The following is a 54,695-nucleotide window of genomic DNA, read 5'->3' on the forward strand; positions in this document are numbered from 1 at the left end:
GGGCCCGGCTCACCACGAGCCGGGCCCCTCCCTCGTTCGTCGTTCCCGGCCCCCGCCGGTCCGCGCGGGCTCTCAGTCCGTCACGAAGGCCGCCACGAAGGCCGCCAGCCGCGCCACGCCGTCGATGATCTGCGCCTGCGTCAGCGAGCTGACGGACAGCCGCAGCCGCTGCTCGCCACCGCCCGCCGGGTAGAACGGCGCCATCGGTGTCCAGAGCACCCCGTGCTCGCGGGCGCAGCGCTCCATGGCGGCCTCGTCGGCGACGAACGGCACCGTCAGCACCGCGAAGAAGCCTCCGTCCGGCCGGGTCCAGGAGATGCCCAGCCGGTTCCGCACGGAGGCCGGGAAGTGCCGGTCCAGCTCCCGCAGCAGGGTGTCCAGGCCGGCCGCGTAGTGGGCCGTGGCACGCGCGTTGGCGGCCCGCAGGCGGCAGTCGTGGGTCAGCAGCATGCCGCCGATGACGGCCTGGCTGAGCGCCGGGGTGTTGACCGTCGTCATGCTCTTCAGCTTGGCCAGCTCGTCCGCGAGGAGGCTGCGCCGGCCGTCGGGGCCGGTCACCTCCTGGTCGGCGACCACGTAGCCGAGGCGGGCCCCGGGGAAGCAGGTCTTCGCGAAGGAGCCCAGGTGGACGACCTGGCGGCCGCGGTCCAGCGCCTTGAGGGTGGGCCGCAGCCCCGGGGTGCGGGAGAAGAAGCCGTACGGGTTGTCCTCGACGACGAGCACGCCCTCCTCGGCCGCCGCCTCCAGCAGCCCGGCGCGGGCCGCGACCGGCATGCTGGTGCCGGAGGGGTTGGCGAAGTCCGGGACGACGTAGAAGGCGCGCGGACGGCGCCCCTCGGCCCGCACCGCGCGGGCGGCCTCCCGGAGCGCCGCCGGGTCGGGGCCGCCGTCCGGGCCCTCGGAGACGGGGCGGACGGTCAGGTCGAGCAGCCGGGCGGCGCCGGTGACGCCGACGTAGCAGGGCGAACTGACCAGCAGGACGTCGTCCGGGCCGGCGCACAGGGCGCGCAGCGTCAGCAGCATGCCCTCCTGGGCGCCGACCGTGACCACCACAGCGGCGGGGTCGACGGTCAGTCCCTCGTCGTGGGCGAGCGTGCGGGCGATCAGCCCGTTGATGATGCCCTTGGTCGGACCGTACTGGAACAGCGCGGTGCGCACCGCATCCCGGTCCAGGCCGCGGTCGGCCAGGTGGGCGAGGTAGGTCTCCAGGTACGCCGGGACGTCCTGGGGCTCGAAGAAGCCCTCGTAGGGGCGGCCGGGAGCGAAGGAGACCGCCTCCGGGTAGCGGGTGGTGACCTCGTTGAGGAAGGTCATCGCGTCCAGCAGCGGATCGGCCAGGGAGGCGTGCAGGTCGCTCAACGGGATCGTCACCGCAGCGCCTCCCGGAGGCGCTCGGCCGCGAAGTCCTGGGCCTCGGCGGCGGCGTCCAGGGTGCCGGTCATGGCGAAGAAGCCGTGCGGCATGCCCTGGTAGCGGCGCAGGTCCACCGGGACCCCGGCGGCGCGCAGCGCCTCGGCGTACTGCTCGCCCTCGTCCCGCAGCGGGTCGTACTCGGCCGTCAGGACGGTCGCGGGCGGCAGGCCGGCCAGGGTGGCGGCGCGCAGCGGGGAGGCGTACGGGCTGGCGCCGTCGCCCTCGTCGGCCAGGTAGTGGCCCCAGTACCAGGCCACCGAGCGGCGGTTGAACAGTGCCGGGTCGTCGTGGGCGCGCAGCGAGGGGGTGTCGGCGCCGTGGTCGGTGTTGGGGTAGACCAGCAGCTGGTGGCGCAGGGCGGGGCCGCCCTCGGCGCGCAGCAGCAGGGTGAGCGCGGCGGTGAGGTTGCCGCCGGCGCTGTCGCCGCCGACCGCGATCCGGTCCGGGTCGATGCCGAACTCCGCCGCCCTTTCGGCGAGTTGCAGCAGTGCGGCGCGGCAGTCGTGCAGCGCCGCGGGAAACGGGTGTTCGGGGGCGAGCCGGTAGCCGACGGAGGCGGTGACGCAGCCGACGGCGTTGGTGAGCCGGCGGCAGATCGCGTCGCTGGTGTCGGGCGAGCCGAGCGTCCAGCCGCCGCCGAACAGGTAGAGCAGGGCGGGCAGCCGGCCGCCGGGCGGTTCGGGACGGTAGAGCCGCAGCGCGAGTTCGCCGCCGGGACCGGGGATGCGGTACTCCTCGACGGCGGCGACCGGTTCGGGCGTTCCGGCCGCCGCGCGGATGTCCGCGAGGTCGGCGGCTCGGGCCTCGGCGAGGCTGAGGGTGTAGAGCGGCGGGGCACCGCTGCCGGCGCGCCTGGTGCGCAGCGCTTCGGCCTGGGGGTGCAGGGGCATGGGCGGATCCATTCGGTGCGGAGGGCTCAGCGGTCTGCCTCGACGTACACGGTCTCGTCGGTGCGGAAGGCCGTGTCGAGGTCAGCGACGTCCGGCCGGGTGCCCTGCCGGTAGGCGCACGGGCGAATCCTCCCGGGGTCGAAGCCGGCCCGGGTGAGGACATGCCGCAGTTCGTCCAGATCGTAGATCCACTGGTGCCCGAAGTGCCGGAAGATCTGGTTCACCAGGAAGGCCGGACGCGCGGGCATCGGCGGGCCGAAGCCGAGGGTGGTCAGTCGGCGCCGGTGCTTGGCGAGGAAGCCGTCGCCGGTGGCGTAGCCGACCAGGTAGCGGGCGAGGTCGGGGGTGGTCAGGCGCAGGACGCCGCCGGGGCGCAGCACCCGGCGGGCCTCGCGCAGCCAGCCGACGGCGACGGGCATGGTGACGTGCTCGATCAGGTGCTCGGCGTACACCCAGTCGACGCTGGCGTCGGCGAAGGGCAGCGGTTCGGCGATGTCGAGCCGGGTGAACCAGCGGTCGCCGTCGACCCGGTAGAGGGTGCCGGGCTCGGTGGCGGTGTCGGGGCTGCGCAGGGTGGCGAGGTCGGTACCGAGCCCCTGCGGGTGGGCGGTCCGGAAGGCGGCGAACTCGATGCCGGTGATGCCGAGTTCGCGCAGGCCCGCGTGGTCTCGCGGCAGCCCGCCCGGATGTGCTTCGAGCTTCTCGCAGGTGGCGACCTGTTCGCTGAAGGCGTCCAGCCGGGGGGCCAGCCCGTCCGGGTCGTCCCAGTCCCAGCCCGGGAATCGCTCGCTCTGCTCGGTCATGTGTCGGACCTCCTGGTGGGAATAACGCGGTTCGGGGGCGGCGCGGTTCAAGGGCCGCGCGGGTGCGAAGCGAATGAACGACCGTGCGGGTGCGGCGTCAGCGGGCCGGGCAGGGCCAGGGGGCGAGGACCGTGCGGTCCAGGTCGGCGAGCCGGGGGCGGCCCAACAGGGCCATGGTGTGCTCCAGTTCCTCGCGCAGCAGGTCGAGCACCCGGTGCACCCCGGCCTCGCCGTCGGCGGCCAGGCCCCAGAGCGCGGGGCGGCCGATCAGCACGGCGCGGGCGCCGAGGGCGAGGGCGATCGCGAGGTCGGTGCCGCTGCGCACGCCGCCGTCGAACAGCACCGGCAGGTCGGCGGGCACCGCCTCGACCACTTCCGGGAGTGCCGCCAGGGCCGGTATCGCCCCGTCGAGTTGGCGTCCGCCGTGGTTGGAGACCAGGAGGGCGTCGATGCCGTGCTCGACGGCCAGCCGGGCGTCCTCGGCGGTGAGGACGCCTTTGAGGACCAGCGGCAGCCGGGTGCGTTCGCGCAGCCAGGCCAGATCGGTCCAGCTCAGGGTGGGGTCGAACTGCTCACGGGCGTGCTCGGCGATGCCCGAACCGCCGCCGTCGGCGCGGTGGCTGGCGGACATCAGGGACCGGTCCAGGTTGACCGCCCGGACGGTGGGCGGGACGGCGAAGCCGTTGCGCAGGTCGCGCAGCCGACGGCCGATCCTGGGGGCGTCCACGGTCAGCACCAGTGCGCGGTAGCCGGCCGCCTCGGCGCGCTCCACCAGGGCGGCGAGGGCGGCGCGTTCGCGAAGCCAGTACAGCTGGAGCCAGAGCGGGCCGGTGGCGGCCGCGGCGATCTCCTCCAGGGTTCGGCTGGCGAACATCGCGGCGACCAGCAGGGCTCCGGCCCGGCCGGCGGCGCGCGCGGTGGCGGTCTCGCCCTCCGGGTCGACCAGCCGGTGGTAGGCCATCGGGGCGATCCCGAGCGGGAGGCGCAGCGGTGCGCCGAGCAGGGTCAGTGCCGGGTCGCAGGCGGAGACGTCGACCAGCGTGCGCGGACGCAGCGCATGGCGTCCGAACATCTCCCGGTTGGCCGCCAGGGTGCGTTCCGCATCGCTGCCGCCTTCGATGAAATCCCAGATTTCCGTTGGGAGTCGGTCGCGCGCCGCACGCTCGATCCCGGCCGACGTGAGAACTCTCACGGGCATTCCTCGTTCCAGGACGGCCACGCGCGGGCCGGTCCTGGTTGGGCAGCGTAGGAGCAACGACCACATTGGTATAGACCTTGATTTGACCAAACGTCTGTGCCATGGTCTGGCCACGGAATTGGCCGTTCTGACTTGTTAACGGCGTTCATGTCAAATCCCCTCACTTGTGTGGAGCCGCGTTGACCGGCTTTTTCCCCTCCGTACTTCCGGCTGCCTTCCTGCCGCACTCCGACGCCCCGGACTCCTGGGTCGACCGGCTGCTGCTGGCCGGCCCCGGCACCGAGGAGTGCCTGCGCCTCGGCGCACCGCTCGACCGGGACGCCCTGCGCGCCCTGGTCGAGGAGCAGACCGACCGACTGGCGGCCGCCGGACTCGGCCCCGGCGGGACGGCGGCGCTGCGACTGCCACCCTCGGTGGCGTTCGTCGCGGTGCTGCTGGCATGCTGGCGCCTGGGCGCCCAAGTCGCACTGCTCGACCACCGGTTGACCGACCACGAGATCGACGCGGCGGTGGCGCGGCTGGCCCCGCAGGTGCTGGTAGGCTCCGCCCATCGGTCCGCGGCAACCCTGCGCGGCTTCTCCGAAGTCGAGCCGGTGGCTGTCCCGTTGACGGACGGACGCCCGGCCCGCACCGGGCACGCGTTGATCCAGCTCAGCTCCGGATCCACCGGTCCGGCCAAGGTCATCGCCCGCACGGCGGCCGATCTACTACGCGAACTCGACTGTTACCGAAGGCTGGTGCAGTTCCCCGGCGAGGGCGAGCGGGTCGTCCTGCTCTCCTCGGTGGTGCACGTGCTCGGCCTGGTCGGCGGGCTGCTCAACAGCCTGCACGCCCGGGTCGCGCTCACCGTGCCGGAGCGGATGACGGCGGCGGGCATCCTCGCCGAGGTCGCCGCGAGCGACCGGCCGACCACCGTGATCGGGGTGCCCTTCCACGCCGAGCTGCTGGCGGGGACGGTCGCTCCCCCGCCGCTGCCCCGGCTGCGGCTGATGGTCGTGGCGGGCGAGCTCGTCCGCCCGGGACTGCCGGCGCTTTTCACCGAACGCTACGGCGTCCCGCTCGGCACCATGTACGGCATGACCGAGACCGGGGTGATCGCCACCGACCTCTCCGGCACGCTCCACCCCGCCAAGCAACCCGTGCACGGCATGGAACTTCGCCTGGTGAAGGGCGAGTTGCAGATCGGCGCGGCGTCCTCCCCGTACCCCGGACTGGACGATCCGACCCGCTGGTCGGACGGCTGGCTGCACACCCGGGACGCCGCCGAGCTGACCGCCGACGGCCTGGTCACCGTGCTCGGCCGACTGGACTCCCAGGTCTCGATCGGCGGCCTGAAGGTCGACCTCACCGAGGTCGAGCAGACGCTCACCGCGCTGCCCGAGGTCCGCGAGGCCGTGGTGGTCTTCGACGGCGGCGCGATCGAGGCCTACCTGGCCACCGAACCCGGGACCGACCTCGCCTCCGTCCAGGACGGGCTGGCCCGCCGCCTGGCCGCCTACAAGCGGCCGCGCCGGCTCGCCCGGCTGGACCGGCTCCCCCGCACCGCCACCGGAAAGCTGCTGCGCGACCCGGCCGCCCTGCGCGAGAGCGCGGCCGCCGGCCGGCCCGCCGCGGGCTGACCCCGCCCGCCACCGGGCCGGCCGCACCCGGCCGCACCCCGATCCCTTCGCACCACCACCCCGACAAGGAGCCCACCACCATGCAGGACCGCATCCGCGCCTTCGTCCTGGCGGCACTCGCCGAGATGCAGTACGACGTCTCCGAGGTCACCGGGGACACCGACCTCGGCCCGGCCGGACTGGACCTCGAATCGCTCGCCCTCGCCGACCTGTCGGTGCAGGTCGAGGACGAGTTCGGGATCAAGTTCGACCTGGACGAGATGGAGACCACCGCGCTGATGACGCTCGACGAGTTCACCGCCGACGTCACCCGCCGGGTCGACGCCCTCGCCGCCACCTCCGGCAGCGCCGCGTGACCGGATCCCCGCTCCCCGACGCCCTGCCGGACCGGACCGAGGTCCTCACCATGCTGGCGGCGTTCGGGCAGCGCGCCGTCGACGCCGTGCCAGAGGACCTCGGGTCACTCGAACTCACATGGCTCGTCGCCGAGTTCGAGCAGCGGTACGGACTCCAACTGGACCTGGACGACGACCGCTTCGGCGCGGTGCGCACCGTCGACGACGCCGCCGAACTGCTGCGCGAGGCCGTACTCGCCGACCGCGCGGGCGCACGGCCGTGATCGCCGCCGGGACGGGCACCGGACCACCGGGCCGGGCGGCCGGCCACCCGGTGGTCACCGGTGTCGGGGTGCTCAGCGCCGCCGGGCGCGGACTCGCCCCGCTCACCGAGGCCGCCACCCGCGGCAAGTCCCTGTTCGGCCCGGTCACCCGCTTCGATGTGAGCTCCCGCCGCACCACCCGGGCCGCACTGTTCCCCGTCACCGTGCCGCTGGCCTGCACCTTTCCGCTGGCCAGAGCCGTGCTCGACGCGATCGGCCAGGCCTGCCGGCAGGCCGGACTGACCGCCGCCGAGGGCGCCGGACTGCCCGTGCTGCTCGCGCTGCACAGCGACGAGCGCACCCGCGCGACCGCCGCCGCGGTGGCCGCCGGGGTCCGCGCCGACTGGGGCGCGCCGGGCGTCACCCGGGTGTACAACGGCGCCTGCGTGGCCGCCGCGACCGCCGTCGCCGACGCGGGCGCCCTGGTGGCCGCCGGACGGCACGAACGGATCCTGGTCGCCGCCGGACACCTGGTCGAACCGGGCGTCTTCGCGGTCTTCGACGCCGGACGGGCGCTGGCCCGGGACGGCGAGGCGCGCCCGTTCAGCGCCGGCCGCACCGGCACCCTGCTCGCCGACGCGGCCGCGGCCGTCCTGGTCGAGTCCGCCCCGGCCGCCGAACGCCGCGGCGCGCCCGCCCTCGCCCGGCTGGCCGGCTGGGGCCGGGCCGGGGACGCCCACCACGTCTGCCGCCCGGAACCGGAGGGCGGCGGGGCGATCCGGGCGATCGGGGCCGCGCTCACCCGCGCGGGCGCCGACCCGGCAGAGGTCGGCTACGTCAACGCCAACGGCACCGGCTCCACCCTCGCCGACCGGGCCGAGGCCCACGCCCTGCGGCGAGTGTTCGGCCCGCACACCGACCGCCTGCCGGTCAGCTCCAGCAAATCCGTGCACGGGCACGCCCTGGAGGCCTCCGCACTGCTCGAACTCGCCGCCACCATCGGCGCGTTGGGCACCGGACTGCTCCCGGTCAACGCCGGCTGGCTCGGCCCCGACCCGGACGTCGCACTGGACCTCGTCCTGGACGGCCCGCGCGCCGCCCGCCCCCCGTACGCCCTCAGCCTCAACTCCGCCTTCGGTGGCGCCAACACCGCGCTGCTGCTGGCCCCGGGATGACAGCCACCGCCATGACCACCCCTGCCGACCACACCCACGGACTGCGGATCCTCGCCGAGGCCCGCCACCCCGCACCGGGCCCGGACGGGCCACCGCCACCGCCACCACTGCCCGGCTTCTCCGCCTCCGGCTTCAACCCGCTGGTCGCCGACACCGCCGAACGCTGCCTGCGCGCCCACCACGGCGAGCCGCCCGCACCCGGGCGGACCGCCCTGCTGCTCGCCAGTGCGAGCGGCGACCTCGAAACCGCGCGGGCCATCGAGCGCAGCGCCGAACCCGGGCAGCGGACCGGCCCGCTGCTGTTCTTCCAGTCCAACCCCAACGCCGTCCTCGGACACATCGCCGCGCGCTGGGGCCTGACCGGCCCGGTCGTGGCGATCTGCCCGGCCGAGGCCGAACCCGGCCGTGTCCCCGCCGAGGCGTTCGAACTCGCCGCACTGCTGCTCCAGGACGGCGACGCCGACCAAGTACTGGCCGTGGCCGCCGAGCAGACGCCCGACGGGGACCTGGCGGCGGCCGTCCTGCTCGCCGGCCCGGCCACGGAATCCGGACGGGCCGAAACCGAACAAACTGAACCCGAACGAACTGAACCCGCCGCCCGCCCCTGGCCGTAGCAATCATCGAGGCCCGGCGCCTGACGCAGCCGCACCCGGCACACCAGCGCCCCCGCCCGTCCCCGCCTCACTCCCGACATCCGCCGCCCGACGACGCGCGGCCGACCGCACCCGCCGCCCGTGCGGCCGACCCCTGTCACCCGATCAGCCGCCCGGGCCGTCCACCGGCCCCGAGGGAGGGATCCACCCCCGTGACCATCCGCAGCCTCCGCACCCAGCTCGCGGACGACCCCGACGTGGGCGCCGGCAACGTCCTGACCGCCCGGATCGCGCTCGGGCTCGACCTGGACGTGCCGTTGCTCAGCTTCGACACCCCGGTGGACGACCACCCCGCCTGGCAGCCCTTCACCCTGCGTGAGCTGGACCGCGCGGTCCGGGCCCGCGCCGCCGCGCTGCACGCGCTGGGCATCACCCGGCGCGACCCCGTCGTGGTGTACGCGAGCGACGCCGCCGACCACGTGCTCTCCTTCCTCGCCCTGGCCCGGCTCGGCGCCGTCCCGGCCCTGCTCAACCCCAACCTGGACGGCGAGCGCGCCGCCCGCTACATCGCCCGCCTCGGCGCGGCCGGCGTCCTCGCCGACCCCGCCCACCTGGCCGCACTGGCCGGCCACGACCCCGGCGCGCCGCTGCTGCCGGAGATCTCCACCCTCGGCGCCGGCGACCCGGACGCCGCCCCCGAGCCGTACCGGCACTGGTCCGGCGACCCGGTGGCGATCACCCACTCCTCCGGCACCACCGGAATGCCCAAGGCCGTCGTCCACTCGCACGCGAGCCTGTACGCCGCGATCCGCCACCGGCTGCGGCTGCCCCGCCCGCAGGGCCAGGACCGGATGCTCAGCGCACTGCCCGCCCCGCACGCCGCCACCCTGATCGCCCTCAATCTCGCGCTCAGCTCGCACACCGAACTCGCCGTGCTCTCCCGGCAGTCCGGCGACGGCGTGCTGGAGGCCGTCGAGCGGTGGCGGCCCACCGGGGTGATCGGCTTCGCCGCCACCTGGGCCGACCTCGCCCGGCACGACCTCGCCACCCGCGACCTGAGCTCCGTCGCGCTCTGGTGGAACACCGGCGACTGCGCCCACGAGGTGCACATCCGCCGCCTGATCGCCACCGGCAGCCGGGAGACCGTCACTCGGGCCGGCCGCACCCGGCTGCCCGGCTCGCTGTTCGTGGACGGCCTCGGCTCCACCGAGATGGGCCACTCGCACTTCTTCATCACCCACGGCCCCGGCACCGAGCGCTACGGCCGCTGCGTCGGCCGCCCGCACGCCTTCGTCGACTGCGAGGTGGTCGGCCCGGACGGCGAGCCGCTCGGCCCCGGCGAGGTCGGTGAACTCGCCACCGCCTCACCCACCTTGGCGCTCGGCTACTGGAACGACTCGGCCACCACCTTCCGCACCCGGCTGCGCGGCCGCTTCCTCACCGGGGACCTGATGTACCGGGACGAGGAGGGCTACTACTACCACGTGGACCGGGCCGTCGACTCGGTCGAACTCGACGGCGGCAAGCGGCTGTTCACCGCCATGTCGGAGGAACGGGTGCTGGCCGCCTGCCCGGACGTGCTGGACTGCACAGTGGTCGCGGTACGGGACGGCGAACGCGTGGTCACCGACGTGCTGCTGCTCCTCGCCGCGGACGCCGACCCGGCCGTCGACCGCACCTCCGCGGTCGTCGGCGCCCTGGACGAGGCCGCCGCCGCGACCGTCCGCAAGGTGCTGGTGGTCTCACCCGACGACATCCCGCTCGGCCCGACCGGCAAGGTCCGCAAGGTCCTGCTGCGGGAGATCCACCTCGCGGCGGTGGGCGCATGAACGAGCGAAGCGAACGCGTCGTCGAGAGGTGCGCGTCGCGCGAGGCGACCCCCGAGCTGAACGAGGTCCGCGCATGAGCCCGCGTCCCGGTGCCGTCGTCACCGGCATCGGCTTGGTCTCCCCGCTCGGCCGCCGACCCGCCGAGGTGTTCCAGGCGCTGGTCACCGGCCGCTCCGGCCTGCGGGCCGTCCCCGAGGACCACCCCGCGCACGGCTGGCTGCCCGCCGCCGGGATCGCCCCCGCCGTCGACGGCCGGGAGGTGCTGCCGCCCACCGAGACCCGCTGCGTGGACCGCTTCGTGCTGCTCGCCCTGGCCGCCGCCGACGACGCGCTCGCCGACGCCGGCCTGGCCGTCGGCCGGGACTCCGACCCGCACCGCACCGCCGTGGTCCTGGCCACCGGCGGCGGCGGACTGGAGACCTTCGAGCAGCAGTCGCACCGCCGGCTGGAACGCGGCCGGCCCGGCGTCAGCCCGTACCTGCTGCCCGGGATGCTCTCCAACATGGCCGCCGCCCGGATCGCCATCAAGCACGGCATCCGGGGCTACAGCTCCGCCGTGGTGACGGCCTGCGCGGCCGGCGCCCAGGCGATCGCCGAGGGGCTGCGGCTGATCCGGGCCGGGGACGCCGACGTGGTGGTGTGCGGCGGCACCGAGTCCTCACTGCACCCGACCATCGCCGCCGCCTTCACCAACGCCCGTGCCCTGGCACAGGGTTGGGACGAGCCGGAGCAGGCCAGCCGGCCCTTCGACACCCGCCGCAACGGCTTCGTACTGGGCGAGGGCAGCGCCGTCCTGGTCCTGGAGCGGGCCGAGCACGCCGAGGCCCGAGGTGCCGCCGGGTACGCGGACGTCCTCGGCTGGGGCGCCTCCACCGACGCCCACCACCCGACCATGCCCCGCCCCGACGGCACCGGCGCCGCCGACGCGATGCGCGCCGCGCTCGCCAACGCGGGCCTGGCCCCGGGCGACATCGACTACGTGAACGCCCACGGCACCGGCACCAAGCTCGGTGACGTGGCCGAGACCGCCGCGCTGCGCGCCGTCTTCGGCGCGCAGCCGCCCGCGGTCAGCTCCACCAAGGGCGCCACCGGCCACCTCCTCGGCGCCGCGGGCGCGCTGGAAGCGGCGGTGACCGCCCTGGCGGTGGCGCGGGGGACGCTGCCGCCGACGCTCAACCTGACCGACCCCGACCCGGCCTGCGACCTGGACCACGTCCGGGGCGCCGCCCGATCCGCCCCGGTGCGCGCCGCGCTGAGCAACGCCTTCGCCTTCGGCGGCCACAACCTCAGCCTGATCCTCGGCCCGGCCTCCACCCGGGCAGCCCGATAGCGGTCGCCCCGTAGCGGTCGCCCGACAGTGGCCGCCCGCTGGCGGTGGCCCGCGCGCCGCCGGCCGGGTGCCGCCGCCCGTCAGCGCCCGCCCGCCGCCCACCGCCGCGCGGTGGCCCGCGCGCCGATCCCCGATCCACCGTTCCCTCCGGGGGGAGATCCCGTTGTCCATCCAGACCATCACCCACGTCGAGTTCCATTGCGCGGACGCCGACAAGACCGCGGCCGGACTCCGCGCCGACCACGGCTTCACCGTCGACGCCCCGGCCACCGCGCCCGACGGCGCCCGCACCGTCGGGCTGCGCCAGGGCACCATCCGGCTGCTGCTGACCTCCGCCCCCGACCCGGAGCACCCGGTGGCCGAGTACGTCGCCCGGCACGGGGACGGCGTCGCCGTCCTCGCGCTCGGCTGCGCCGACCCGGCGGCCGCGCTGGAACGGGCCGAGCGGCACGGCGCCCGGGTGCTCGACCGGGCCGGCGCCCTGATCGAGGGCTTCGGCGACACCGCACTGCGCCTGGTGGCGCTGCCGGACGCCGGGCCCACCCCGGAGCCCCGCCTGCTGGAGGACCTCGACCACGTCGCGATCTGCCTGCCGGCCGGCACGCTCGCGGACGCCGTGCGGTTCTGCGAGACGGCCCTGGGCTTCCGCACGATCTTCGAGGAGTACATCGAGGTCGGCGAGCAGGCGATGGACTCCAAGGTGGTGCAGAGCGCCTCCGGCGGCGTCACCTTCACCCTGATCGAGCCCGACACCACCCGCCGCCCCGGCCAGATCGACGAGTTCCTCGCCGCCCACGGCGGGGCCGGCGTCCAGCACCTCGCCTTCAGCACCCGCGACATCACCGGCGCCGTCCGGACCGCCCGGGAGCGCGGCGTGGAGTTCCTGACCACGCCGGACGCCTACTTCGACGCCCTGACCGAGCGCTTCGGCGGGACGGCCATCCCGGTGGCGACCCTGCGCGACCTGCACGTCCTGGTCGACCAGGACCACGGCGGCCAGCTGTTCCAGATCTTCGCCCGTTCGACACACCCCCGGCGCACCTTTTTCCTCGAACTGATCGAGCGGCAGGGAGCGGGTACCTTCGGCACCGCGAACATCAAGGCCCTCTACGAGGCCGTCGAACGGCACAGTCCCACCGCCGACGACCGGCCCGCAGCCGTCGCCCGGCCCACCGCCGACGACCGGCCCTCCCCCGCACATCCGAAGGAGGCCCTCCCGATGGCCGCAGCCTCCGAGTTCCGGCTCACCGAGGCCGAGCTCGCCCTGCTGCCCACCCCCGACGAGGTGGCGCACTACCGCGAGCACGGCTGGTACCTCTCCCGCAGGCTGTTCAGTGACGAGGAACTGGACACCCTCCAGGCCGCCACCGAGCTGTACTACGCCGGCCACCGCGACCGCGAGCTGCCCGCCCGCCCGCCCCGGCTGGCCTCCTGGCGGCCCGAGGACGGGCCGGTCCAGCGGCACAACGACTACGTGCACTACGAGAGCGACGCGATCGGCGCGATCCTGCGCAAGCCGCTGATCGGCGCGGTGGCCGCGCTGCTCGCCGGAACCGAGGAGATCCGGATCTTCCAGTCGACGCTCATCTACAAGCCCCCGGTGCCCGAGGAGCCCAGCAACCGGGTGCCGTGGCACTTCGACAAGCACTACTGGCAGACCTGCACCTCGGACGAGATGCTCACCGCCTTCATCCCGTTCCACGACTGCCGCGAGGAGAACGGCACCATCACCATGATCGACGGCAGCCACCGCTGGCAGGAGCTGCCCTCCGGCGAGGACTCCACCCGGCACTTCGCCGACCGCGACGGCTCCGAGCTGGAGGACATCCTGGCCGCCAACGCCGCTCACAACGGGCAGTGGGTGCGGAAGGTGCCGATGCTGATCCCGCGCGGCCACATGTCCTTCCACCACTGCCGCACCTACCACGGCAGCGGCCCCAACCTGGCCTCCCACCCGCGCCGGGCGATCTCGCTGCACCTCCAGGACAGCGCCAACGAGTACCGCCGGCACGACCGGCCGGACGGCGAGCCGGTGGTGTACAACCACGACGTGCTGGTGCGCCGCACGGACGACGACCGGCCGGACTACGCGGACCCGCTGTTCTGCCCGGCGGTCTGGCGGGGACGGCCGTGACCGCTCCCGCACGCACGACCGACGAGAGCGCCGGGCCGCCGGAAGGCCTCGGCGCGCAGGCCCGCCCCGGTGCGCAGGCCCGCCCCGCCCCGCTGGACACCCCCGCCGAGCGCTACCGGATGCTGCGGCTGATCCGCGGCTTCGAGGAGCTGGCGCTCGGCCTGGTGAAATCCGGCGCGATCCCCGGCGGCATCCACCCGTACATCGGGCAGGAGGCCGTCGCGGTGGGCGTCTGTTCGGCGCTCGGCCCCGACGACCGGCTCGCCAGCACCCACCGCGGCCACGGCCACGTGCTCGCCAGGGGCACCGCCCCGCACCGGCTGCTCGCCGAGCTCCTCGGGCGGGTCGACGGATCGAACGGCGGCCGGGGCGGCTCCATGCACGCCGCCGACTTCTCGCTGGGCATCCTCGGCGCCAACGGCATGGTGGGCGCCGGCGCCCCGATCGCCGTCGGCGCCGCCTGGGCGGCCCTGGCCGCTTCCTCCCTCGAACGGTCGGCGACCGAACGGGTGACAGCCGACGGTCCCGTCGCCGGGCGGCCCGATTCGGGCCGGACCCCGGTCGCGGTGGCCTTCTTCGGCGACGGCGCGCTCAACCAGGGCGTCCTGCTGGAGTCGCTCAACCTCGCCGCGATGTGGCGCCTGCCGGTGCTGTTCGTCTGCGAGGACAACGGCTACGCCACCACCCTGCCCGCCGCCACCGCCGTCGCGGGCAGCGCCACCGGCCGGGCGGCCGCCTTCGGCATCCCCGCCGAGGAGGTGGACGGCATGGACACCGAGGCGGTTCGCACCGCCGCGCTGCGCGCCGTCGAACGGGCCCGCACCGGCCGCGGCCCCGGCTTCCTGGCCTGCCGCACCTACCGCTACGAGGGCCACCACACCATGGAACGCCGGATGAAACTGCGCTACCGCTCCCCGGAGGAGGTCGGGGCCTGGCGCGAGCGCGACCCGCTCCCCCGGGCCGCCGCCCTGCTCGACCCCGCGACGGTCGCCGGCCTGGACCGCGCGGTGGCCGAACAGCTCTCCGCCGCCGAGGAGTTCGCGCTCGCCTCGGCGCACCCGGACCCGGCGGGGGCGCTGGACCACCTGTACGCCGACGGGCTGCGGCCCCGGGCGGGGGTGACCGCGTGACCAGGCTCTCGTACACCAAGGCGCTCAACCGGGCACTGGCCGACGAACTCGCCGCCGATCCGGCGGTCTGCGTCTTCGGCGAGGACATCGGCGCCGGTCTGGCCGGGCCGACCCTCGGCCTGCTGGACCGCTTCGGGCCGGGGCGGATCGTCGACACCCCGCTGTCCGAACAGGCCTTCACCTCGATGGCGGTCGGCGCCGCGCTGGCCGGCCGGCGTCCGGTGCTGGAGTTCCAGATCCCGTCCCTGCTGTTCCTGGTCTTCGAGCAACTCGTGAACCAGGCACACAAGTTCTCGCTGATGACCGGTGGCCAGGCGGCCGTCCCGCTGACCTGCCTGGTGCCCGGCTCGGGCTCCCGGGACGGCTGGGCCGGGCAGCACTCCGACCATCCGTACAGCCTGTTCGCGCACGCCGGGGTGAAGACCGTGGTGCCCGCCACCCCGACCGACGCCTACGGGCTGCTGCGCTCGGCGATCCGCGACCCGGACCCGGTCGTGGTATTCGCGCCCGCCGCCGCGATGCCGGTGCGCGAGACCGTCACCTGGGACCTCGTGCCCGTCCCGCTCGGCCGGGCCCGGATCCACCGGCCGGGCACCGACGTCACCGTGGTCGCCCTCGGGCACCTGGTGCACGACGCCCTCGCGGTCGCCGAGGAGCTGGCGCCGGACGTCTCGGTGGAGGTCCTCGACCCGCGCACGGTGTACCCCTTCGACTGGCAGGCGCTCGCCGACTCGCTGGAGCGCACCGGGCGTCTGGTCGTCCTGGACGACTCCAACCGCAGCTGCGGCTTCGGCGCCGAGGTGCTGGCCACCGCCGCCGAGGAGATGCGCCTGATCGCCCCGCCCCGCCGGATCACCCGCCCGGACGGCGCCGTACTGCCCTTCGCCCCGGCCCTGGACCGCGCCGTCCAGCCCGGTCGCGAGCAGCTGCGGCACGCGCTCGGCCTCGTGCTGAAGCACCGCTGACCGCACCCGCCCACGAACTGTTCGGCATCGAATCACAAAGATCACTGACGAGTACGCGCCAGAAACCGTACGATGATCGCGCAAGACCCCCGTAGACCCGTTGACTGCCCAACGAGCCCACCAAGGAGTCGCATTGTCCACGAACCGCTACCACTGGGACCGTTCGCACCCCGGCCTGAGCAGCCTTCAGCAGGCCATCGACCCGCTGCGCCGCGAGGTCGTCGAGCACACGGTGTACCGCTCGCTCACCGGCATCGAGCGCGTCCGCACCTTCCTCGGCAGCCACGTGTTCGCCGTCTGGGACTTCATGTCGCTGCTCAAGAGCCTCCAGCGCGACCTCACCTGTGTGGACGTCCCGTGGGTCCCGAACGGCCCGACCGCCAGCCGCCGACTGATCAACGAGATCGTCCTCGTCGAGGAGAGCGACGAGCTCGGCGAGGGCTACACCAGCCACTTCGAGCTGTACGTGGAGGGCATGCGGCTGGCCGGTGCCGACCCGCGCCCGATCGAGGAGTTCCTGACCCTGCTGGGCGCCGGCAGCACCGTTCCGGAGGCCCTGAAGAAGGCCGAAGTTCCGCAGGCCGCCCTCGACTTCACCTCCACCACCTGGTCGATCGTGGAGAACGCGCCGGTGCACTGCCGGGCCGCCGCCTTCGCCTTCGGCCGCGAGGACCTGATCCCGGACATGTTCGCCCAGGTCATCCGGATCGACGACCCCGAGGGCGCACTCACCGTCTTCAAGGACTACCTGGCCCGTCACATCGAGGTCGACGGCGAGCAGCACACCCCGATGGCGATGCAGATGCTGATCGACCTGTGCGGCGACGACCAGGACAAGTGGGACTCCTGCGCCGAGACGGTCCGCACCGCGCTGCGCGCCCGGCTCGGCCTGTGGACGGCGATCGAGCAGTCCTTCCAGTAGTCCTTCAGGACAGACCCCGGATCACCTAGATCACCTTGGGCAGGACGGCCGCCGACGCGGGCGGCCGATCCTCCGCCCGCCGGTAGCGGTGCAACGCCGCCCGGCCCTCCGCCCCGCGTACCCGGGCGGCGAGCCGGGCCGGCAGCACCACGGTGGCCAGCCGGCCCTCGCCGCGGAACCCCTCCACCGTCCAGCAGACCCAGGGAATCGGATAGTTGGCGGCCGGACTGAAGAGCACCGGGCGCCTCCCCTGGAAGCCCACCGCATAGGCGCCGAAGCCGCTCCAGTTGGAGAAGCTGAACCGGCGTGCCGCCGGGTCGAAGCCCAGCGGCACGCAGTCGCGCAGCCGCGCGCGGCCGAGGGTCGCCAGGAACCACAGGTTGGCGCGGAGGTTGAGGTGCGCGGCGGGGAACTCCTCCAGCGCCGTGCGCAGCGCGCCCGCCAGCACCGCAGGCCCGTCCTCGGGACGGTGCGGCAGATGGACCTCGCTCAGCAGGTTGCCCATCAGCGCGGGCGACAGACCCAGCCAGCGGCGCACGTTGACCGGCACCGTCAGCATCCGTTCGGCCTCGTCCCCGTCCAGCTCCCGCAGGGTGCTCAGGAGGTGGGCGCAGAGCACGTCCCCGGAGGAGAGCCGGCGCCCGGCCGCCGCACCGAACTTCTCGCACATCCGGGCCAGTTCGGCATCGGTGAAGGCGATCTGGACGAGCCGGTTGGCGCGCGGCCCGGCCGCCACCTCGCGGGCCAGCAGCTCCGCCTCCTCCGCCGAGGGCAGCCGGAAGCCGGGCCGGCCGCAGTCCTCGACGGGGAGCACATCGGCCAGCAACTCGTCCTGGTCGTCGACGAGTTCGGCCTCGGGCAGCGGCTCCCCCTCGACCGCCGCGGACCAGGCCCGCAGCAGCAGCATGAAGCTGTGCAGGTCACCGATCGCGTGGTGCCAGGAGCAGCCGAGCACCGTGCCGCCGTCGGCCGTGCGGGTCACCCGTACGGTGAGCAGCGGGACGCCACCGTCGCGCGCGGCGCGGGCGTCCAGCGGGGCGACCAGTTCGGAGCCGGGCGCCGTCACCCGGCCCATCGCCTCGGCGAGCGTGCCCTCCACGGTGTAGACCTCGAACGGCACGCCGGTGTCGTCGCAGACCACTTCCAGGACGCCCTCGACGGTGCGCAGGCGTCCGGCGAAGACCGGCACCCGCTCCAGCGCACGGGCCAGCCCGGCGGCGAGCCGGTCGTCGTCCAGCGGGTGCTCGAAGCAGAGCGCGACCGAGACGGCGAGGTCGGCGAGCATGGTGTCCATCAGGCCGCAGCGCAGCACCCGGCCGGTGGCCCGCCCGGCCCGGACGGTCCTGGATCTTCGCAACTGCGGCCAGATGCTCATGGGTTCCGTTCCGAAGCACTCGACGACTTCCGGCGACGCGCGATGCGTTCCGGCGGCGCGCGATCCGCGGGCACGCCGAACGATAGTGGTGCACGGAGGCAGTGGTCCAGTCCAATCCCGCACTCCGGAAGGGCTCTTCGACCGCCGCGGCGACCGCACCGGCGATAGAATGCGCACCATGGGAAAGCGCCCCGGCGCACCCGCCGCGCCGCCCCTCGCACGGGTCACCGGCACCGGATCGCCCCCGATCGGACCGGCCCGGGCCCACCTCGACGACCCGCCGCCGACGCTGCGCGGGCAACGGCCCGCCCGCGGTGCCGCGGCCGCCCGTCCGGGTCGATCCGGCCGCTCCGGCCGCCCGGCGTCACCGTCCAGCCACCGTCACCGCCCACCCGCCTCCGCCGCTCCGCCAGGAGGGAGCCGTCCGCCATGAACGCCGTGAGCCAGGTCTTCGCCGTGGTCGCCGCGGCGATCCACCTGATCGTGTGGCCGCTGGAGAGCTTCCTGTACGGACACCCACGGGTGCGCCGCGTACTGACCGGCAGCACGGCGGACGCCCCGGAGGTCCGGCTCTGGCGCGTCAACGTGGGCTTCTACAACCTGTTCCTGGCACTCGGCCTGGTCGCCGGACTGGTCCTGCTGCACGCCGGGCACCCGGGGGCCGGGCGACCGGTGGTGCTCTACGTCGCCGCGTTCATGGTCGCGGGCGGGATCACCCTGTTCACCTCGGAACCAAAGCTGTGGCGCGGCGCACTCGGTCAGGCCGTCCCCGCGGCCATCATCCTTCTGGCCGATGCTTTCTGACGCCTCGCCAGCAGTTTCGAGGCCCTCCGGACGGGCTACGATCCGCCTACCCCGCGACGGTCGCGGAGGCTGGGGGGTGGCAGCAGTGGTCAGGATCCCGATCAGCGACCGGTACGTCGTCAGCCTCGGCTGCCGGGTGAGCGTCGAGCACCAGTCCGCCGTGACGAAGGTCAACTGGAGCATCGCGCACCTGCCGGAGGGCGGCTCGCCCCGGCCCACCGGCGGCGGCCGGGAGATCGGCGTCATCTGCCCGCGCTGCCGGCGCTCCTTCTCCGTCCGGGTGGAGACCGCCACCAGGGCGCGGGTCAAGCGGCGGGTCCACCAGGCGCTGGGCTGGCTGCTGGTGCTCTCGCTGCTGGTCACCGTCCCCCTGCTGATCCAGCTGGGCGGCCAAACCGTCGAGGAGGGCGACGACCAGGCGGTCGACAACATCGGCATGCTCTTCGCCCTGGCCGCCGCGGGCGTGATCGTCGGCCCCTCGCTGCTGTTCAGCGCGAGCGTGCACGACGGCATCAAGAAGCTGCGGCTGATCCGGACCGACGGGCGGAAGACCATGTGGGTGCAGGGCCACCGGCTGTTCTGAGCCGGTCCACGTGGCCCCTCACCCCGCGCCCCCTCGCCTCACTCTGCGCCCCTCACCTCACCCTGCGCCCCCTCGCCACCGAGATAGCCGCCCCTCGCTTTCGCGCTCCTCGCCCGGCGCCCGTCACGGCGGATCCGCCGGCAGCTCGCCGCGGTGTCGCACCCGGGTGGCGAGCAGGGCGCCGAGCGCACCGGTCAGCAGACCCCAGCCCGCCGCGAGCGGCACCGCCGTCCACAGCACCGGGCGCAGGGTGAGGCTGCCGCCGCCCAGCGCGGCCAGCGGGTTGTCGGCGCCGAGCACGGCGCCCAGCAGGTCACCCAGACCGCCCTGGCCGAGGCCGACGCCGAGCACGGAGAGCCCGTAGGCGGCGTCCACCCGGCTCCACAGACCCACCAGCAGCATGGTGACGGCGGTAGCGAGCGCGAACCGGACCGCGTGCTGTCGGAGCCGGACGGTGCGCGGCGCGCGGCGGGCCGCCAGGAAGGCGGCCGCGAGCAGCAGGACGGCGGCCAGCGGCAGCAGCCACCAGCTGGCGGCACCCTGCTCGGCGAGGGTGCCGAGGTCGACGGTCGCCTGCCCGCCTTCGGGGGCGCGCAGCACGGCACTGAGTGCCTTGGGGACGGGCAGGCCGAGCGTACCGACCAGTCGGCCGTGCCACTCGGCCCCGAGTCCCAGGCCGAAGGCCGGCCAGGCCAGGTTCGGCAGCGCGAGCAGCACCACGGCCAGGGTCTGTCGGGCGTCGCCGTGCACGATCGCGGTCAGCACCCCGGCCACCGCACCGATCGCCAGGTACGCCAGCAGGACCATCCAGAGCGCCGAGGCGGCCGGGCGGACGGCGAGTTGGTGGCGCACCAGCGCGGGCGGCAGCGGGGCCCGCCGGGACACCGCGAAGGTGAGCGCGAGCACCAGCAGCAGCCAGGCCAGCCCGATGCCGACGGTGGTCGGGCCGTCCGCGTGGAAGCCGACCTCCGGGGTCAGCCCGAGCGCTCCGCCGATCGACTCCGCCAGGTCACCGCCGAGCGGGACGACGAAGCTGTGCCGGGCGCCGAGGGTCAGCAGCACCAGGGCGAGTGCCCAGAGCAGCACCGTCCGGCCGATCCGCCCGAGCAGTTCACCGCCGCTCGCGACCGCACGGAAGCGCAGCCCACGCAGGAACACCTCGGCCATCGCGACCGCTCCGGCCACCGAGACACCCAGCGGCATCGCGCTGATCCCGGCCCCGACGGCCGCGAAGTCTCCCGCGCCGCCGTCGAGTCGGACGGTTCCCCCGACCGCGAGCGCGAGCGTCGCGGCCAGCACGGCGGGGAAGCCGCCGTCCGGGAGGTCGTCGGCGCCGGCCAGCCAGAGGCCGAGCGCGGCCACCGCAGCCATCGCGACGAGTCCGGCCAGCACGACGGCGAGCGCCTCCAGCCAGCCGCGGACGGCGCCGGGCGGGCCCGCGACCCGGGTGGTGGGCTGCTGCATGCCGCCTCCTCGTCGCTCGCGGGCCACTCCGGGGCCCGGGGCCGGCCTGGGCTCGATCGGCCCGATCGAACTCCCGGCCGGCGCCCGGCCGACGCCCGGTGAGGTTTCCAGGGTGACCGACGACCGGCGGACACGCTCGGCGACGACCCGCACACCTGCTGTCGCGACGGACGGGACGGCGGGCGTGGCGCACGGGACGGCGGGCGTGGCGCACGGGGCAGCGGGAGCGGCCGGAAGCCGACGACAGGGCTCGCCGAGCCGAACGCGCCAGGCCCGGCCGTCCGCGAAACGGCGGCCGACCCGGCGCCCGCCCGCTCCCCTCCTCCGGCTGCCGCCCGCCCGGTGGCGGCGGCGCACGTCAGGGCAGCAGCACCCTTGTGTCCTCGGGGCCCAGCACCCGGCCGTCCGCCGCGTGCACCTCGACCGGCGCGACGGGCGCGCCGGAATCACGGTCCACCAGTCGCGCCCGGGGCTCGCCCTGCTCGAAGAACCACTGGTCACCCCACTGGCGCAGCGCCGTGATCACCGGGAACAGCGCGCGACCCTTTTCCGTGAGCACGTACTCCTGGTACGGGCTGCCGTCGGCGGCCGGCGCGAGGTCGAACACGCCGTTGGCGACCAGGTTGGCCAGGCGGGTCGACAGGATGTTCTTGGCCAGGCCGAGGTTCCGCTGGAACTGCCCGAAGCGGCTCAGCCCGTCGAAGGCGTCACGGACGATCAGCAGCGTCCAGCCGTCGCCGACGACGTCGAGCGGACGAGCGACCGGGCAGGCCGATTCCTCGTGCGTGGTGCGTTTCGGCACTTCTCCCACCTCTCAGCCCTCAGCCCTCACCGGTCGGCGCCCAGCCTACCGACCAGGGCGTGGTTGCTTATTAAAACCAGGCTATGCCATGGTGTCGCGGTAGCACTTTGAAACCACCGTGCCCTTCGAGGGAGCCCCGCCCATGACCTCTCCCGCCCGCACAACCGCCTCCGCCCCGGCCGACACGGCTGTCACGGCCGACACGCCAGGCATCCCCGGCGGAGCCCCGTCGCGCGGCCTGTCACCGGCCGTCGCCTGGCTGCTCTCCGTCGCCTGCGGCCTCGCCGTGGCCAACGTCTACTACTCGCAGCCACTGCTCGACCTGATCGCCCGGGACTACGGCATCGACCCGGCGACCATCGGCCTGGTCGGCACCCTCACCCAGACGGGCTACGCCCTGGGCCTGCTGCTGCTCGTGCCGCTCGGCGACCTCGTCAACCGCCGCACCCTGATCACCTCCCAGCTCGGCCTGTCCGTCCTCGCCCTCGTCGCCGTCGCACTCGCCCCCTCCGCTCCGCTGCTGCTCGCCGCGATGGCCGCCGTCGGCGTCCTCGCGGTCGTCGCCCAGGTGGTCGTCGCCCACTCCGCCCAACTCGCCGCCCCGGCCGACCAGGGCCGGGTGGTCGGCACCGTGACCAGCGGCATCGTGATCGGCATCCTGCTCGCCCGAACCGTCGCCGGAACCATCGGCGACCTGGCCGGCTGGCGGGCCGTCTACCTCGTCTCCGCCGTCGCGACCGCCGCCATGGCCCTCGCCGTCGCGGCCGCCGTCCCCTCCGAACGGCACCGCACGGCCGAGCGGATCGGCTACCCGCGCCTGGTCGGCTCGGTGTTCGCGCTCTTCGCCCAGGAGCGCGTGCTCCGCACCCGGGCCGTCCTCGCCCTGCTCGGCTTCACCTCCGTCACCGTGCTGCTCACCCCGATGGTGCTCCCGCTCGCCGCACCGCCGTTCAACCTCAGCCACACCCAGATCGGGCTCTTCGGCCTCGCCGGCGCCGCCGGAGCACTCGGAGCCGGGTACGCCGGCCGTCAGGCCGACCGCGGCCGGGCCGAACGCACCGCCGGAATCGGCCTGGTGGCCATGCTGGTCGGCTGGCTCCCGGCCGCACTGCTGCCGCACTCGGTCTGGTGGCTGGTGCTCGCCATGGTGGTGATCGACTACGGCCTGCAGTCCCTCCACGTCGCCAACCAGCACCTGCTCTACCAGCTCCGCCCCGAGGCGTGGAGCCGCCTGACCGCCGGCTACATGCTGCTCTACTCCGCCGGGTGCGGCGCGGGCGCGATCCTGTCCACCGTCGTCTACGACCACGGCGGCTGGACGGCCGTCTGCCTGCTCGGCGCCGCCACCAGCCTCACCGCGCTCGGCTACTGGTGGACGGCGGCCCGCACGTGACGGCCGATCGCCCCGGGCCCGCTCAGCTCCCGGCCACCGGCGCGGCCGACGACGCCGCAGCCAGGACCGCCCGCAGCTCCCTGATGCCCTCGCGCCAGGCCGGACCGCTCTCCGTCTCGTCCCACAGTTCCGCGAGCTCCGACTCTGCCGCCAGCACCCGGTCGAGCGCCGCCACCGCGAGCGGGCGCAGCTCGGCGGCGAGCGGCGGTATCGGCTCCTTCGGCCCGTAGGCCGTGGTCACCGCCGCCCCGCCCGGGCACTGCGCCGCCACCAGCGCGGCGGCGGCGACCGCCTCCACCGCCTCGTCGGAATCCAGGAACTCCTCCGCCCCGACGGCGCACAGCAGCGCGGACCGGAGCAGCGCCTCGCGCTCGCCCGGCGCCGCGTCGTCCAGACCGCCGCCGAAATCCGCCGCCGAGTCGTTGTCGAAGTGCCCGATGTCCCAGGTGCCCATGCCGATCCCCTCACGCCTCTCGTGTTCGTGTGCGTCGCATGCTTGCACGCCCCACTGACAATCCGCCGGGCCGCCGGATAATCGCTGGTCACCACGGGTGGGGGCGGGGCATGGTACCCCCATGACCACCACTCAGGGACTGGACCGGGACGGCTGCATCGCACGGGAGGGCTCGCTGGACCGCGTGCCGCCCGCGTTCGCGCCGGTGGTCGCCGCCGCCCGCGAGCGGATCGCCGCGGCCTTCGGCCCCGACCGGCTGCACAGCGCCTACCTCTACGGCAGCGTCCCGCGCGGCACCGCGACCCCCGGCGTCTCCGACCTCGACCTGCTGCTCGCCCTGCACCACGAGCCCACCGCCGCGGACCGGGCCGGGGCGGACGCCCTCGAAGCCGCGCTCGACGGAGAGTTCGCGCAGGTGGACGGGGTCGGCGTGGTGCTCGCCGGCACGGACACCCTGCTGAGCGAGCTCGAACGCCACGATCTCGGCTGGTTCGTCGCCTGTCTCTGCACCCCGCTGCTCGGCGAGGACCTCGCCGCCCGGCTCCCCCGCTACCGCCCCACCCCGCTGCTCGCCCGGGAGACCAACGGCGACCTCGCCCTGTTCCTGCCGCGCTGGCGCGAACGCCTGGCCGCCGCCGACACCGACCCCGCCGCCGACCCCGAGGCCGAACTGCGCCGCCTCGCCCGCGCCGTCTCCCGCCATCTCGTCCGCACCTGCCTCACCCTGGTCATGCCCCGCTGGGGCGGCTGGACCAGCGACCTCGCCGCCTCCGCCGAGGTCTTCGCCGGCTACTACCCCGAGCGGGCCGCCCAGGCGCGCCTGGCCGTCACCGTCGCCCGCACCGCCGCCACCACCGCCGACCGGGCCGCCCTCACCGTGCTCGTCGACGACTTCGGCCCCTGGCTCGCCGCCGAGTACGCCGCCGTCCACGGCGTGAAGGCGCCCCGCCCCTGACGGCGCCGGAACTCAACCGGGCCTGCCGCCTGCCCCTCGGCTCCGGGCAGGCCCCCTCGACGGCTACGCCCAGGTGTCGAGCATCTCGTTCAGCGCTGCCTTCTCGGCCTCGGTGACACTCAGGCACTGACCCTTCGCCGGGGAGGTGCCACACCCGGTCGCACCGCTGATCGCCCGACGTGCGCGCGAGCTTCCAGAGCGCCTACGACGAGGGCCTGCCCGCCGTGCGCTACCTCATGCGCGAACGCGAACTCCTGCGTGAGCACTTCTCTCCCCCCGCGGCGTGGAGCAGCTGGCCGGCCTGCACCACCAGACCGACCAGCTGTAGCCAGGACGCGCAGAACCGAACGACGGAGGGCCAATGCTGGATCACCTCATCACCCACGACGACAACCTGCGGATGGTCCCCACCGACCGCGACGAGCTGACCAGCGCGGTCGGCCGGCTCCACGAGGAACTGCGGGCCCTGCCCGAGGAGACCGACCCCGCTCGTGTCCGCCTCCTGACCAGGTGGATCGGCATCGGCCAGATGTGCCTGGGCGACCACGAGGAAGCCCGGACGAGCCTCCGGCAGTCGCTCGACCTTGCCGCAATGATGGGCAACACCCGGGCGGTCGTCGCCACCGGACTCAACCTCGCCGACGCGCACCGCTACGCCGGCGACGTGCAGACCGCGGACGCGCTCTACCGCAGCGCGCTGACCAGCACACGAAGCCGGCACCCGGAACTCCTGGACTTCGCGCTCCAGCACATCGGCAAGCACCTGATGGAGCGCGGCGACCTCGCGGATGCCCGGACGCATCTGCAAGAAGCCATGCGGCTGCGGATCACCAAGGGGGACCGCGAGCTGATCGATTCCACGCAGGCCGCACTCGACAGGGTTGAGCTGCTGGTCAGGGCCGGGTACATCGCCCCGCACGCGCAGGGCTCCGGATTCGAACCGGTCAGGCGCCCGCGGCCAGGGACAGGCCGGTGAACAGCATCGTCGTTGCGACCAGGGCGTCCAGGACGCGCCAGGACGAGGGGCGGCGGAAGAATCCGGTGAGCAGGCGGGCGCCGAACCCCAGCGCGGCGAACCAGCACAGGCTGGCCAGCGCGGCGCCGAGCGCGAACTGCCAGCGCAGCGTGCCGTGGGTGGCCGCGATGGCGCCGAGCAGGAGCACCGTGTCGAGGTAGACGTGGGGGTTGAGCCAGGTCATCGCGAGGCAGCTGAGTACCGCACGGCGGCCGGAGTGGACCGTTGGTCCGCCGCCTTCCAGGCTGGAGGCTCGGAAGACGCGGCGCGCGGCGATCACGGCGTAGCAGAGGAGGAAGGCCGCGCCGATCGCGCGCACCGCCGTCAGTGCCGTCGGCCATGCCGTGATCAGTGCACCGAGCCCGCCCACGCCGCAGGCGATGAGTGCCGCGTCGGAGGCCGCGCAGATCGCGACCACCGGCACGACGGCTTCTCGGCGGACGCCCTGGCGTAGGACGAAGGCGTTCTGCGCCCCGATGGCGACGATGAGTGACAGGCCGGCCCCGAAGCCGGCGGCGGTGGCGGTGAGCGTGCTTCCCATGGCCGCAACGGTAGGCAGGCGGCGCGACACAAGGCCAGCTAAAGATTTTTACGTATCCTTAGCAACCATGAAGGCTGAGCTGCCCCACGACCTGGTCCGGACCCTGCTCGCGGTGGTCGACGAGGGCACCTTCGACGCCGCCGCGGCGGCCCTGCACGTGACGCCTTCGGCGGTGAGCCAGCGGATCAAGGCGCTGGAGCAGCACACCGGGCGGGTACTGCTGACCCGTTCCCGGCCGGTGAGGCCGACCGATTCCGGGCAGGTCGTGGTGCGCTACGCCCGTCAGCTCGCCCGCCTGGAAGGGGACGCGCGCGAGGCGCTCGGGATGCCCGGGGGCGAAGAGGGTGCCGGGCCGTCGGGCCCCTCCTGGCTTCCGATCGCGGTCAACGCGGACTCGCTGGCGAGCTGGTTCGTGCCCGCACTGGCCTCCCTCGCGCAGGACGCTCGGATCCACGTCGACCTGCGCCGCGAGGACGAGGCGCACACGACCACCCTGCTGCGCGCGGGCGAGGTGATGGCGGCGGTCACCTCCTCACCGCAGCCGGTGGCCGGCTGCTCGGTGCGGCGGCTCGGGGCGATGGTCTACCTCCCGGTGGCCACGCCACAGTTCGCCGCCCGCTGGCTCGACGGCGACGCGGCCCTGCTGCTTCCGGACGCCCCAGTGGTCTGCTTTGACCGCCGTGACGAGCTGCAGGACATTTTCGCCCGCGAACTGACGGGTGGTCGGGGAGCGAGCCGCCGGCGGCACTACGTCCCGTCCAGTGAGGGCTTCGCCGATGCCGTGACCGCCGGCCTCGGCTGGGGCCTGGTCCCGCACGGTCAGGCCGAGCCCCGGCTGCGCGGAGGCGCGCTGGTCCAGTTCCTTCCGGGCCGCACCGTCGAGCTTCCGCTCTACTGGCAGCAGTGGCGCCTCGACTCGCCCGCACTGGCAGCTGTCGCCGCGGCGGTGGCGGCGGAAGCGGAGCGCGCCCTGCGCTAGGTGGGCGGGCACAACCGGGACGCCTTCGAGGGATGCCTCACCGACGCCCGCCACCCGCCCCGGCGGCCGGGCCGGGCCGGGCTGCCGATCCTGGCGGGCGGGACCGAGGCCGTCCTCGTCGACGAGCCGGTCCGCGAGCCGACGACCCTGCTCCAGATCCTCGACACGGCCGCCACCGACGAGGGCCCGGTCCTGCGGGTGCCGTTCCTCGGCGACGGCCCCGACACCGTGGAACGACGGCCGTGCGCGGCGACCCGGGCCGTGCGAGCGGTCCGCGCCGGCTCGAACGGCGGCGCTACGGCGAGGGGTCCCACCGACCGGCGGGACCCCTGCGCGCGGGTGGGTCAGCCCGCTGCCCCCGCCGTCGGCCGGACGGCGACCGCGTCGATCTCGAAGAGCATCCCCGGCAGGGCGAGCGAGGCGACCCCGCTGAGCGTCTGCGCGGGCAGCCGGTCGCCCCAGGCCCCGGCCAGGGCCTTGCCGAGGACGGCCAGCTTCTCCGGGTCGTGGTCGACGATGTACGAGCCGAGCCGGACGACGTGCTCGAAGCCGAGACCGACCCCGGCGAGCGCGGTGCGCAGGTTGGCGAGGGCGAGCTCCACCTGCGCGGCGAAGTCGCCGGGCACGACCTGGCCGGTGGCGTCGGAGGCGTACTGGCCGCCGATGAACACCGGTTCGCCGGGCGCGGAGGCGGCGTGGCTGTAGCCGAACGGCGTCGGGTCGTGCAGGCCGGGCGGGTTGGTGATGGTGCGGGTGTCGGTCACGGGGTTCCTCCCCTGTTGTCGGGCCGGGCTCGGTGCCGGACGGTCTACGGCTCGGACCGGGCGGCTTCCTCCCGGGCGTCGCGCCAACTCGGCGACTCCAGGAAGTGGTTGTCGAAGAGGTCCTGCTTGGCGAGCAGTTCCTCGACCGTCGCCTCGCCCGCACGGATGCGCTCCAGCAGGCGGAAGTAGTCGAAGCGCTCCACCCCGGGGGTTATCACGATCAGCAGGTCGGCCCCGGAGTCCGGCGCCGCCGCGAAGGCGTGCGGCAGATGGGGCGGCACCACCACGAGGTCGCCGCTGCGGGCGGTGACCACCTCGTTCCCGACCAGCACCTGGGCGGAGCCGTCGACGACGAAGAACAGCTCCGAGGAGCCCCCGTGGTAGTGCGGAGTGGCGCCGTCCTTGCCGCGCCCCAGCGTGACGCGCAGGGTGCTCAGGGCGCCGCCGGTGGCGCTGGAGTCCGCCAGCAGCCGCCCCTTGCCGCCGAGCATTCCGACGGTCTCGGCTTCGTCGCCCCGCACCACCACGGCTTCCGGTCCGATCAACGTCATTGGCCTCTCCCCACAGCGAGCGCTCCGATAGTTCCATGGCTGATAGTACTACGTCTAACTATCTCCCATCGAATAATATGCCCCCATGGATCACGTGGACGTCATGCTCGACCAGTGGAGCCGGGAGCGCCCCGACCTCGACCTGGCGGCGGTCGGCACCGTCGGCCGCCTCGGCCGCCTCGCGCTGCTCGCGGGCCGGGTCGTCGAAGAGGTGTTCAAGCAACACGGCCTCCAGCGCGGCGAGTTCGACGTCCTCGCCACCCTGCGCCGCTCCGGCGCGCCGTACGAACTGATGCCCTCCGAACTCGCCGCGCTGCTGCTGATGTCACGGGCCGGCATGACCAGCCGGATCGACCGGCTGGAATCGGCGGGCCTGGTGGAACGCAGCACCGACCCGGCGGACCGGCGCAGCGTCCGCATCACCCTCACCACGGCCGGACGCACCCTCGTGGACGCCGCCTTCACCGACCACGCGGCCAACGAGACCGCGCTGCTCTCCGCCCTCTCGGGCGAGGAACGGGCCACCCTGGACGGGCTCCTGCGCAAACTTCTCGCCGACGTCGAGGGCACGGAGAGCCCGGCGCCCTGACGGCCCCGCCCGACACCCCCGCCCGAGGTCCAGCCACCCGCGACCGCTCCGGAACGCCGTCGGCCGCCGTACGCGGGGAACGCGTACGGCGGCCGACACCCGGTGCAGTGTGCCGTCCGTGACGACTACCGCACCTTGACGTACTGCGCTTCCGCCGCGGCCGGGCGGCGATCGGGTGGCCCGGCCAGCGCCTCCCGCCCGGGGCCCTCTCAGACCGGGTGGCCTTTCTGAGTACGGATGCTCAGGAGTCGCGCCGGGTCGCGCGCATACGGTGGCGGTACGACGCACGGCAGGGGGTTGGGGTTGTTCGGCAAGTCGTTGGTGAAGGCGGCTCTGGTGGTGGCGGCGATCATTGTCGCCCTGATCGGGGTGACGTTCGCGTTCCAGATCGCCGCATGGTGGTTCATCGGCGCCGACGACTACGCGTCCAAGCCCGGACCCGAGATCGTCCGCCACACCCCGGAGCAGTTCCACGCGCTCAGCGAGCGAACCGTCCGTGACACGTTGGGGGGCCTGAGCCCTGACCTCGTGCTGAGCGACAGGGGCTGTACCGTCAGCCGGTACGAGCCGCGTCCGGACGGCACACCGAGCAAGCTGTCCACCGTCGACCGTCGGTTCACCGCCCGTACCAGGATCAGCGCGTCCCATCGGCAGGAGCTGCGGGACGGCATCGAGGCCGAGTGGCGGCTGCGCGGCCTCCGGCAGAAACCGTCGGCCTGGACCCCGAGCGCCCCGGACGGGGCCCGGACTACCTCAGCGCCGAAACCTCGGAGGGAATCGCCGTCTGGGTCGCGCTCTCGCCGGAACCGGACCGGACGGTCACCCTCACCATGTCCGTCAGCGGCGGCGACGTCGCGTACGCCCCGGACCGGGCCCGCCCGCTGTCGCCCCTGCGACCGGACATCGAGGACACCTACTGGTCGCACTGAGCCGGGCACAGCCCTCGTCCGCCGGCGGGCGGGCACGTCGGCGACCCGCCGGCCCAAGTTCGGGACACGACGGGCGCCGGAGGAGCCGCTGGTACCAACGCCGTTCAGTTGAACGGCGTTGGTACTAGGCGGACGCGCTGCCCACAGGGACGGGAACGGCGGCGGTCTGCGGAGCCGGGGCCCCGGCGCCAGGACGGCCGGTGGGCACGGCCGGCCGCAGGAGGACGGCGCAGGCGACGGCCGCCAGCAGGGCGAGCGAGGCCGACACGACCAGGCAGAGCTGGAGGCCGTCGAGGAAGGAGCCGCTGAGTGCGTTCAGGGCCGGCTTGGTGGCAGGGCCCAGGTCGAGCCCGGCCACGGCGCCGAGGCCCTGCTCCCGGGCGACGGCGAGGACGTGGCCGCCGGTCTCCGCCGGCAGGCCGGCGTCGGCGAGCCGGCCGGGCAGGGCGTCGAGGGCGCGGGTGGTCAGCAGGGCGCCGAGCACGGCGGGGCCGAGGGCGCCGCCGAGCTGGCGGAAGGCGTTGTTCCCGGCGGCGGCCATGCCGGCCAGGTGGTGCGGTACGGAGGAGACCGCGGAGGCCGTCATCGGGGTGAGGACGGCGCCGATGCCGAGGCCGAGCAGGACCAGGCGCCAGGCGAGCGATCCGTACGAGGTGCCCGCGTCGACGCCGATCAGCGACAGCAGCGCGCCCGCCATCAGCACCAGGCCGGTGGTGATCATGACCCGAGCGGACACCCGGTGCATCAGCCGTCCGACGGGGACGCCCACGACCAGGGACGTCCCGGACACCAGAACCATCCGCAGCCCGGCCTCCCACGTGCTCAGATGCTGCACCAGACCGAAGTACAGGCTCAGGACGAAGAAGAAGCCGATCAGCCCCAGGAAGCTGATCATGGCGACCAGCGACGTGGCGGCGAAGGCGGGACTGCGGAACAGGGCCAGGTCGAGCATCGGGCTGCTGCTGCGACGCTCCACGACGACGAACGCGACCGCGCTCACGGCGCCGATCACCAGGGCCGCCACCACGGAGGGCGTACCGAAGCCGTCGGCGCCGCCCTCGATCACGCCGTAGACGACGGCGGTGACCGTGACGGCCGCGCTGATCTGCCCGGGCCAGTCGAGCCGCCGGCCGTGCGGCGCCCGGGAGTCCGGCAGCAGGAAGGCCGCGACGACCAGCACGACCAGCGACACCGGGATGGGCAGGAGGAAGATCCAACGTACCTCGACGTGCTGCTGCAGCAGCCCGGCGATCAGCGGTCCCAGGGCCAGCGAGGCCAGCATGGACATCGCCCACAGGCCGATGAACCTCCCGCGCTCCCGGTGGTCGGGGACGGCGTGGCTGATCAGGGCCAGCGTGGTGGGCAGCAGGGCCGCCGCACCCAGCCCGGAGGCCGCCTGCCCGACCCACAGCCACTGCACCGAGTCCGCGGTCAGCGAGACGGCCGCGCCCAGTGCGCAGAACAACATGCCCGCCTGGAACACCCGCTTGCGGCCGTGGACGTCGCCCCACACCCCGGTGGTCAGGATCAGCGCGGCCATCGGCAGCACGAACGCATCCGAGACCCAGGACAGTTGGGAGGTCGAGGCGCCCAACGCCCGCTGGAGCGCCGGCAGGCTCACCGACACGGTGGTCACGGGAAGGTAGGCGACGAAGACGCCCAGACAGGCCATGACGAGCGTGACGCCTCGTCCGGCCACGGGGCGCTGCACCGTTGCGGAGTTCACGGGGTGGTTCCTTCGACTGCGGGATGCCGCGCGGGCACCGGTTGCTGGGGCACAGGAAAGCTTCGGCCCCACGGGCGAGGAATCCCCAAGCGATCCCGGCGGACGTACCAGAACCTTCACTCTGGTCCGCCCGTATGTCACGATTCCTCTGTGCCTGACGACCTGGACCGCAAAATCATCCACGGGCTCTACTGCGCCCCCCGGGCCTCGTTCCGCCGCCTCGGCGAGGTCGTGGGGGTGTCCGAACAGACCGTGGCCCGCCGCTACAACGCGCTGCGGCGCGGCGGGATCCTGCGCGTCGTCGGGCTGAGGAGCCCGTCCGCCCACGGGCATGCGGAGTGGATCGCGCGGCTGCGCTGCCGCCCGGAAGCCGTGGGGCCCGTCGCCGACTCCCTCGCCCGCAGGCCCGAGGTCGGCTACGCCAGCATCGCCTCCGGTGGGTCGGAGATCATCTGCACCATCCGCTCGGCCGCCGGCACCGGGCGCGACGACGTCCTGCTGCGGCAGCTCCCGCGCGCCGCCTCGGTCCTCGACATGAGCGTCGACCTCCTCCTCCACACGTTCGGCGCCCCGGACGCGGTCGGCTGGGCCGGCGGGGAACGCTTCCTGACCGACGAACAGGTGCGACAGCTGACGGCGGAGCGCCCTGCGGCCGCCGGGCCGCCGCTCGCCCCGGCCGACGAGGACCTCCCGCTCTTCGAAGCCCTGGCGGAGGACGGCCGCGTCTCCCACACCCGCCTGGCGGAGGTCACCGGCTGGTCCACACCCCGCGTCGCCCGCCGCCTGGAGACCCTGGAGGCCTCCGGCTCCCTCGCCTACGGCATCGACATCCTGCCCGAACGCCTCGGCTACGAGCTCAACGCCGTCCTTTGGCTCCAGGTCGACCTGCCCGGACTCGACCGGATCGGTGAGGAGCTCGGCCGGCACGACGAATGCGCCTTCGTCGCGGCGACCAGCGGCCGGCACAACCTCATGGCCGTCGTCATCTGCCGGGACACCCCCGACTTCTACCGCTACCTCAGCAGCCGCCTGGCCCGCATCGAGGGCATCAGGGGCTACGAGATCAGCATTCGCGTTCGCCGCCTCAAGCAGTCCGTGTCCCTGATCCACCACGGACGGCTGATCCACCCCCCGCTGGGCTGACGCGAGCGCACCACCGAACGGGCCTGGACGCCCAGCCCGATCAGCACATTCTCGTACTGCTTGAGGCGCACACGGTCATGGACATGCGGCATTGAAAATCCTCGCCGGCGACAGCCCGGACTGCGCCGCGAAATGAGCCGGTCATGTCGTCTGCTGGTACGGCGAATCGCGAGGAGGTTGGACATCCCACCCGCCGGCTCAAAGGCACACTTCGTCCGGGCGAACGACCGGCCGCGGACCACCTCCGGGCCCGACACGACGACAGGGCACCCGCTGCGATCAGCGCTTCGCCACGCCGATGTGCCGAACTCCGTTGGCGTGCGGTTCGGAGGCACCGTGGCGTCCTCATCGCGGGTCGTCGCCGATGGGACGGGCACCCGGATCGAGCGGTTCACCGAACTGTCCGAGCACCCCGGCCCGGCGTGCGGCGGCTGGCGCGCGTCCCCTTGAGCTGCGGGTCGCACCGGTTGTCGCGAAGCCTTGACACTGCGTCACAGGCTGAGAACCCTGGTGCTGTACTCCAGGGACGCTAGGGACACGGCATGCCATGGTTTGACGAGAGCGGGCGCCACCAGGGTTTCCCGGTGGCGGTGTCGGCGGACGGCAGCGAGCCGGCGCCGTTGCCGGACGGGCGCACCATCTGGTGGCCCTACAACGGTGCGGACGGTCCTCGGGCCGTTGCGGTGCGCAGTGGTTGCGGCTGTGGCTGGCGGGGTGAGCGCGTGCACCTGCTGGACTTCGGTGACGACGCGGCAACCGAAGCGGTGGGCGAGGCCACCGGGCCGTTCGCGGACTGGGAGTGGCACGTCGACCTGGTCGAGGGGCTGGTGCCGCGCGAGGTCGAGGAGCTGGTCGCCGCGCTGGTGGACCGGATCTGCGACCTGACGGAGAGCCGACCGTACGCCGCCGCCCGTGCGGCCGCCCGGTTCGAGCGCGCCGCCGGTTCGACCGCGCTGCTGGCCGGCCGCAAGGCCCGCAGCAACCTGATGACCTGGGAGTACAACGGCCGCGCCTTCGGCTGCGGGCCACAGGAGGCGCTGGAGCGGTTCGGCGAGACGCTGAACGACATCGACCAGGGGGACGAGGACGAGCTCTGAGGTGTCAGTGTCCCTGGTGGGGTTGGTGCACCTGGTGCCTTCTTGGCCGGTCGTCAGGCTGCTCGGGAGGGCGACTTCGGGTCGCGTGGGGAGCAGCACAGGGGACAGCCCGCACGCGACGTACGGCCGACACCGACCCAGCGGTCAACACCGCCGATCACGATCACCGCCACTCCCAGGCCCCAAAGCAGCGCCGCACTTCGAAGGACGGTCCGTCCACCAGCAGCGCGACGGACAGCCCATCCGCGCAGCCCGGTCCAGGCCGAGGCGAAGGGCCGAACCCGTCGAGCCGCGCCAGAGTCAGGCCCCGCGCGCGGCGGTGCAGCAGCCCGCAGTCCGGCAACCTCCCCGCAGAACCACCAGGACCGGCAGGGCCCGTGCCTTCGCCAGGTCAGCCGCTGCGGCGGTCGGCCCTGCGAGTGCGGGGGTCAGCCGCAGGTCACCGTGCGCCGCAATGGCGCCCCGTCGTCCTCCCCCCGCCCGCTGACGAACACGTCTACGGACCGTCCTTGTTCAACGAGCGGATCTGCTGCACCTTGTCCGCGGCCCGTCGGCCGAACAGCACGACTGCCGAGATCAGCACCCCCGCGCCCACCGTCTGGACCTGTACGCCCCCTGTCAGACCCACAGATTCGGCCGTCCAGGCCAAAGCGGGCGGGGTCACCGCGAGGACAGCCGGCCGAAGAGTCTCGAACTCGGTCGATGGTTTGACGCCCTCGAGGTCGGACTCCGGTAGCAGGGCGCCCAAACACCGGCGCCCCGGCGGCTCGACCACGGTATTCCGGCGCTCCGCCCCCGGCCGGAACAGCCGGGGCGAATATGACGCCCAGTCATCGGAAAGTCACGCATTTCCGTGGCCGGCGTACCCCCGCGATATCCGGGGCGGCCCGACTCCCACGGACGGATCTCCGTAGTCGATTCATCACGCCCCGCATTCACTCCGCCCGGAATTCCACGCCCGACACACGGTCCACGCGGGACTTCCGGACGGGGTACGGAAACCTGGGTCGCCGGCCCGGCCTCGACTAGAGGTCGAGAGCGGCCTCGATGCGCTTGAGACCGTGCCGGGCGAGCGCAAGGTTGGCGCGCGAGCGGTCCAGTGCCAGGTAGAGGAAGAGCGAGCCGCGACTGCGGGTCAGCGGGCGGATCAGGTGGTACTGGGTGCCGAGGGTGATCAGGATGTCCTCGATGACATCGTCGATCGACAGCGCGGCCAGGGCGCGTATCTTCGCACGAACGACCTCGGTGTTGGCGGCGGCCGCAATTTCCAGGTCGAGCTGCTGCCCCCCGCCGAGGAACCCGAGTGACATACCGCTCTCGTAGTCGGCCACGGCCACTCCGATGGCCCCCTCGATGGCCATCGCGTCCTTGAGTGCGTCGTCAATGTTCATGCGCTGTTCGTCCTTTGCGTGACTTCCGGGCAGAACTCCCGTGTGCGGGAACAAAGTAGCAAGAAGCCACCGGTTGTGGTCGCCTCGTGAAAATGATGGACTAAAGTACGCTGCCGGGGTTCAGAACGTGAAGGGGTACTGGTGCGCGCACTCGAAGCTTCCCTCGCCGATGTGCTCGGCTCCCCCGGAGTGGTCGGTGCCGCGCTCGTCGACGCCGTCACAGGTCTCAGCTACCAGTCCGCCGGGGACCACCGGCTGCTCGGGACCGGGGCCGAACTCGCCGAGCTGACCAGCCTGATCGGCGAGCAGCTGTACGAGGCAGGGGCGGAGAGCGAGTTGGAGAGCCTGGTGGTCACCAGCACCCGCCATCACCAGGTCGTCCAGGTGGTGCCCCGGAAGGGCGACCCCCTGCTGCTGGCCACCGTGCTGGACCGGGAACGGACCAACCTGGCGCTGGCCGTCCGCCAGACCGCCGCCCGCGCACAGGACTTGCTGGCATGACCGACCCGTCCCACGACACGGCGCCGCCCGCCATGCCCGCAGCTCCCACGACGCCGGCTCCGCCCACCGCGCGCAACGTGCCCGCGCTGCTGCTCGCGCTGCGCCGGACGGAGTTCACCGGCTCGGTCACCGTCTCCAGCGCACCGGGCGGCACGATCCACCTGGAGCAGGGTCTGGTCGCCGCGATCGAGACCCCCGGGGCCCCGACCGCCGAGACCCTGCTGCTGAAGTCCCGGCGCGTCGGCGAGGAGGAATGGGCGTCCGCCGAGACGGCCGCGTCCGCCGGCCGGCCGGCCGACGCTCCCCCGACCTGGGGCGGCGACCTCGGCGCGGCCCTGGTGGCTCAGGGGTCGATCGGCGCCGCCGAACTCGAAGCCGTCTGCGCCGCCGCCGCCTTCGACGGGGCCTTCGCCCTGGCGCTGAGCCCGCCCGGCAGTTGGGAGACGGCCGAGGCTGCGCCGCCTGCCAGGATCGCGCTGCGCCCGGGCATCGAGCCGGAACGGCTCTTCGAGGAGACCGCCCGGCGGACGGCCCTGCTGACCCGCCTCTGGGGACCGCCCGGCGAACTGGCCCGCATCCGGATCCGTCCTGCCGCCCGGGCCGAATCCGGCGCGCTGCGGATCCCGGTCCGCCAGCGGGAGATCCTGGCCGCCGCCACCGGCCGCCGCACCGCGCGCGACCTCGGCTTCGCCCTGGGACGCGGTGTGTTCGCGGTGCTCCTCGACGTCGTACGGATGGACGCCCGGCACCTGCTCCACCGGGAACCGGCGCACCCGGCCCCCCTGGCCCCGAGCGTGGCCCCGCGCATGCCGACGAGCGAACCGCCGCCGGCCGATACCGGGCCGCTGCCGCGCCGCGTCCGCAGCGGACACGGCGCGGGTGGCCCGGGCGGCCCCGGCGGCCTGCCCGCCCGATCCGAGGGAGCGGCGGCCGCTTCCGACGGTCCACCGAACGCACACCGCGCCGAGCACACCGCGCGTACCGAGACGACCGAGCAGAGCGAGAAGAGCGCACCATGAGCAGCCAGACACCGACCGCCGTACTGGTCGACGAGTTGAAGTCCCTCCGCGACCGGGTCATGGGCATCTCGGAGAGTGTCATCTCCACCACCGACGGCCTGTTGGTGGCCGCCGACACGGCCGCCGTCCACCCGGAGTCGGCCGCCGCCCTGTCGGCCGCCATGCTCGGCCTCGGCCGGCGCACCGCGGCCGAGGTCGGCGTGGGCGGCCTGCGCGACGTGGTCACCCGCTGCAACAGCGGCTACGTCGTGGTACTGGCGATCGGGGAGCAGGCGCTGCTGATGATCCTGGGAGACGAGGGCCTCGACGTCGCCGGCCTGCACCGCGAGTCGCCCGCCACGGTCCGCCGCCTGAGCGAGCTGCTCGGGATGGTCCCCGCGGTCTAGTCCCAACGCCGTTCAGTTACTGAGGCTCTCAGGGCGGAGTCGGTGGAGCGAGTGACAGGCCGGTGCCGGCCAGACATCCCTCGAGGAGGGGTGACTGGAGCTGGATGTGTCGCAGGCCCCGGCGGAGGGTGCGGGTGAGGTGGTCGGCCTCGGTGAAGGCGGTGTTCGCCATCGGGCCGCGTCGCAGGAGCGACCAGAGGCCTTCGACGGGGTTGAGGTCGGGTGCGTACGAGGGCAGCTGGAAGACCGTCAGCCAGTCGTGCTTGGCCGCGTACTGCTTCATGCCGGCGGCCGGGTGCGTGTTCCGGTTGTCCCAAACCAGGACGACCGGGCCGCCGAGTTGGATGTACGCGCGAACGGCGAGGTCGCGGTAGTCAGTCCGGGCGAAGCGCTTGCGGGCCCCCTTGGCGGGTGGTGGAAGCGGGGCCGGTAGATCATCCGGCTCCTCTCGCCGGGCTTGTAGCAGCAGGGCGGCCACCGAGATCCGGCGGCGGCAGCGCCCCCGGACGCGGACGACGGGCGTGTGTCCGCGCGGGCCCCAGGTTCGGCCGCGCGGCGGCGCCATCGCGAACCCGGCCTCGTCCTCGAAGACGAGGACGAGGACGATCCAGGCCCCGAGCGCTGCCGCGGTGCTTCTGCCCGGGGCAACACTCCCCCGCGAGCGGGGGTACCCCCACCTGCTTCCACAGTTCCACCGCGCGCTCGTCCCGCTCCAGCGCTCTGCGGACCGGGGACTGCCAGGACCAGCCGTGCCCGCTTCAACGGGCAGGTGGTGTGGAGGCGGCCCGGCGGCCTTTGTGGGCCGCCCGCGCGCCCCAGCGGCCGTGAGGCCGGCGCGGCCCGGCCGGCCGATCCGGGCATGCCCTCGCCGACTGCGCGCGGCCCCTGTGCGGGGCCTGGCGGCTGTGGCCCGTACGAGCGGGCCCGGCGGTGTACCGTCCGACCGCGCGGTTCCCGATCGCTGCAGGCGCGTGAGTCGCAGCAGGGCCTCACTGCGAACGTCGGGCTCTCGGTCCGCTGTCAGCATCCGAAGCTGGGCGATCAGTTCGTCGGCGCCCTGTCCAATGGCCCAGCGGGGGTCGGAGGGGTCAAACACCCCGGACGTCGGAGAAGTCGGCGCCGAAACGGTTCTCCATCTCGGTGCGGGTCGCACCGTCGAGCGGCCGACCGCCGGTTCGCAGGACCTCGAAGACGGTGGAGCGCTGCACCGCGAACCCGGCCGACGCCTGCTGCGCGCGATTCGGGCGCGCCGGCCGCCTGCCAACTCGCCGACGGGACACTTCCATGGTTTGCCGACGAATCGCCTCACAATGGGTCACGACTCGACTACGAGAGGCGACAACATGCCGATGATCCTCATCAAGGGCAGCTACCTGATCAAGGGCTTCGAACCGGACGGCGACACCATCCGCTTCCTCCCCGACGACCCCACCCTCTGGTCCAAGGTCCCCGGCGGGGTCAAGGTGAAGGACGGTGGCGCCAGCTTGCGGCTGGACGGGATCGACGCCCTGGAGACGCACTACCAGGGCGTCGGCCCCGAGTTCGCCCACCAGCCGCTCGACCTGGGCGCCCACGCCGCCCGGGATGTCCTGCTAGCCTGGCTGGGCTTCACCGACGTCCAGCGGGGAGGGGACGAGAAGGTCACCTCCGCCACCCCGGAGACCGTCTCCGGGTACATCCTCGCCAGCGGCGCCGACAAATTCGGCCGCTGCGTCGCGTTCGTCGGCAGGGGCACGCCGAACCCGGACACCGCGAGCGGAACGTCGGTCATGGTCACCGTCCCGATGCTGCACCAGACCGCCAACCACGAACTGCTGTCCCGTGGCCTGGTCTACCCGACGTTCTTCTCGAACCTGCCGGAGGAACTGCGCCTCGACATGGCCGCCACCGCCCGACAGGCACGGGCCGCGAAGGCGCCCGACAGCGTCTGGGCCAACGACGTCACCCACACCGGCGCCGTGATCGAGGACCTGGGCAGCCTCACCGACCAACTGGTCATCCTGCCGAAGCTGTTCCGCAGCCTGGCCGACTACCTGCGGCTCTTCGGCCCCTCCCTCGACGCCTTCCCCGCCTTCCTGGCCGGCAAGGACGACGAGTACTTCTTCTCCGACCCGAGGTTCACGACCGGGGGCCTGCAGCACGTCGTCGACGTCATCGGCAACACCGTCAAGCTGCGCCCCGCCATCGAGGACATCGTCTTCCTCGAGAAGTGAACGGGAGGACGCCTACCATGCCACCCACTGCCGACTTCCGCGGCCTCTCCGAGCACCTCACCGGTACGGCCCCGCTCGACGCCCGGCTCTCCGACGCCTTCCAGCAACGCGTCCTCGCCGCGTACCCCGCCGATCTCCCCCGCCTGCTCAACGCCTGAACCACCGCGACGGGCGCGCCGGACCCGGGCAACGCCCTCCAGGACGCCCTGGACGCCGACGCCACGCTCGCGCTCACCGCGCGCGCCGTGATCACGGTCTGGTACACCGGGCTGTTCCCCCACCCGGACCGGACACCGGATCCCCCCGGCACCTCCGGCCGCACTAGACGCCCTCGCGTGGGACAAGGCCGCCCGGAAGATCCTGCTGACCGGCGCGAAGCTCCAGGAAGCCGTCAACCACCGGGTCACCCGGATGCTGCGGTTCAGCTACTCCCCGGAGCAGCTGCCCAACCCGGACAACCGCGTCACGCTCTCCGACAAGCTCGACGTCCTCGGCCTGCCCCGCCCGAAGATCGCCTACCGGGTCGACGCCTACTCCAAGGCCGCGCTCACCTACGGCCACAGCGTCGCCCACCGGATCTGGCAGTACCTCGAAGGCACCGTCGGCGCCACGGAGATCGCCACCGCCGCCCCGGCCGGGACGTACAAAGGCTCCGGCCACCTGATGGGCACCATGCGGATGGGGACCGCCGCGGCGGACTCCGTGGTCGACCCGTCCGGTCAGTCCCACGACCACCCGGGCGTCTGAGTCGTCGGCTCCGCCGTGTTCCCCACCGGTGGCACCTCCAACCCCACCCTCACCGGCAGCAGTCGTCGGCTCCGCCGTGTTCCCCACCGGTGGCACCTCCAACCCCACCCTCACCGGCAGCAGCGGCTCGATCCGCGCCCCGAGGTCGTCCGGCCCCACCCACGGCGGACCCTTCAGCTTCCCCACGGTGGCACACCCGTGGACCTGCGCGAGCTCCTGGGAAGAGCCGGGGTGCAACACACTGCTGCACCCCGGCTTCCGTGCTCCCCGCGGGAACCGTGGGCGGCGACCCGGCCCGCGGCGCATACCACCCCCGCTCAGGCGTTGAGCACCTGGCCGTCGCGCCTGACGACCGGCCCTTGCGCCGACCGTGGAAGCTCGATCCAGTCGTCGGTCCGCTTCCACACGTACTCGCACTTCACCAGGGAGTGCGACTTCTCGTGGATGACGGCGGACCGGACCCCGGCGACACGATCGAGGGGCCGGCCCAATGGACCGCACCCCTGCCCGACGGGCCGTGGGGACAAACCGGCTGGATCGCCCTCCTCCACCGGCCCGGCGACGCCAGGCTCCTCGTCAGGCTCCTCGTCGGCCGGCAGGACGCGGCATCCGTGCGTGGGGTCGGCCGGTCAGCTGAGGGGGAACTGCCAGTACGCGGTGTCGCGGTACCCGGGCGACTTCGGGGCAACCTCCACCGTGACCAGGCCGCCCGCCCTGTCGGGCGTCACCCGTACCGGCACGGTGCGCTTCTGTTCCGTGTCGAGGGGCGGCGTGAGGGCGGTGACGGACGCGGCCCCGTCGAGGAAGGTCATGCCGGGGGCAGGGACGGGAGCGTGGCCGGCGCTGGGGGCGGGGGTGGAGGACGGGGTGCCGGAGTCGAGGGCTTTCCCCGGGCGGACGACGACGGGGGCGGAGCCACCCGTCGTGCCGAGGCCGGTGTCGGGGGAGGTCCCGCCCGGGCGTAGTTCCCTGCCGGTGCCGTTGTCGTAGGTGATCGTGAAGCTGTAACTGTTGTCGGGTTCCCGGTGGGGCGGACTCACGGTGATCCTCAGGCCGTCGTCGTAGCGGGCGGTCCCGCCGGCGCCCAGGGGCTCGACCACGGTTCCGGGACCTTTGACGTACCCGTGCTGGGTCAGGGAGTCCTCGAACTCGGCCAGCACCATGACTCCCAGGACCACCAGGGCCGTGAGGAGCGCCACCGCGATCCCGCAACCGGTGGCCCAGCGCGGGTTGACGGAGGGCCGGGGGTCGGCGGGAGCCGCGTTCGTGTCCATGCTGATCACGATAGGGAGCGGCCGGTCGGAAGCGCATGGGCGAGCGTACTCAAGAGCCGCCTGAGTAGTGCCGAGGCGCCGCTGGCGGGATCACTGTCGTGGAGCTCTGGCCTCGTCGAAGGCCACGTCAGCCGGATCGTTCTGTGGAATCAGCTCTGTCGAGCAGCGGTTGTCATCCGCTGGCTGTCATGGTCTGCGGTGTGGCCGCTGCTCGGGCAGCGGCCTCTTCAACCTGGCACCGACCGGGGGCCCGGCTGGGCGGCCGGTCGGTGCTGCTGACGCTGCCCCTACTGTCTGCCCCTACCGTCTGCGTGGCACGAGTCCGGTTTCGAAGGCGATGATCGCCAGCTGGACGCGGTCCCGTGCCTCGAGCTTGGCGAACAGACGCGCGACATGGGTCTTCGCGGTCGCCGCGCTGATCACCAGCCGCTCGGCTATCTCAGTGTTCGACAGTCCCTGTCCGACCAGTGCCAGCACCTCGCGCTCCCGGTCGGTGATCCCCGCGAGGGGACTCAAGTCCACGGCGGGCCCGGCGTCCGGTTCGGGGGCCGCGGGGCCGGACGTTCCGGTGAAGTCCGCGATCAGCCGTCGGGTCACGCTCGGCGCGATCAGCGCATCGCCCGCGGCCACCACGCGGATCGCTTCCAGGATCGCGTCCAGGGCCATGCTCTTGAGCAGGAATCCGCTGGCCCCGGCGCGCAGTGCGCCGTAGACGTACTCGTCGTCGTCGAAGGTCGTCAGTACCAGGACCTTGGGCGGGTCCGGCTCGGCGGTGGCCTGTCGGGTCGCCTCGATCCCGTCCATGCCCGGCATCCGGATGTCCATCACCACGACGTCCGGCCGCAGTTCACGCACCAGACGCACCGCCTCGCGGCCGTCGCCGGCCTCGCCGACCACCTCCAGGTCGTCGGTGTCGCCGATCAGGATCCCGAGCCCGACCAGCATCAGCGGCTGGTCGTCCACCAACAGCACCCGTACGCTCATGCCGGGAGCCTCGCCGTCACCAGGAATCCGCCCTCCGGACGCCGGCCGGCGCTGAACTGGCCGGACAGCAGCGACACCCGCTCGCGCATGCCGAGCAGGCCGAAGCCGCTCCCGCCGGCCACCGCCGAGGGCCTCGGACGGCCGGGCCCGCCGGGACCGTCGTCCACCACCTCGATCGTCACTCCTGTCGGCTCGTAACCCACCGCGACCCGGCACGTCCGCGCCCCGGAATGCCGCACCACGTTCGTCACCGACTCCTGGACGATCCGGAATGCCGACAGTTCGATCTCCGGCGGCAGCGGGCGCCGCTCGCCCCGCCAGGTCACGTGGACCCGCACTCCGGTGTCGGCCGTGCGTTCGGCGAGCCGCGGGATATCGGCCAGGCTGCCGGCCGGCGCCAGCGGAGCGGCCCCCGGCATGGCGTCGTCGGGTTCGGCGCGGCGGAGCGCCCCGAGCATGCGCTGCAGCTCCAGCAGTGTCTCCCGGCTGGTGGTCTCGATGCCGGTCAGCGCCTGCCGCGTCTGCTCGGGCTTGGTCTCCACGACCCGCGCCGCCGCTCCCGACAGCACCGTGATGATCCCGATGCTGTGCGCGACGCTGTCGTGCAGTTCACGGGCGATCCGCAGCCGCTCGGCCATGACGGCGCGGGCCTCGGTCTGCTCGTGCAGGGCTTCGAGGTACTCACGGCGTTTGCGATACACCCCCCCGAAGACCCACGCGACCGCGAACCACAACGCGAACCCCCCGGCCCACTGGATCGCGTCGCCGACGGACTGCTCGCGGTCGTGGATGTCGTTGACGAACGCGGCCACGACGCCCGCGACGGACCCGACGGCGGCAGCCTTCGGCCGCCGGGCGGCGAGGTACCCGCCCAACGCGACGAGCAGGACGAACATGATGGCGGGCCGGGCGCCGAAGGCGTCGCCGAGGACTGATTCGCCCAGGATCACCGCGAAGACGGTCGCCGGCAGACGGCGCACCAGCAGAACCGGAAGGGCGAGCACGACGTACAGACCCAGCATCTGGACGGGCTTGAGGTCGGGGAACCGGAACAGGCCGTACTCAGGGTCCGGGTCCCCCATCGTCAAGGGGAGCATCAGCGCGTAGAGGCCGGCGGTGCCCAGCACCACGGCCTGTGACGTCAGCCAGGTCACGCGCTTCGATGTCGAGAGACGCTGGAGAAGCTCTTCCATACGGAGATCGTATTCAGTGGCGTCGGCTCTGCGCGTCGCCCCGGGGATGTACGCGGGGTACGCCGCCGGGCCGATGGCCTGCGGGGAGAGGTGACATCCGGCGGCCGACGCGGTGGATCACGGCCCGTTCCTAGGTTCGTGGTCATGACGAATGCACCGATGATCGATCTTCGCGACACGACGAAGAAGTACGACGACGGTCCGCCCGCACTGGCCGGTGTGACCTTGTCCGTGGCGGCCGGTGAGTGCGTGGCGATCCTCGGCCATTCCGGCAGTGGCAAGTCCACGCTGCTGAACCTGATCGCGGGTCTGGACAAGCCTTCCAGTGGCACCGTGACCGTCGACGGCACCCGCGTCGACCAGCTCGGCGAGGCCGGTTCGGCGAAGTACCGCCGGGCCTCCATCGGCATGATCTTCCAGTTCTTCAACCTGCTGGACGACCTGACCGTGTTGGACAACGTCATGGTTCCGGCGCAGCTGGCCGGGATGGGCAAGGGCGAGGCGAAGCGGCGGGCCGTCGAGCTGCTCGACTCGCTGGGCATCGACCGGCACGCCAAGGCCTACCCGCAGCGGCTGTCCGGCGGGGAACGGCAGCGGGTGGCGGTGGCCAGGGCCCTGATGAACGAGCCGGCGCTGCTGCTGGCCGATGAGCCGACCGGCGCTCTGGACTCGGGCTCGGCCGAGGACGTGCGTGAGCTGCTGCTGGACCTGAACAGCGACGGCCAGACCATCCTGCTGGTCACCCACGACGTGCGGCTGGCCGCGAGCACCGCGCGCCGCACGATCGAGTTGGTGGACGGCGCGGTCGAGCGGGACGTCATCAACGACGGCGGCGGTGCCGGCCTGGCCGCCCGCACACCGCTGACCCGTCCGGCGGGAGAGGTCCGATGACACTGCGCAAGCCGCCGATGCCCCGGCGCGTCTTCGAGATCGGTTTCCGGGCCGTGGCCCGCCCGCTGCCGGCGGTGAGCCGGTGAGCGCCCTGGGCAAGGTCGTACGTTCCGGCGTGGGCCGGCGTCGGGTCCAGTCCCTCGTCATGGCCCTGACGACGTTCGCCGCGGTGACGTCCTCAGTGCTCTCCCTCGGGCTGCTGACTGTCGTTCAGGCCCCGTTCGAGCACGCTTTCCATGCTCGGAACGGGGCGCACCTGGCGGTCCAGTTCGACAGCTCGAAGGTCACGGCCGCGCAGGCCGCCGCCACCGCGCACGCCGCCGGCGTCACCGAGGCGGCCGGGCCGTACCCGGTCGCCGCCGCTCTGGACACGACGATCGGCACGGACTGCTCCGAGAAGGACTGGGCCGGTCACGACAACGGTCCGATCACCGTCACCACCCGGCCCGACCTGGGCAGCACCTCCGGGATGGACCAGCTGGCGCTGACCCGGGGGCGCTGGCCGACGAGCCCGGACGAGATCGCCCTGCCGTGGCAGCACTATGCCGCCGACTGCTTCGGCGATTCGGTGGTGTTCTCCTCCCTGCCGGGCAAGCCGTCGTTCAAGGTCGTCGGCTTCGCCGGCTCGGTGACCGACAGCGCGACCGGCTTCGCCACCGCCGACGGTTTCGTGCGGCTCACCGCCGCCGGTGCCACGTCCGACGAGCAGATGCTCTACCGGTTCGCCAAGGCCGGGACCGCCGCCGACATCGCCACCGACAAGCAGGCGGTGGCTGCCGCCGCGCCGGTCGGCGCGGTCGAGAGCGGACAGTCGTACCTGACCGCGCAGCAGCAGGCGACCGGCAACGCCAAGGCCTACGTGCCGTTCCTGATCGCCTTCGGGATCCTCGGGCTGTTCATGTCGGTGCTGATCATCTCGATCGTGGTCAGCGGGGCTGTGGCCTCGGGAATCCGGCGCATCGGGATTCTGAAGTCGTTGGGCTTCACCCCTTCGCAGGTGGCCCGTGCCTACACCGCGCAGGCCGTGATCCCGGCGACACTCGGCGTGGTGCTCGGCACGGTTTTCGGCAACCTCCTGGCCGTGCCGATCCTGGACGGGGCCACCAAGCAGCTCGGCGCGGCCAGTGCCACGATCCCGTTGTGGGTCAGCGCCGTGGTGCCGCTGGGCACCCTGCTGATCGTCGGCGTCACGGCTTTGATCCCGGCACTGCGGGCCGGCCGGATGCCGACGGTGCGGGCCCTGGTGGTCGGCCGCGCCCCCAAGGCCGGGGGCGGTCGGGCCGCGCAGCGCCTGGCCTCGCGGCTGCCGCTGCCCCGGGCCGTGTCGTTGGGGCTGGCCCAGCCGTTCGCCCGGCCGGCCCGGGCCGTACTGGTCGGTGCGGCGGTGCTGTTCGGCGTGGTGAGTGTCACGTTCGCGGTGGGGCTGGAGTCCGGGTTCAACAAGTACCTGGACACCAGCACCTCGGGCTTCAACGTCGCGTCGAAGTTCGTGGAACCCACAGCCGACGTGGGCGTGCCCTGGGGTCGCTACGGCCCCGACGACCCGCGCACCCCGCACCTGAAGGCCGCCGAGGTGGCCGCCGCGCTCGCCGGGATCCCGGGCACGAAGGCCGCGTTCGGCTGGGGAGACAGCGGCGCGACCATGGTCGGCGCCCCGCCCGGCGGCGAACCGCCGAAGGTGTTCACGGTCACCGGCGACTTCTCCTGGACGCACCTGGAGCTGCTGTCCGGCCGCTGGTACTCGGCGCCGGGCGAGGCCGTGGTCGGCGACAAGCTGGCCTCGGCGGTGGGGATCCACGTCGGTGACGACGTCGCCGTGGTGCAGCAGAACAGGCAACTGCCGCTGAAGGTCGTCGGTATCAACTTCGACACCAACCAGGGCGACTACACGGTCATGACGGATGCGGCCACCTTCACCGCCGCCGGTCTGACCCCGCACATCGACCTGTTCAACGTCGAGCTGGCCGACAACGTCGACGGATCGGACTGGTCCACCTCGGCCGCCGCCGCGCTGACCCCGCTGAACGCCTCGGTCCAGCCGAACTCGGACGGGGGCAAGAACATCGTGGTGATCACCATGGGCGCCCTGGTGGCCACGCTCACGCTGATGATGATCGCGGTCGCCGCGCTCGGGGTGCTGAGCACGGTGGTGCAGGACACCCGGGAGCGGGTCCATGACCTGGGGATCCTCAAGGCCCTCGGGATGACGCCCAAGCAGACCGTCGCGATGGTCCTGACCTCGGTGTCCCTCACCGGCCTGATCGCCGGGCTGATCGGGGTCCCGCTCGGGGTCGCGGTGGAGAAGGCGACGCTGACCCCGATGGGGAACGCGATCGGCCGGCACCTGCCGCCGAGCGTGTCCCACGTCTACACCGCCGGGCTGCTCATCCCCCTGCTGGCCGGCGGGATCGTGATCGCCCTGCTCGGGGCACTGCTGCCGGCCGGCAGGGCAGCCCGGTCGCGGACCGCCACCGCGCTGCGGACCGAGTAGGACCGAGGGCGTGGCGCCCTGCAGATGCAGGCCCCGTCCAGGGCGCCGCTGCCCCGTCCAGGGCACCGCTGCCCTGTCGGGGTGGTGGAGGCGCCGCCCCGCAGGATTCCCCGGGTCGTGGTCCTCCCTGCGAAGCCGAGGGCACCGACGACCCTCCCTCGCTGGACCCCGCCCGGTGAACGCCCCGGCGTCGTCCCTCGGAGCCCGGACGGGCGGGCCCGGCGGCAAGGCGTTCACCGGCCGTAGTCGACCTCGGGGAAGCCGGGGGAGGGTCCGTCGAGCAGCCGCCCCCGGGCGCGGAGGTGGAGGTCGAAGAAGGCTCGCGGGTAGGCGCGTTGGAACGCCTGTGCCCGGTGCCCGGGAATCGTCCCGACATCTTCCTCCAGATCGGACGGTGACCTGCCCAGGAGAGGGGCGAGCAGCGGCAGGATCAGCACATCGTCGCCGAACGACTGGTGCGCGGCTCCCCGTACGGTCAGATGCAGGCGCCAGCCGCGCAGATGCGACCAGAACGCGCGCAGGGCGGGGTTGCTCTCCATGCCGCCCTTGCCCGGGGTGTCCACGACCAGGAACGGACGGTCGAGCCCGGCGTCCACCACCGCGCCCGCCGCGCCCCCGTCCAGGCTCGCTCCCACCGTGATCCGCCCGTCGGTGAGCATCGTCGCGGCGGTGGTGGCGCCGCCCAGGGAGTGGCCGAGCATCCCGACGCGCCGCAGGTCGAGCGCCCCGCGCAGGCCTGTGGGCAGCGGGGTGCGGCAGACGCCGGGGTGGCCACCCGAGCGGAGGACGGCGAGCCGGTCCAGGACGAAGCGGATGTCGGCGGTACGGACCTCGAGGGCCTTGGCGTAGTCGCTGATCCCGCCCAGCGGATTCGTCTCGACGCGTCCACCGGGGAAGGCGACCGCCGCCGCGTCGTAGGTGTGGTCGACCGTGACCACCAGAAAGCCGTGACTGGCGAGGTCTTCCACGACGCCGGTGCCGAACGACCGTGACGCGTCGGCGCCGGGAGAGTAGAGCACGACGGGCAGGGGGCCCGGTGGGCCGCCGACGGGAGCGCCCTCGTGGCCGTGGGTGCCTCCCAGTCGTACCCGGCCGGGAGGCAGGCCGAGGAGGCTCAGGTACCGGTCGGCCGCCGCCGGAGGAATCCAGGGAACGGTGGGGCGGTCCGCGCAGCCACGGGCGGGGTACCAGAGGCTGATCATCAGCTCACGGCAGGGGCGGGAGGGCACCCAGGGGTCCGGCCGCGCGGTGTCGGCCAGGTGCAGCGCGATCGTACCCAGCGGGTACGGGCCGTTCGGGGCGGGCAGCTGGAACCGCACGGGTTCCTCCTGCCTCGGTCGCGCGACGGCCACCGGCGCGAGCGGAGCGAGGATCATGGCGGCGGCCAGTCCGGCGGACGAGGACAGCAGTGTTCTCCGATTCATGGCTCCACTGTTCCGTCCGACGGGCCCGGCGGCTTCGCCCCCGGGGAGGAACCCGGTGTCAGCCCAGGAGGGTACGACGGGCATCGGCCGCGCGGATGACTCAGCCCGCGAGATGACGTCCTCCGGGCTGACAGGCCCCGGGCCCCCGCTTGGATAGCGTGGCCGGCATGGGCGACGGGGAGTCACGGCCGCTGGTGGCCGGACGTCTGCGGGACGGACAGTGGCACGGCGTGGACACGGTCGCGGCCGTGCTCCTCGCCCTGGCGTTCGGCGCGAGCGAGACGCGCAGCGGTGGCTGGGGCGCGGGAGCCGTGGCGGCGGCGGTCTGGCTGCCGGTCGCGGTACGGCGCAGATGGTCCGTCCGGGTTCTGTACACGGTCCTGGCCGGAGCGGTCCTCGCCATGACGTTCACCGGATGGGAGGAGTCCTGGGTCCCCGTCGGGGCCGCCCTGTACACGGTGGCGGCGCGGGAACCGCGGCGCCGGTCCGCGACGGCGCTCGGCTGCTCGCTGGGCGCCGTCGCGGCGGCCATGGCCCTCGTACCGCGACCGGTCCCGGCCTCCGGGATCGCGTCGGGCGTCGTCTTCGCGTCCTTGATGATGACGCTGCCCTGGCTGGTGGGCACCGCGCTGAGAGAGCAGCGGTCGTACGCGGAACTCGCCGCCCGGCACGCCGTGACGGACGAGCGCCTGCGGATCGCCCGCGAACTCCACGACGTGGTGGCCCATCATCTGACTGTCATCGCGGTACGGGCCGAGGTGGCCCGTGCGGTGGCCTCCACCAACCCGCAGGAGGCCGAGCGGACCCTCGCACTGGTCGGGACAGCGGGCCGGACGGCGCTCACCGAGATGCGCCGCATGCTCGGCGTTCTGCGATCACCCGGTGACGGAGCCGAGTCGGGGACCGCCCCCGGTCTGGCCGACCTGCCCGCGCTCGCGAACGGCGCAGGCCCGCACGTGGAGCTGTCCGTCGACCCGGATCCACCGCTCCCCCCGGGTGTGGAACTGGCGGTCTACCGGATCGTTCAGGAAGCCCTCACCAATGTCGTCAGGCACGCGGGATCGGCGGACTGCCGGGTGAACGTGTCCCGGACGGGTCCCGAGGCGGTCGAGATCGAGGTCGTCAACGACGCGCCGTCCCGGCTCCCGCCCCGGCGTCCTGGCGGCGGGCACGGACTCGTCGGGATGCGGGAGCGGGCGGCCATGTGCGGCGGGACCCTCTCCGCCGGCCCCCTGGCGACGGGCGGATTCCGGGTGCACGCGCGGCTGCCCTGCGGATCGGAGACAGCACGGTGAACCAGCCGGTCCGGGTTCTCATCGCCGATGACCAGGCGCTGTTGCGGGCGGGCTTCCGCCTGCTCATCGAGAACGCGCCCGACCTCACCGTCGCAGGCGAGGCCGTCAGCGGCGAGCAGGCCGTCGAACTCGCCCTGCGGCTGCGGCCCGACGTCGTGCTGATGGACATCCGGATGCCGGGCACGGACGGTCTGGAGGCCACCCGGCGCATCTGCGCGGACCCGGACGCCGCCGGCACCCGGGTGCTGGTCCTCACCACGTTCGACCTGGACGAGTACGTGTACGCGGCACTCCGCGGCGGAGCCAGCGGATTCCTCCTGAAGGACATCCTCCCCGCCGACCTGCTGACAGCCTTGCGGGTGGTCGCCGCCGGCGACGCCCTGCTCGCGCCCGCGGTCACCCGTCGTCTGATCCGCGAGTTCGCCGGACGCCACGAGCCGCGCCCGGGACTCGCCCGGGAGTTGGCGGGCGTGACCCCACGGGAACGGGAAGTGCTCCGATTGGTGGCCCGGGGACTGCCCAACCGCGTGATCGCCGAGCATCTGGGGCTGAGCATCGCGACCGTCAAGACACATGTCCGGCGGCTGCTGGCCAAGCTCCACGCCCATGACCGGGCCCAGATGGTCGTCATCGCCTATGAGACAGGCCTGGTCACCGCGGGCGGGAACCTCCCGTCCACAGGCTGACGCCTCACCGGCCGGGACGGTGGACCCGAAGGGGACTCCCCCGGCGGTGGGTCGTGCCGACCCCGATCGGTCCCGGGGAGGTCTGCTCCGTGGTGTCGAGCGCGTGGTTCCAGCGCGGGAGGTTCTCGGGCCGTGCGTGGTGGGCGAGGAGCACGCTGACGGGCGCGTCGACGGTCAGGGTGTTCTCGAATCGCATGATTTTTCCTTCCCCGGCGCGGGGTCGGCCGGCCCGGGGGTCACGGTCGAGGGCGATCGGGCCGGGCCGATCCGTGGGCGGCAGACCGTCGGCGAGCCGCTGGCGCTGGAGGTGGGGCTGCCGGAGGACTTTTTCTCCCGGGACCGATGAGTTCGGGTGGCGCCGGCGGTCAAACCTGGGAAAGCAACGACAGCCGACCAGGGAGACCTGAAATGTCCAGCACCGCCACCGCCGCCACCACGACCACCACCACCACCACCGCCACCGCCGTGAAGTCCGGCACGGCCGTAGTCCGGGTGGTCTGGACGCTGCGGATCCTGCTCGCGCTCTTCTTCGCCCTGGCCAGCGCGCTGCCCAAGCTGCTCGCGCTCCCCGCCGCCACGACCGTTTTCGACGCCATCGGAGCAGGCCACTGGTTCATGTACCTCACCGGACTCGTGGAACTGGCCGGAGCGGTCGGCCTGCTGGTCCGCCGGCTGGCCGGGCCGGCCGCGACCGCGCTGATCGTCTTCCTGGCGTTCGCGTTCATCACCCAGCTCACCGCCATGCACGGCGAGAACGCCGGGACCCCGTTCATCTTCATGGTGCCGCTGGCCGTCATCGCCTGGAACCGGCGCACCGAGACGGCCGAGCTGCTCGGCCGCTCGCGCTGACCTGGTGCTTGGGGGTCCGTTTCGCCGGGTCGGCCTTCCGGCCCTTCGCCAGGCAGCGCAGGGTGCGGGCGGCGGCGGGGGCGCAGTGGAGCGTCGGCATCGGCATCTCCTTCGTCGGGGCATGCAAAAGGGCCCGCCTTCCCGGTGATGGGGAGACGGGCCCTCGGTGCGGTGGGCGGGTGGACGCGTTGTTCGTCGGGCCGGGTGGCGGCCGCACATCAAACGGGTGCAGGTCAGTTACTGGGCGGCCGGGCCGTCCTGTTTGCTCCGGATGCCGAACAGGACACTCACCAGCGCGAGCAGGAGTACCGCCGGGCCTGTGTGATGTCGTGATCAATATTGCGGTTTCGCGCTTGCCCGGAAGCGGGATCCGGCTACGGCGAGCCGTCCTTAGCCTGTGAGCGACTCCACGCCACATCGCGGTGTCATTCAGACGTCCACCGACTCATTTGACTCCCGAGTCAGTGGCGGACCGCAGCATGGGGGCTCGGAAGCTCCCCTCGATCACCCCATCCCGTCCGTTGCCACTGCCGGAGAGAAGGTTGTCATGAGCGCATCTACCCGTACCAAGTTCGCCCGTTTCCTGGCCGTCCCCGCCCTTGCCATGGCGAGCACGATCCTCGCAGCCGCGCCCGCGAGCGCCGGGGGACTCTCCATAGGCGTCAACGGCGCCACCGTCGCGGATGCCGGGCGGACACTGAACGTCTCCGTCAGCTACCGGTGCCTCCCGATATTCGAGTGGGTCAAGATCACCGTCCAGGCCACGCAATCCGCCGTATCGGGCCTCGGCTCGGTCCAGCTCCCCTGCACCGGCGGGGAGACCGTGACCATTCCGGTGGGCGTCACCTCGCCCGGTGACACGTGGATCAGGTCTTCGGTGAACGTGGTCGTGCACATCTACGACGCCGAGCTCGACCGCGGCGGGGCCGCGGCCACCGTCGTCGCCAACTGACCGGCGTCCACGGAAAACGAAACGGTCGCCGCCGGAGGCGGCCGTGGGGCACCCGGCATTCGGCCCATCGGGCCCGCCCTCCAAGGGCGACCCCTGCCCGTCCCTGTCACGGCACCGGCCCGAAATGGCTATGCACATGGTTATGAGAATCACCTGCCGCGCCGCTCTCGGCGTCCTGTTGATGACCGCTGCCGCCCTGGTCCTGCCCGCCGGCCCGGCCACCGCAGCCACCGGAAACCTCTACCTCAACAACGAAGAGGTCTACACGGACCCCTCCGGCTGCTACCCCCTGAAGGACTCCAGCATCGTCGACAACAACACCGACACGGCCGTGACGGTCTACTCGGGTCCGGACTGCAACGGAGAGGAGCTCGGCCGCATCAGCGCCGGTGACGACGAGATCACCACCGGCGCCCAGAGCCTCTACATCCCCTGAATCCCCTCCCCGATCGCGATGCTCTTCACCAAGGAGCGCCGACCCGACCGTTCGGGCGGGGGCAATGGCCGCCCGGTCGCGGACGGCGGTTTGCAGTGCTGCCCCTGCTCCGGCTCGCCCCAGTAGGGCCGGCCGGAGCAGGGCAGCCCGGTCCCATCCTCGCGGTGCCGCCGGAAGCGGCGGTGACGGGGGTCGGTCCCCGGGGCTGTGGCCCAGGTCCGCGGCGGCCTCCTCGTCGACCTCGTGCAGGAACCGTGGAGCGGCAACGCCCTTGATGCCGATGTCGCTCAGCGGCCACTCCTCGAATCGGTCGCGCAACAGCCCGACCAGGAACTCCGCCATCCCGAACGGGTGGACCGTCCAGGCTGCGTGTCACCGCGACCGGACGGCAACCGGCCGACGGTCCGGATCGGGGTCCGCGGCGACCCGGGCGAGCGTGTCCGCCGCCTCGGTGTCGGCCCGGACCAGCATGTCCTCCACGCGGTACAGGCCCTTCTGGGCGGGCACCTCCCAGTCGTCGGCCGTGTCCCGCAGCATCGCGGGAAGGAGGGCGGCGACCCTGACTCCCTCCCATTGCGGCCGACCCGTGGCCGGTCCGCGTACGACCACCAGCTGCTCGACCGTGCCGCGCCCGAAGGTGCCGATGAACCGCCGGTAGTCGGACCGGAGCGCCCTGCCGTACACCGCCTCGACGCCGTCCAGTCCACGGCGTCCCCGCGAGTCGGCCCGATACACGACAGGGGACCCGACAAGCCGTCACCGTGCCCTTCCGGGCGGTGTATCGCGACGTGCTGGCCTCCACCATCCATCTGGCCGGCCGGACGAACGCCGCCGACCTCGTCCAGCACGCCTTCCACGAAGCCGCGCTGCAATGGGACGAGGTCGGCACCCGCCCGCTGGACGGCCAGAAGGCGTGGCTCAGGACGGTGTGCCGCAACAAGCACACCGACGGCCTGCGCCGGGACGCGACCTTCAACACGATCCGCATCGACGTCTGCGAGTTCTGCACCACGGCCCTGCACGACCCGGCAGACGTCACCGTGGCCCGCACCGCGCTCGACCGCTGCTGTACGGCGATCCAGGCCATGCCCCCGGCCCAACGCACGGTCGCGGTCCTGGCCTGGCGCGAAGGTCTGGACCCGGCGGAGATCGCGCGCAGTCTCGGCATCTCACCCGCCACGGTACGGGTACAGCTCCACAAGGCCCGTCTGCGCCTGGACCGCGAAGTCGGCTGTTGGGTGGTCACCCGTCAGCGACAGGCATGATCAAGGGCTCGGTGGCCCATCCACACCGCAACATCGCATACCCTCAGCGCGCTGACCGTCTCCGGCAGGTCCGCAGCCTGCCGGAGGTCGAGCAGCAGGCGATGCAGGGAGCCGTCGTCCTCGCGCATCGCGGCATGCAGCGAAAGCCAGAACGGGCGCGGGCGGCCGAGCGCGCAACGCACCACTGTGTCGTAGACCGGAAGCAACTGCGGACGCTTACGGGCCAGGATCTTCCCCGCAATCACCCAGCCCAGCCCGTGCTGGGACTCCAAAAGCCGCCACGCCTGGTCCGCCGGCGAACCGTCAGCCACCGTGGCGGCGTCAACGTGCGCCAGGTCCACGCCAGCCGGGATCGCGGACAGCAGGTCAGCCAGTTCGTCGCCGAGCGGGCCTTCCAGCATGCCCAGCTTCAGCTCGACCGGGATGGACACCGAGAGGGTTTCTACCGCGATCAAGTCCTCCGCCGTGATCCGACCGGCGATCTCCGGGCGATCTCCGCCACCGGCCAGATGCTCGAACCGGCTCCCCGTGAATGAAGCCGCATCAGGCGGCAGGCCAATCCCGTAGTAGCGGCGTAGGTCTCCGACGACACGCTCGGCATCGACCAGCGCGCCCAGCCGCTTCCCCAACAGTGACACCGGGGCCCCGGCCGTCTTGGCGGGAGAGAACATGGGTACTCCGTTCGACGCCGCGGTGCAGCAGGGCTGGGCACACGTCCTGAACATGGGCACCGGCCAGTATCTGGACGACTACGCCCACAACACAAGCCAGGGCGCCCCGGTGTACACCTACGCGCAGACCGGGCAGTCCGACCCGTGGTGGTGGGTGGCCAACAACGACGGCAGCACGGTCACCTTCTCCTCCTACGAGACCCAGCAGTCCGGCGGCCTCGACGCCTGGTGGTACCGCAACCTCACCCACGACAGCGGCAACCG

57 protein-coding genes and 2 pseudogenes are annotated in these 54,695 nt (G+C 73.2%); 35 read left to right on the forward strand and 24 right to left on the reverse strand.

The window, feature by feature from the left end; all coding sequences use genetic code 11:
• Window positions 1–72: 72 nt before the first annotated feature.
• The 4 genes from ACWGJO_RS17130 to ACWGJO_RS17145 all read right to left on the reverse strand — a co-directional run bounded on the left by ACWGJO_RS17130 (window position 73) and on the right by ACWGJO_RS17145 (window position 4,304).
• Window positions 73–1,371 carry an aminotransferase-like domain-containing protein gene (locus ACWGJO_RS17130; RefSeq protein WP_452184580.1) on the reverse strand — a complete coding sequence of 433 codons (1,299 nt, stop codon included), beginning with the start codon at window positions 1,369–1,371 and terminating at the stop codon, window positions 73–75.
• Window positions 1,368–2,303 carry an alpha/beta hydrolase gene (locus tag ACWGJO_RS17135; protein WP_452184582.1) on the reverse strand — a complete coding sequence of 312 codons (936 nt, stop codon included), beginning with the start codon at window positions 2,301–2,303 and terminating at the stop codon, window positions 1,368–1,370. Before ACWGJO_RS17135 ends, ACWGJO_RS17130 begins: the two co-directional genes overlap by 4 nt.
• Window positions 2,304–2,329: 26 nt before the next feature.
• The gene (locus tag ACWGJO_RS17140; RefSeq protein ID WP_401048692.1) at window positions 2,330–3,106 is read right to left on the reverse strand and encodes a class I SAM-dependent methyltransferase; all 777 of its coding nucleotides are present in this window, start codon (window positions 3,104–3,106) and stop codon (window positions 2,330–2,332) included.
• Between the two features lie 97 nt (window positions 3,107–3,203).
• The gene (locus tag ACWGJO_RS17145; protein WP_452184584.1) at window positions 3,204–4,304 is read right to left on the reverse strand and encodes an alpha-hydroxy acid oxidase; all 1,101 of its coding nucleotides are present in this window, start codon (window positions 4,302–4,304) and stop codon (window positions 3,204–3,206) included.
• 179 nt (window positions 4,305–4,483) lie between these two features.
• Between ACWGJO_RS17145 and ACWGJO_RS17150 the strand changes: the two genes are divergently transcribed.
• The 11 genes from ACWGJO_RS17150 to ACWGJO_RS17200 all read left to right on the forward strand — a co-directional run bounded on the left by ACWGJO_RS17150 (window position 4,484) and on the right by ACWGJO_RS17200 (window position 16,599).
• Window positions 4,484–5,923, forward strand: a complete 1,440-nt coding sequence (locus ACWGJO_RS17150; protein WP_452184586.1) for a class I adenylate-forming enzyme family protein — start codon at window positions 4,484–4,486, stop codon at window positions 5,921–5,923.
• 80 nt (window positions 5,924–6,003) lie between these two features.
• Window positions 6,004–6,279, forward strand: a complete 276-nt coding sequence (locus ACWGJO_RS17155) for a phosphopantetheine-binding protein (protein ID WP_359902554.1) — start codon at window positions 6,004–6,006, stop codon at window positions 6,277–6,279.
• On the forward strand, window positions 6,276–6,542 hold the full coding sequence (locus tag ACWGJO_RS17160; RefSeq protein WP_401048687.1) for an acyl carrier protein: 267 nt from the start codon (window positions 6,276–6,278) through the stop codon (window positions 6,540–6,542). The genes ACWGJO_RS17155 and ACWGJO_RS17160 overlap by 4 nt, the downstream gene beginning before the upstream one ends.
• Window positions 6,539–7,696 (forward strand): beta-ketoacyl synthase N-terminal-like domain-containing protein, encoded by a 1,158-nt coding sequence (locus ACWGJO_RS17165; protein WP_452184589.1) that lies wholly within the window; start codon window positions 6,539–6,541, stop codon window positions 7,694–7,696. The genes ACWGJO_RS17160 and ACWGJO_RS17165 overlap by 4 nt, the downstream gene beginning before the upstream one ends.
• Window positions 7,697–7,707: 11 nt before the next feature.
• Window positions 7,708–8,310, forward strand: coding sequence for a beta-ketoacyl synthase N-terminal-like domain-containing protein (locus tag ACWGJO_RS17170; protein WP_452184591.1), 603 nt, complete (start codon window positions 7,708–7,710; stop codon window positions 8,308–8,310).
• Between the two features lie 191 nt (window positions 8,311–8,501).
• Entirely contained in the window at window positions 8,502–10,118 is a 1,617-nt protein-coding gene (locus tag ACWGJO_RS17175) for a class I adenylate-forming enzyme family protein (RefSeq protein WP_452184593.1), read from the forward strand.
• Window positions 10,119–10,191: 73 nt separating this feature from the next.
• Window positions 10,192–11,448 (forward strand): beta-ketoacyl-[acyl-carrier-protein] synthase family protein, encoded by a 1,257-nt coding sequence (locus ACWGJO_RS17180; RefSeq protein WP_452184595.1) that lies wholly within the window; start codon window positions 10,192–10,194, stop codon window positions 11,446–11,448.
• Window positions 11,449–11,611: 163 nt separating this feature from the next.
• On the forward strand, window positions 11,612–13,582 hold the full coding sequence (gene hppD / locus ACWGJO_RS17185; RefSeq protein ID WP_452184597.1) for a 4-hydroxyphenylpyruvate dioxygenase: 1,971 nt from the start codon (window positions 11,612–11,614) through the stop codon (window positions 13,580–13,582).
• Window positions 13,579–14,712 carry a thiamine pyrophosphate-dependent dehydrogenase E1 component subunit alpha gene (locus ACWGJO_RS17190; protein ID WP_452184599.1) on the forward strand — a complete coding sequence of 378 codons (1,134 nt, stop codon included), beginning with the start codon at window positions 13,579–13,581 and terminating at the stop codon, window positions 14,710–14,712. The genes hppD and ACWGJO_RS17190 overlap by 4 nt, the downstream gene beginning before the upstream one ends.
• Window positions 14,709–15,677 (forward strand): alpha-ketoacid dehydrogenase subunit beta, encoded by a 969-nt coding sequence (locus ACWGJO_RS17195; RefSeq protein ID WP_387687490.1) that lies wholly within the window; start codon window positions 14,709–14,711, stop codon window positions 15,675–15,677. Before ACWGJO_RS17190 ends, ACWGJO_RS17195 begins: the two co-directional genes overlap by 4 nt.
• Before the next feature lie 133 nt (window positions 15,678–15,810).
• The gene (locus ACWGJO_RS17200) at window positions 15,811–16,599 is read left to right on the forward strand and encodes a DUF3050 domain-containing protein (protein WP_452184601.1); all 789 of its coding nucleotides are present in this window, start codon (window positions 15,811–15,813) and stop codon (window positions 16,597–16,599) included.
• A gap of 25 nt (window positions 16,600–16,624) precedes the next feature.
• On the opposite strand, the gene ACWGJO_RS17205 is transcribed toward ACWGJO_RS17200, so the two are convergent.
• Window positions 16,625–17,974 carry an acyltransferase gene (locus ACWGJO_RS17205; protein ID WP_452184603.1) on the reverse strand — a complete coding sequence of 450 codons (1,350 nt, stop codon included), beginning with the start codon at window positions 17,972–17,974 and terminating at the stop codon, window positions 16,625–16,627.
• 429 nt (window positions 17,975–18,403) lie between these two features.
• On the opposite strand from ACWGJO_RS17205, the gene ACWGJO_RS17210 reads away from it, so the two are divergent.
• Window positions 18,404–18,778, forward strand: a complete 375-nt coding sequence (locus ACWGJO_RS17210) for a DUF1304 domain-containing protein (RefSeq protein WP_452184605.1) — start codon at window positions 18,404–18,406, stop codon at window positions 18,776–18,778.
• Between the two features lie 76 nt (window positions 18,779–18,854).
• Window positions 18,855–19,361 (forward strand): hypothetical protein, encoded by a 507-nt coding sequence (locus tag ACWGJO_RS17215; protein WP_452184607.1) that lies wholly within the window; start codon window positions 18,855–18,857, stop codon window positions 19,359–19,361.
• A gap of 123 nt (window positions 19,362–19,484) precedes the next feature.
• Here the strand turns inward: ACWGJO_RS17215 and ACWGJO_RS17220 are convergent, their stop codons facing one another.
• Together ACWGJO_RS17220 and ACWGJO_RS17225 are read right to left on the reverse strand one after the other, a co-directional pair.
• Window positions 19,485–20,825, reverse strand: coding sequence for a streptophobe family protein (locus ACWGJO_RS17220; RefSeq protein WP_452184609.1), 1,341 nt, complete (start codon window positions 20,823–20,825; stop codon window positions 19,485–19,487).
• A 358-nt stretch (window positions 20,826–21,183) separates the two neighbouring features.
• Window positions 21,184–21,627 (reverse strand): winged helix-turn-helix transcriptional regulator, encoded by a 444-nt coding sequence (locus ACWGJO_RS17225; protein ID WP_387687474.1) that lies wholly within the window; start codon window positions 21,625–21,627, stop codon window positions 21,184–21,186.
• A 142-nt stretch (window positions 21,628–21,769) separates the two neighbouring features.
• On the opposite strand from ACWGJO_RS17225, the gene ACWGJO_RS17230 reads away from it, so the two are divergent.
• Window positions 21,770–23,020 (forward strand): MFS transporter, encoded by a 1,251-nt coding sequence (locus tag ACWGJO_RS17230; protein ID WP_452184611.1) that lies wholly within the window; start codon window positions 21,770–21,772, stop codon window positions 23,018–23,020.
• A 22-nt stretch (window positions 23,021–23,042) separates the two neighbouring features.
• Here the strand turns inward: ACWGJO_RS17230 and ACWGJO_RS17235 are convergent, their stop codons facing one another.
• Window positions 23,043–23,474: a DUF4259 domain-containing protein gene (locus tag ACWGJO_RS17235; RefSeq protein ID WP_452184612.1), complete on the reverse strand. Its 432-nt coding sequence runs from the start codon at window positions 23,472–23,474 to the stop codon at window positions 23,043–23,045.
• 121 nt (window positions 23,475–23,595) lie between these two features.
• On the opposite strand from ACWGJO_RS17235, the gene ACWGJO_RS17240 reads away from it, so the two are divergent.
• Complete coding sequence (locus tag ACWGJO_RS17240; RefSeq protein ID WP_452184614.1) at window positions 23,596–24,429, forward strand: nucleotidyltransferase domain-containing protein; 834 nt, start codon at window positions 23,596–23,598, stop codon at window positions 24,427–24,429.
• Between the two features lie 361 nt (window positions 24,430–24,790).
• A complete protein-coding gene (locus ACWGJO_RS17245; protein ID WP_452184616.1) occupies window positions 24,791–25,405 on the forward strand; it encodes a hypothetical protein in 615 nt (204 codons plus the stop codon).
• Here ACWGJO_RS17245 and ACWGJO_RS17250 read toward each other — a convergent pair.
• Window positions 25,374–25,985 carry a LysE/ArgO family amino acid transporter gene (locus ACWGJO_RS17250; protein ID WP_359907273.1) on the reverse strand — a complete coding sequence of 204 codons (612 nt, stop codon included), beginning with the start codon at window positions 25,983–25,985 and terminating at the stop codon, window positions 25,374–25,376. The genes ACWGJO_RS17245 and ACWGJO_RS17250 overlap by 32 nt on opposite strands.
• A 67-nt stretch (window positions 25,986–26,052) precedes the next feature.
• Between ACWGJO_RS17250 and ACWGJO_RS17255 the strand changes: the two genes are divergently transcribed.
• Entirely contained in the window at window positions 26,053–26,964 is a 912-nt protein-coding gene (locus ACWGJO_RS17255; protein ID WP_452184618.1) for a LysR family transcriptional regulator ArgP, read from the forward strand.
• Between the two features lie 344 nt (window positions 26,965–27,308).
• On the opposite strand, the gene ACWGJO_RS17260 is transcribed toward ACWGJO_RS17255, so the two are convergent.
• Both ACWGJO_RS17260 and ACWGJO_RS17265 read right to left on the reverse strand, forming a co-directional pair.
• The gene (locus ACWGJO_RS17260; RefSeq protein ID WP_387687457.1) at window positions 27,309–27,728 is read right to left on the reverse strand and encodes a RidA family protein; all 420 of its coding nucleotides are present in this window, start codon (window positions 27,726–27,728) and stop codon (window positions 27,309–27,311) included.
• 44 nt (window positions 27,729–27,772) lie between these two features.
• Complete coding sequence (locus tag ACWGJO_RS17265) at window positions 27,773–28,279, reverse strand: cupin domain-containing protein (protein ID WP_063352400.1); 507 nt, start codon at window positions 28,277–28,279, stop codon at window positions 27,773–27,775.
• Between the two features lie 85 nt (window positions 28,280–28,364).
• On the opposite strand from ACWGJO_RS17265, the gene ACWGJO_RS17270 reads away from it, so the two are divergent.
• Window positions 28,365–28,868 (forward strand): MarR family winged helix-turn-helix transcriptional regulator, encoded by a 504-nt coding sequence (locus tag ACWGJO_RS17270; RefSeq protein WP_452184620.1) that lies wholly within the window; start codon window positions 28,365–28,367, stop codon window positions 28,866–28,868.
• A 680-nt stretch (window positions 28,869–29,548) separates the two neighbouring features.
• Entirely contained in the window at window positions 29,549–29,797 is a 249-nt protein-coding gene (locus ACWGJO_RS17275) for a hypothetical protein (protein ID WP_452184622.1), read from the forward strand.
• Window positions 29,798–29,921: 124 nt separating this feature from the next.
• Here ACWGJO_RS17275 and ACWGJO_RS17280 read toward each other — a convergent pair whose 3' ends face one another.
• Complete coding sequence (locus ACWGJO_RS17280) at window positions 29,922–31,469, reverse strand: MFS transporter (RefSeq protein WP_452184684.1); 1,548 nt, start codon at window positions 31,467–31,469, stop codon at window positions 29,922–29,924.
• A gap of 204 nt (window positions 31,470–31,673) precedes the next feature.
• Between ACWGJO_RS17280 and ACWGJO_RS17285 the strand changes: the two genes are divergently transcribed.
• Window positions 31,674–32,666, forward strand: coding sequence for an Lrp/AsnC family transcriptional regulator (locus tag ACWGJO_RS17285; protein ID WP_452184624.1), 993 nt, complete (start codon window positions 31,674–31,676; stop codon window positions 32,664–32,666).
• Window positions 32,667–33,208: 542 nt separating this feature from the next.
• Window positions 33,209–33,763, forward strand: a complete 555-nt coding sequence (locus ACWGJO_RS17290; RefSeq protein ID WP_452184626.1) for a hypothetical protein — start codon at window positions 33,209–33,211, stop codon at window positions 33,761–33,763.
• Between the two features lie 496 nt (window positions 33,764–34,259).
• Here ACWGJO_RS17290 and ACWGJO_RS17295 read toward each other — a convergent pair whose 3' ends face one another.
• Complete coding sequence (locus ACWGJO_RS17295) at window positions 34,260–34,391, reverse strand: hypothetical protein (protein WP_452184627.1); 132 nt, start codon at window positions 34,389–34,391, stop codon at window positions 34,260–34,262.
• A gap of 397 nt (window positions 34,392–34,788) precedes the next feature.
• The gene (locus ACWGJO_RS17300; protein ID WP_452184629.1) at window positions 34,789–35,154 is read right to left on the reverse strand and encodes a hypothetical protein; all 366 of its coding nucleotides are present in this window, start codon (window positions 35,152–35,154) and stop codon (window positions 34,789–34,791) included.
• A 141-nt stretch (window positions 35,155–35,295) separates the two neighbouring features.
• Between ACWGJO_RS17300 and ACWGJO_RS17305 the strand changes: the two genes are divergently transcribed.
• The 3 genes from ACWGJO_RS17305 to ACWGJO_RS17315 are packed head-to-tail and all read left to right on the forward strand — an operon-like array spanning window position 35,296 to window position 37,060.
• Complete coding sequence (locus ACWGJO_RS17305; protein WP_452184631.1) at window positions 35,296–35,655, forward strand: hypothetical protein; 360 nt, start codon at window positions 35,296–35,298, stop codon at window positions 35,653–35,655.
• A complete protein-coding gene (locus tag ACWGJO_RS17310) occupies window positions 35,652–36,674 on the forward strand; it encodes a hypothetical protein (protein ID WP_452184633.1) in 1,023 nt (340 codons plus the stop codon). The genes ACWGJO_RS17305 and ACWGJO_RS17310 overlap by 4 nt, the downstream gene beginning before the upstream one ends.
• Window positions 36,671–37,060, forward strand: coding sequence for a roadblock/LC7 domain-containing protein (locus ACWGJO_RS17315; protein ID WP_063350516.1), 390 nt, complete (start codon window positions 36,671–36,673; stop codon window positions 37,058–37,060). Before ACWGJO_RS17310 ends, ACWGJO_RS17315 begins: the two co-directional genes overlap by 4 nt.
• A gap of 28 nt (window positions 37,061–37,088) precedes the next feature.
• Here the strand turns inward: ACWGJO_RS17315 and ACWGJO_RS17320 are convergent.
• Both ACWGJO_RS17320 and ACWGJO_RS17325 read right to left on the reverse strand, forming a co-directional pair.
• Window positions 37,089–37,812: pseudogene (locus ACWGJO_RS17320) on the reverse strand (transposase); the annotation flags it as partial.
• Between the two features lie 336 nt (window positions 37,813–38,148).
• A complete protein-coding gene (locus ACWGJO_RS17325) occupies window positions 38,149–38,268 on the reverse strand; it encodes an eCIS core domain-containing protein (protein ID WP_452184635.1) in 120 nt (39 codons plus the stop codon).
• A gap of 135 nt (window positions 38,269–38,403) precedes the next feature.
• On the opposite strand from ACWGJO_RS17325, the gene ACWGJO_RS17330 reads away from it, so the two are divergent.
• From ACWGJO_RS17330 to ACWGJO_RS17340, 3 genes are all read left to right on the forward strand, one after another.
• Window positions 38,404–39,273: a nuclease gene (locus ACWGJO_RS17330; RefSeq protein WP_452184637.1), complete on the forward strand. Its 870-nt coding sequence runs from the start codon at window positions 38,404–38,406 to the stop codon at window positions 39,271–39,273.
• A 17-nt stretch (window positions 39,274–39,290) separates the two neighbouring features.
• The gene (locus ACWGJO_RS17335; protein WP_452184639.1) at window positions 39,291–39,431 is read left to right on the forward strand and encodes a hypothetical protein; all 141 of its coding nucleotides are present in this window, start codon (window positions 39,291–39,293) and stop codon (window positions 39,429–39,431) included.
• 253 nt (window positions 39,432–39,684) lie between these two features.
• Window positions 39,685–40,020 (forward strand): GMC oxidoreductase, encoded by a 336-nt coding sequence (locus tag ACWGJO_RS17340; RefSeq protein ID WP_452184641.1) that lies wholly within the window; start codon window positions 39,685–39,687, stop codon window positions 40,018–40,020.
• A gap of 317 nt (window positions 40,021–40,337) precedes the next feature.
• On the opposite strand, the pseudogene ACWGJO_RS17345 reads toward ACWGJO_RS17340, so the two are convergent.
• The 4 genes and pseudogenes from ACWGJO_RS17345 to ACWGJO_RS17360 all read right to left on the reverse strand — a co-directional run.
• Window positions 40,338–40,499 (reverse strand): annotated as a pseudogene (locus tag ACWGJO_RS17345) (phosphoribosyltransferase); the annotation flags it as partial.
• Window positions 40,500–40,649: 150 nt separating this feature from the next.
• Entirely contained in the window at window positions 40,650–41,294 is a 645-nt protein-coding gene (locus ACWGJO_RS17350; protein ID WP_452184643.1) for a hypothetical protein, read from the reverse strand.
• 300 nt (window positions 41,295–41,594) lie between these two features.
• Entirely contained in the window at window positions 41,595–42,278 is a 684-nt protein-coding gene (locus tag ACWGJO_RS17355; RefSeq protein WP_452184645.1) for a response regulator, read from the reverse strand.
• Window positions 42,275–43,471: a sensor histidine kinase gene (locus tag ACWGJO_RS17360; RefSeq protein ID WP_452184647.1), complete on the reverse strand. Its 1,197-nt coding sequence runs from the start codon at window positions 43,469–43,471 to the stop codon at window positions 42,275–42,277. The genes ACWGJO_RS17355 and ACWGJO_RS17360 overlap by 4 nt, the downstream gene beginning before the upstream one ends.
• Window positions 43,472–43,615: 144 nt before the next feature.
• Between ACWGJO_RS17360 and ACWGJO_RS17365 the strand changes: the two genes are divergently transcribed.
• Together ACWGJO_RS17365 and ACWGJO_RS17370 are read left to right on the forward strand one after the other, a co-directional pair.
• Complete coding sequence (locus ACWGJO_RS17365; RefSeq protein WP_452184649.1) at window positions 43,616–44,362, forward strand: ABC transporter ATP-binding protein; 747 nt, start codon at window positions 43,616–43,618, stop codon at window positions 44,360–44,362.
• Window positions 44,363–44,507: 145 nt separating this feature from the next.
• Window positions 44,508–46,853, forward strand: coding sequence for an ABC transporter permease (locus tag ACWGJO_RS17370; protein ID WP_452184651.1), 2,346 nt, complete (start codon window positions 44,508–44,510; stop codon window positions 46,851–46,853).
• A 233-nt stretch (window positions 46,854–47,086) separates the two neighbouring features.
• Here the strand turns inward: ACWGJO_RS17370 and ACWGJO_RS17375 are convergent, their stop codons facing one another.
• Window positions 47,087–48,277: an alpha/beta hydrolase family protein gene (locus ACWGJO_RS17375; protein ID WP_452184653.1), complete on the reverse strand. Its 1,191-nt coding sequence runs from the start codon at window positions 48,275–48,277 to the stop codon at window positions 47,087–47,089.
• A 167-nt stretch (window positions 48,278–48,444) separates the two neighbouring features.
• On the opposite strand from ACWGJO_RS17375, the gene ACWGJO_RS17380 reads away from it, so the two are divergent.
• Both ACWGJO_RS17380 and ACWGJO_RS17385 read left to right on the forward strand, forming a co-directional pair.
• Window positions 48,445–49,572 (forward strand): sensor histidine kinase, encoded by a 1,128-nt coding sequence (locus ACWGJO_RS17380; protein WP_452184654.1) that lies wholly within the window; start codon window positions 48,445–48,447, stop codon window positions 49,570–49,572.
• Window positions 49,569–50,258 (forward strand): response regulator, encoded by a 690-nt coding sequence (locus ACWGJO_RS17385; RefSeq protein WP_452184656.1) that lies wholly within the window; start codon window positions 49,569–49,571, stop codon window positions 50,256–50,258. Before ACWGJO_RS17380 ends, ACWGJO_RS17385 begins: the two co-directional genes overlap by 4 nt.
• 4 nt (window positions 50,259–50,262) lie before the next feature.
• Here ACWGJO_RS17385 and ACWGJO_RS17390 read toward each other — a convergent pair whose 3' ends face one another.
• The gene (locus ACWGJO_RS17390) at window positions 50,263–50,454 is read right to left on the reverse strand and encodes a hypothetical protein (protein WP_452184658.1); all 192 of its coding nucleotides are present in this window, start codon (window positions 50,452–50,454) and stop codon (window positions 50,263–50,265) included.
• A 212-nt stretch (window positions 50,455–50,666) separates the two neighbouring features.
• Between ACWGJO_RS17390 and ACWGJO_RS17395 the strand changes: the two genes are divergently transcribed.
• The 3 genes from ACWGJO_RS17395 to ACWGJO_RS17405 all read left to right on the forward strand — a co-directional run bounded on the left by ACWGJO_RS17395 (window position 50,667) and on the right by ACWGJO_RS17405 (window position 52,495).
• Window positions 50,667–51,107, forward strand: a complete 441-nt coding sequence (locus tag ACWGJO_RS17395) for a DoxX family protein (RefSeq protein ID WP_452184660.1) — start codon at window positions 50,667–50,669, stop codon at window positions 51,105–51,107.
• Window positions 51,108–51,654: 547 nt separating this feature from the next.
• On the forward strand, window positions 51,655–52,059 hold the full coding sequence (locus tag ACWGJO_RS17400) for a hypothetical protein (RefSeq protein ID WP_452184662.1): 405 nt from the start codon (window positions 51,655–51,657) through the stop codon (window positions 52,057–52,059).
• A 142-nt stretch (window positions 52,060–52,201) separates the two neighbouring features.
• Window positions 52,202–52,495 (forward strand): hypothetical protein, encoded by a 294-nt coding sequence (locus ACWGJO_RS17405; RefSeq protein WP_452184664.1) that lies wholly within the window; start codon window positions 52,202–52,204, stop codon window positions 52,493–52,495.
• A gap of 372 nt (window positions 52,496–52,867) precedes the next feature.
• On the opposite strand, the gene ACWGJO_RS17410 is transcribed toward ACWGJO_RS17405, so the two are convergent.
• Complete coding sequence (locus ACWGJO_RS17410; protein WP_452184666.1) at window positions 52,868–53,230, reverse strand: hypothetical protein; 363 nt, start codon at window positions 53,228–53,230, stop codon at window positions 52,868–52,870.
• Window positions 53,231–53,271: 41 nt separating this feature from the next.
• On the opposite strand from ACWGJO_RS17410, the gene ACWGJO_RS17415 reads away from it, so the two are divergent.
• Window positions 53,272–53,760 carry an RNA polymerase sigma factor gene (locus ACWGJO_RS17415; protein WP_452184668.1) on the forward strand — a complete coding sequence of 163 codons (489 nt, stop codon included), beginning with the start codon at window positions 53,272–53,274 and terminating at the stop codon, window positions 53,758–53,760.
• Here the strand turns inward: ACWGJO_RS17415 and ACWGJO_RS17420 are convergent.
• Window positions 53,745–54,431 (reverse strand): DUF6308 family protein, encoded by a 687-nt coding sequence (locus ACWGJO_RS17420; protein WP_452184670.1) that lies wholly within the window; start codon window positions 54,429–54,431, stop codon window positions 53,745–53,747. The genes ACWGJO_RS17415 and ACWGJO_RS17420 overlap by 16 nt on opposite strands.
• Window positions 54,432–54,695: the final 264 nt, after the last annotated feature.

It is taken from the genome of Kitasatospora sp. NPDC054795, from assembly GCF_053611565.1.

Bases quoted from the DNA above. Each gene is read 5' to 3' on its own strand.
- ACWGJO_RS17355 (WP_452184645.1), bottom strand. From the start codon at position 42,278: ATGAGCGTACGGGTGCTGTTGGTGGACGACCAGCCGCTGATGCTGGTC.
- ACWGJO_RS17210 (WP_452184605.1), top strand. From the start codon at position 18,404: ATGAACGCCGTGAGCCAGGTCTTCGCCGTGGTCGCCGCGGCGATCCAC.
- ACWGJO_RS17245 (WP_452184616.1), top strand. From the start codon at position 24,791: ATGCTGGATCACCTCATCACCCACGACGACAACCTGCGGATGGTCCCC.
- ACWGJO_RS17135 (WP_452184582.1), bottom strand. From the start codon at position 2,303: ATGCCCCTGCACCCCCAGGCCGAAGCGCTGCGCACCAGGCGCGCCGGC.
- ACWGJO_RS17235 (WP_452184612.1), bottom strand. From the start codon at position 23,474: ATGGGCACCTGGGACATCGGGCACTTCGACAACGACTCGGCGGCGGAT.
- ACWGJO_RS17335 (WP_452184639.1), top strand. From the start codon at position 39,291: ATGCCACCCACTGCCGACTTCCGCGGCCTCTCCGAGCACCTCACCGGT.
- ACWGJO_RS17395 (WP_452184660.1), top strand. From the start codon at position 50,667: ATGTCCAGCACCGCCACCGCCGCCACCACGACCACCACCACCACCACC.
- ACWGJO_RS17240 (WP_452184614.1), top strand. From the start codon at position 23,596: ATGACCACCACTCAGGGACTGGACCGGGACGGCTGCATCGCACGGGAG.
- ACWGJO_RS17370 (WP_452184651.1), top strand. From the start codon at position 44,508: ATGGCCCTGACGACGTTCGCCGCGGTGACGTCCTCAGTGCTCTCCCTC.
- ACWGJO_RS17350 (WP_452184643.1), bottom strand. From the start codon at position 41,294: ATGGACACGAACGCGGCTCCCGCCGACCCCCGGCCCTCCGTCAACCCG.
- ACWGJO_RS17380 (WP_452184654.1), top strand. From the start codon at position 48,445: ATGGGCGACGGGGAGTCACGGCCGCTGGTGGCCGGACGTCTGCGGGAC.
- ACWGJO_RS17330 (WP_452184637.1), top strand. From the start codon at position 38,404: ATGCCGATGATCCTCATCAAGGGCAGCTACCTGATCAAGGGCTTCGAA.
- ACWGJO_RS17390 (WP_452184658.1), bottom strand. From the start codon at position 50,454: ATGCGATTCGAGAACACCCTGACCGTCGACGCGCCCGTCAGCGTGCTC.
- ACWGJO_RS17180 (WP_452184595.1), top strand. From the start codon at position 10,192: ATGAGCCCGCGTCCCGGTGCCGTCGTCACCGGCATCGGCTTGGTCTCC.
- ACWGJO_RS17140 (WP_401048692.1), bottom strand. From the start codon at position 3,106: ATGACCGAGCAGAGCGAGCGATTCCCGGGCTGGGACTGGGACGACCCG.
- ACWGJO_RS17155 (WP_359902554.1), top strand. From the start codon at position 6,004: ATGCAGGACCGCATCCGCGCCTTCGTCCTGGCGGCACTCGCCGAGATG.
- ACWGJO_RS17290 (WP_452184626.1), top strand. From the start codon at position 33,209: ATGCCATGGTTTGACGAGAGCGGGCGCCACCAGGGTTTCCCGGTGGCG.
- ACWGJO_RS17250 (WP_359907273.1), bottom strand. From the start codon at position 25,985: ATGGGAAGCACGCTCACCGCCACCGCCGCCGGCTTCGGGGCCGGCCTG.
- ACWGJO_RS17170 (WP_452184591.1), top strand. From the start codon at position 7,708: ATGACCACCCCTGCCGACCACACCCACGGACTGCGGATCCTCGCCGAG.
- ACWGJO_RS17315 (WP_063350516.1), top strand. From the start codon at position 36,671: ATGAGCAGCCAGACACCGACCGCCGTACTGGTCGACGAGTTGAAGTCC.
- ACWGJO_RS17270 (WP_452184620.1), top strand. From the start codon at position 28,365: ATGGATCACGTGGACGTCATGCTCGACCAGTGGAGCCGGGAGCGCCCC.
- ACWGJO_RS17255 (WP_452184618.1), top strand. From the start codon at position 26,053: ATGAAGGCTGAGCTGCCCCACGACCTGGTCCGGACCCTGCTCGCGGTG.
- ACWGJO_RS17300 (WP_452184629.1), bottom strand. From the start codon at position 35,154: ATGAACATTGACGACGCACTCAAGGACGCGATGGCCATCGAGGGGGCC.
- ACWGJO_RS17420 (WP_452184670.1), bottom strand. From the start codon at position 54,431: ATGTTCTCTCCCGCCAAGACGGCCGGGGCCCCGGTGTCACTGTTGGGG.
- ACWGJO_RS17400 (WP_452184662.1), top strand. From the start codon at position 51,655: ATGAGCGCATCTACCCGTACCAAGTTCGCCCGTTTCCTGGCCGTCCCC.
- ACWGJO_RS17340 (WP_452184641.1), top strand. From the start codon at position 39,685: ATGCTGCGGTTCAGCTACTCCCCGGAGCAGCTGCCCAACCCGGACAAC.
- ACWGJO_RS17205 (WP_452184603.1), bottom strand. From the start codon at position 17,974: ATGAGCATCTGGCCGCAGTTGCGAAGATCCAGGACCGTCCGGGCCGGG.
- ACWGJO_RS17230 (WP_452184611.1), top strand. From the start codon at position 21,770: ATGACCTCTCCCGCCCGCACAACCGCCTCCGCCCCGGCCGACACGGCT.
- ACWGJO_RS17145 (WP_452184584.1), bottom strand. From the start codon at position 4,304: ATGCCCGTGAGAGTTCTCACGTCGGCCGGGATCGAGCGTGCGGCGCGC.
- ACWGJO_RS17405 (WP_452184664.1), top strand. From the start codon at position 52,202: ATGAGAATCACCTGCCGCGCCGCTCTCGGCGTCCTGTTGATGACCGCT.
- ACWGJO_RS17375 (WP_452184653.1), bottom strand. From the start codon at position 48,277: ATGAATCGGAGAACACTGCTGTCCTCGTCCGCCGGACTGGCCGCCGCC.
- ACWGJO_RS17265 (WP_063352400.1), bottom strand. From the start codon at position 28,279: ATGACGTTGATCGGACCGGAAGCCGTGGTGGTGCGGGGCGACGAAGCC.
- ACWGJO_RS17360 (WP_452184647.1), bottom strand. From the start codon at position 43,471: ATGGAAGAGCTTCTCCAGCGTCTCTCGACATCGAAGCGCGTGACCTGG.
- ACWGJO_RS17280 (WP_452184684.1), bottom strand. From the start codon at position 31,469: ATGGCCTGTCTGGGCGTCTTCGTCGCCTACCTTCCCGTGACCACCGTG.
- ACWGJO_RS17365 (WP_452184649.1), top strand. From the start codon at position 43,616: ATGACGAATGCACCGATGATCGATCTTCGCGACACGACGAAGAAGTAC.
- ACWGJO_RS17310 (WP_452184633.1), top strand. From the start codon at position 35,652: ATGACCGACCCGTCCCACGACACGGCGCCGCCCGCCATGCCCGCAGCT.
- ACWGJO_RS17220 (WP_452184609.1), bottom strand. From the start codon at position 20,825: ATGCAGCAGCCCACCACCCGGGTCGCGGGCCCGCCCGGCGCCGTCCGC.